We start from the raw sequence: 57,671 nt of genomic DNA on the forward strand, positions 1-57,671 counted from the left end.
GCAGAACGGGTCGATGTCGGCGGCGATCACGTGCGCCGCACCCGCCTTGGCGGCGGCGATGGCGACAAGGCCGGAGCCGGAGGCGAAGTCGAGCACGCGTTTGCCCCGCACATCCGACGGATTGTCCAGCACGTAACGGGCAAGGCCCTGACCGCCGGCCCAGGCAAAGGCCCAGAACGGCGGCGGCAGGCCGATTTCAATCAGCTCGTTCTCCGTGCGCTGCCAGAGGTCATGCGCTTCGTCGGCAAGATTGAGGACAATCTCCGGCACATGCGGCGGCGACATAAGCGCCGTGTTGTCGAGAATGAACTTTTTCGCGCTGTTCGGCGTGAGGACCGTCACGGAGCCGGCGTCAGGCCGCCCATGCGGCAGACTTCCTTCCATTCGGCCGGCGTCACCGGCTGTACGGAAAGCCGTCCAAGCCGCACCAGCGCCATCTCGGCAAGCTTCGGATTGGCCTTGACCTGCTCCAGCGTCGGCGGGTTCGGCACGTCCTTGAAGGCGCGGATGTCGACGCATTCCCAGCGCGGATCGTCGGTGGTGGTATCCTGATGGGCAAGCGCGCAGACCTCGGCAATGCCGACGACGTTCAGCCCCTCATTGGAGTGATAGAAGAAGCCTAGATCGCCGATCTGCATCGCCTTCATGTTGTTGCGCGCTGCATAGTTGCGCACGCCGTCCCACTGCGTGCCGGCCTTGCCCTTGGCCTTCAGCGCCTCGAAGGAGAAGACCGAAGGTTCGGATTTGAACAGCCAGTAGTTCATGTCTTTGCTCCAACTACTATTTTTGCGCAATTCCGGACGGAAAACCGTTACACACTTTTCCTGGGATCACCCTAGGCGCCGCCGGAACTAACTAGCCGCCGGCTTGTTGAAGGTCCAGTTCCACTGGCGGATTTCGACACTTTCGAACAGCCCGGCCTTGGCATAGGGGTCGGCAGCCGACAGCGCCTGCGCACCGGCGAGGTCGGGCGCTTCCACGACGACGAGGCTGCCATTGGGCTTGCCCTCGGCGTCCAGGAACGGGCCGGCAAAGGCCAGTTTGTTGTCGGCGTTCAGGCGTTCGAGAAAGGCGACGTGGACCGGCCGCGTATCGACCCGCACCTGCAGGCTGCCCGGCTTGTCCTTGCAAATCAACGCAAACAGCATGTTAAACTCCGGTTTGTTTGGGGATCAGAGGTCGGTTTCGGTTTTCAGGGGTCGCGTCATCAGCGCGGACACAGCCTGCCGAATGGTGATCGTGCCGTCCAGTATCGCCGACACCGCAGCGATGATCGGCGCGTCGATGTGGCGCTCGGTGGCGATGCGGGCGGCGATCGCCGCCGTCGGCACGCCTTCGGCGAGTGGCAGTCCCGACAAGGGCTTACCTTGCCCCAGCGCCAGCCCATAGGCGAAATTGCGCGACTGGGCGGAAGAGCAGGTGAGCAAAAGGTCGCCGAGGCCGGAAAGCCCCATCAGCGTCTCCGGCTTGGCGCCGAAGGACGCGCCGATGCGGCGCAGTTCGACGAAGCCGCGCGTCACCATGGCGGCCTGCGCGCTGGCGCCGAGCCCGGCGCCGGTGACGGCGCCAGCGGCAATGGCGAAGACATTCTTCAAAGCGCCGCCGATCTCGACGCCGATCAAATCGTCGCTGGAATAGCAGCGCAGATTCTGCGCCGAAAAGCGCGCGGCAAGCTCGGCCGCCAAGGCGTCGTCGGGGGCAGCAACCACGACAGCGGTCGGCAGACCCCTGGCCACATCGGCGGCAAAGCTCGGACCGGACAAGGCCGAAACCGGAGTTTCGGGCAGGATCTCACCAACGATCGCCGACAGCAGCGCGCCGGTGTCGCGCTCGATGCCCTTGGCGCAGAGAACGAGCGGGATGCCTTTCGGCATATGGGGCTTCGCCGTCGTCAGCATGGCGCGCAGCGCCTGCGCCGGCGCTACGGCCAGCGCGCAATCGGCATCAGTCAGGGCCGTGCCGATATCGCTGGTCGCCGCAATGCCTGCTTCAATGGCGATGCCGGGGAGATAACGCGGGTTCTCGCCGCGGCGGATCGCGGAAACCGTCTCTTCGTCGCGGGCGTAGAGCCGGACATCGTGACCGGCGCGCAGCATCGCCAGCGCCAGCGCCGTGCCCCAGGCGCCGCCGCCAAGCACGGCGACGCGCCAGCCGGTTCTGTCCCTGCCGCTTGTCTTGCTGGCGCTCATGCTTTCGCTCCGCGCCGGCCAGAGCCGACCATCGGGGCCGAAATGCTGTCCAGCGGCCAGCGCGAACGCGGCACGAAATCGAAGCCGTTCTCTTGCGACAGGCCTGCCCGCAACCGCTCGATGCCGGCCCAGGCGATCATCGCCGCATTGTCGGTGCACAGTTTGAGCGGCGGCGCGACAAAGACGAAGCCGGCCTCGGCGCACTGCTTCTGCAGCGTCTCCTTGATCGCTCTGTTGGCGGCGACGCCACCGGCAACGACCAGCGCCGGCTCGGCCTTGTCCGGGAATTCGTCGCGGAAGCGGGCCAGCGCGCGGGCCACGCGGTCGCCCAGCGCATCGGCTACCGCCGCCTGGAACGAGGCGCAGATGTCGGCGACATCCTGCTCACTCAGCGGCTGGATGGCGGTCGCCGCCTGGCGCACCGCGGTCTTGAGGCCGGAGAAGGAGAAATCGGGCTGCGCCGAGCCCTTCATCGGCCGCGGAAGGGCAAAGCGCGCCGCATCGCCCGACATTGCCGCCTTTTCGACGTTCGGGCCGCCGGGATAGGGCAGGCCGAGCATTTTGGCCGTCTTGTCGAAAGCTTCGCCGAGCGCGTCGTCGATGGTCGTCGCCCAGCGCTGGTAGTCGCCGACGCCGCGCACGGCGACGATCTGGGTGTGGCCGCCGGAAACCAGCAGCAGCAGATAGGGAAAGTCGAGCCCGTCGGTCAGCCTTGCGGTCAGTGCGTGGCCTTCCAGATGGTTGATGGCGATCAGCGGCTTGCCGGCGGCCGCTGCAATCGCCTTGGCCGTCATCAGGCCGACGATCAGCCCGCCGACCAGGCCGGGGCCGGCAGTAGCGGCAATGGCGTCGATGTCGGCCAGGGCTACGCCCGAATCCGCAAGAGCGGCCTCGACAATGCCGTCCAGCGCCTCGACATGGGCACGCGCGGCGATCTCCGGCACGACGCCGCCGAAGGCGGCGTGCTCCTCGATCTGGCTGAGCACGATGTTGGACGCAATCACCGGCACGGAATCGCCGTCCAGCGTCACCACGCTGGCGGCGGTCTCGTCGCAACTCGTCTCAATGCCCAGAACGCGGATCAATTCGTCGCTGTCTCCAGAGATTGTGTCGCCGGACTTTCCTAGTTAGTAGAGGCGGGCCTCGTTAGGGAGAGCGCCGGAAACGCAAAGCCAGCCGGGGGTTATCACGGACCGCGCGCCATGCAAACTTTGAAAATCGGAACACGCGGCAGCCCGCTGGCGCTCGCCCAGGCGCATGAAACGCAGGCGCGGCTGATGGCAGCGCACGGCATGCCGGCGGAAGCCTTCGAGGTCGTCATCATTTCGACCAGCGGCGACCGCATCCAGGACCGGCCGCTGTCGGAAGCCGGCGGCAAGGGCCTGTTCACCAAGGAGATCGAAGAGGCGCTGCTGGCCGGCACGATCGATATCGCCGTGCATTCCTCCAAGGACATGCCGACAGTGCTGCCGGACGGGCTGGAGCTGTCCGCCTTCCTGCCGCGCGAGGATGCGCGGGACGCCTTCATCGGCAAGGCGGTGAAGCGCATTATTGATTTGCCGCAAGGCGCCAAGGTCGGGTCGTCTTCGCTCAGGCGCCAGGCGCTGATCCGGCGCATGCGGCCGGACCTAGACGTGGTCATGTTCCGCGGCAATGTGCAGACCAGGCTGCGCAAGCTGGAGGAAGGCGTCGCCGAAGGCACGATCCTCGCTTTTGCCGGGCTGAAGCGGCTGGGGCTCGGCCAGGTCGTCACCGATCTGATGCCGCTCGATGCTTTTCCGCCGGCGCCGGGACAAGGCGCAATCGGCATCGAAACCCGCATCGGCGACAGCGAGGTCGAAAAGATGCTGGTGGCCATCCATGATGTGCCGACAGGCCAGGCGCTGGCCTGTGAGCGCGCCTTCCTGGCGGCGCTCGACGGCTCCTGCCGCACGCCGATCGCCGGCTATGCGACGATCTCGGGCGGCAGGCTGGTTTTCGCCGGGCTGATCATTTCGCCCGATGGCACGCAATCGCATGAGGTCAAGGCCGAAGGCTTGGCGCTGGATGCCGCTGACATCGGCACGGACGCGGCCAGGATGGTGCGGGTCAAAGCGGGCGAAACCTTCTTCGACGGCTGGGTCTGATATGCGTGTCCTGGTGACGCGGCCGCAACCCGGGGCGTCGCGAACCATGCGGCGGCTGCAGGAATTGGGATTTGAGCCGCTCCTTCTGCCGCTGACCGAAACGGTGACACTGCCGGTTGGCGCCGATGCTGCGAGCGACAATGCCGTGGCCGTCGCTGTGACCAGCGCCAATGCCGTGCGGCATGCGCCGAAAGAACTCATTCGTGCGCTCGCCGCCTTGCCTTGCCATGCCGTCGGACGCAGGACGGCTGAAGCGGCACGTTGGGCAGGGTTCTTGTCGGTCAGCGAAGGGGCGGGCGACGCCGAGCGGCTGGCCGAGGCGATTGCTGCCGGCCTTTCCGGCAAGGCGGTCGTCTATCTCACAGGGCGCGTGCGGTTTCCGGCCTTCGAGGCGCCGCTGCGAAAGGCCGGCGTCGAGGTCCGCACCGTCGAAACCTACGACACGATTTCGCTCGATTATTCCGATGATGAAATCCGTGCACGCCTGTCCCATCAGGCGGTCGACGCGATGCTGCTCTATTCAGCCAAGGCGGCGGCAGCGTTGCAGGCCTTGACCGACCGGGCGGGGCTGCGCGATCTCTTTGAAAACATGCAGGTTTTTGCGCTCTCCGAGCGCGTGGCAGCGGCGTTTGACAATGCCGCCGGCAAAAAAATACGCATTGCGCGGGAACCGCAGGAGGAGGCGCTGCTTGAGCTGTTGCACCGCGGCGACTGAGCCCCGTGTCATCACGCCGCCCCTTTTCACCTGATGATGATGTGCTAGACCATTTTTCAAACCATCACGCGCCGTCGGGCGCCCAGACGAAGCAGGATTGCGGAGCCCAGGCATGGTCAAGACGCCGAAGATGCGACATTCGAAAAGCCACCGCGAGCCGGTGACCATCGAACTCGAACCCGGCGCTGTCTCGCGCATTGCCGATGCGGATGCCGCCAAGACGGATGTCGCGAACTCGGACGACGTCGAGGCCCCGGCAGGGTCGGTTGCGGCTGAGGATGCGGCTGCCATGGCCAATGCGCAGCCGGAGACGCCTGACGAGCCCGTTCATGCCGATCAAGCCGATCTCGAGCCGTGGGAGCACTCCGACGCCGCGGCGCAGGCCGCTCCCGAAAGCGCCGATGCGAAGGCGTCCACCCAGGCGGAGCAGCCTTACCCCACCGCTTCGGATGCGCCACCGCGCGCCAGAACCTCCGACTACAGTTTCGAGGATGCCTCGCCCAAGCCGGGTGCACCCAAGGAAACCCCAAGGACAGCCGGGAACCAGCCCATGGCCGCGCAACCGAAGCGCACGAACGGCATTGCCGCCGGCATCATCGGCGGTGTCATCGCGCTGGCTGCCGCCGGGGGGCTGCAGTTTGCCGGCGTGCTTGGCGCTCCGGGCTCAGGGGCGGGCACGGTCTCGCTCGACGGCGTCAATGGCGAGATCGCTTCGCTGAAGCGCGAAATCGCCGACCTCAGGGAAGCCAGCGGCAATGGCGCCGCAACGGCCAAGGTCGACGGGCTGTCTTCGGCGCTGGATCAGGTCAAGGCCGATGTCGCATCGCTGAAATCGGCGGTCGAAAAGGGCGGCGCCGGCGACAATGCCGGGCTTGCAGCGCTTGGCGACAAGGTCAAGCAGATAGAGACGGCGGTCGCCGCCCTTGGCCAGGCCGGTGGTGCAGCGCCCGTCGATCTCGCGCCGCTCAATGAAAGACTGGCGGGCCTCGACGCACTGGTGAAATCGGCCGGTGAGGCAGCCAAGACGCAGGAAGGCAAGATCGCCGCGCTGGAGCAGTCGGTGACGCAGCTCGCCGGCAAGGTCGATGCGCAGGCCTCGCAGCCAAAGATCGCGATGGCCATCGCCGCTTCGGCCTTGAAGGCGGCGCTTGACCGCGGCGCGCCGTTCGCCGCCGAGTTGGAGACCTTCGCGGCGATCTCGCCCGATGCACCGCAGATTGCAGCGCTGCGCCCCTACGCTGAAAAGGGCGTCCCGACCCGCACCGAGATCGCCGGCGAGGCCGACGCCGCGGCCAATGCGATGGTCGCGGCGGCGACGCCGGTCGATGAAAATGCCGGCTTCTTCCAGAACCTTTTGTCGAGCGCCGAATCGCTGGTCAAGGTCCGGCCGATCGGCGCCGTCGAAGGCGCCGGCGCGCCGGAAACCGTGGCGCGCATCGAAGTGGCGGTCAATCAGGGCGACTACGCCAATGCGCTCAGCGAATACGCAACGCTGCCGGATGCGGTCAAGGCTGCCGGCGCCGACTTTGCCGGCAAACTGAAGGCGCGCATCGACGTCGAGACGCAGGTCGACGCGCTGATTGCAGGTGCGATGAAGGCATGAGGACGACACGATGATCCGCATTCTCATCTTTCTCGCCGCCGTCTTCGCGCTCGGCCTCGGCTTTGCCTGGCTGGCCGATCGTCCCGGCGAGATGGTCGTCACCTTCAACGGTTACCAATACCAGGTCAGCCTGATGGTGGCGGCGGTGGCGATCGTTGCCGTCGTCGCCGCGGTGATGATCGTCTGGTGGCTGATCAAGTCGCTGTGGAACAGCCCGTACACGATCTCGCGCTATTTCCGCGTCCGCCGCCGCGACCGCGGCTACCAGGCGCTGTCGACCGGCATGATCGCAGCCGGCGCCGGCGATGGCGCGCTGGCCCGCAAGAAGACCAAGGAAGCCGCCAAGCTGATCCGCTCCGACCAGGAGCCGCTGATCCAGTTGCTCGAAGCGCAAGCCTCGCTGCTCGAAGGCGACCATGGGGGCGCGCGCGAAAAATTCGAAGCCATGCTCGACGACCCCGAAATGCGGCTGCTTGGCCTGCGCGGGCTCTATCTCGAAGCTGAACGGCTCGGCGACCGCAACGCCGCGCGTCACTATGCCGGGCGCGCCGCTTCCGTCGCGCCGCAACTGGCTTGGGCCGCCGAATCGACGCTGGAGGATCTGACCGGGCGCGGCGACTGGGACGGCGCGCTGAAGCTGGTGGAGGCGCAGAAGTCGACCAGGCAGATCGAACGCGACGCCGCCAATCGCCGCCGCGCTGTGCTGTTGACCGCCAAGGCGCAGGCGCTGACAGATAGCGACCCCAATGCAGCCAAGACAGCGGCACTCGAGGCAAACAAGCTCGCGCCCGATTTCGCACCGGCCGCGGTTGCAGCCGCCAATCTTCTGTTCAAACAGAACGATGTGCGCAAAGGCTCGAAGATCCTTGAGGCAGCCTGGAAGGCGGAGCCGCATCCCGAGATCGCCGAGCTCTACACCCATGCAAGGCCGGGAGATGCCGTGGTCGATCGTCTCAACCGGGCGAAGAAGCTGCAGGAGCTGAAGCGCAACAATGCCGAATCGTCGATGACGGTGGCGCGCGCCGCGCTCGATGCGCAGGATTTTTCCACCGCCCGCCGCGAGGCGGAAGCCGCGATCCGCATGGATCGCCGGGAAGGCGCTTACCTGCTGCTGGCCGATATCGAGGAGGCAGAGACCGGCGACCAGGGCAAGATCAGGCAATTGCTGTCCAAGGCGGTCAGGGCGCCGCGCGATCCGGCCTGGGTCGCCGACGGCGTCGTCTCCGAACGCTGGGCGCCGGTATCGCCGGTCAGCGGCAAGCTCGACGCTTTCGCCTGGCGCGCACCGATGGAGCGGCTGGGCCAGCTCATCGACAGCCATGAAGACGAAGCCGATGTGCCGGTGCTTGCGGCACCCGCCAAGCCGACAAAGGAAGCCGAAGTGATCGATCATCCCGCCGTTGCCAGGAGCAGCGAGGCGCCGACCGAGTCGAAGCCCGCTGTGGGCGATGAGCAGGTCACACCGGTCACTTCCGCCGCTTTCGCCGCAATACCGCCCGATGCCGAACCCGTCGAACCTGCCGAGGAACTGGCTCGGCTGCCCGACGACCCTGGCGTCGACCCCGACGACGAAGCGGAGAAGTCACCGCGCCGCTTCCGCCTGTTTTGATCCCTGAAGCATGATCCCAAAAAGTGGATAGCGGTTTTGGAAAAGATCATGCTCCAATAAAGTGAAGTGAGCACCATGTTCGAACGCGTCCTGGCCTTTCTGAAAGACCTGCCCTCCGGGGCTGGGGCTCGCGCCAATGCGGACGATCCGCGCGTTGCGGCGTCGGCTTTGCTCTATCATGTGATGAATGCCGACGGCGTGCGCCAGGATGTCGAGTGGGAGCGGTTCAAGCAGGTGCTGGCGCAGAGCTATTCGATCAGCGGCGACGAGCTCGATGCACTGGCTGCCGCCGGCGAGCGCGCCGACAATGAGGCGATCGACCTCTATGCCTTCACCAGCGTCTTGAAGCGCCATCTCGACGCCGAGGCGCGCAAGGCTTTCATCGGCCTGATGTGGGAAATCGTCTATGCCGACGGCGAACTGCATGAACTGGAGGACAACACCGTCTGGCGCGTCGCCGAGCTAATCGGCGTCGAGCGCCAGGATCGCGTCGAGGCGCGCCGCAAGGCGGCGGCCGCCGCGCCCGGCGCCAGCGGAACGTCGAGCGACGAATAGGATTCCGCCTTTCCATGCCGCCCAGACCGAGCTCGAAACCAAAAATCCTGATCGTGCTGCATCAGGAGACTTCGAGCCCCGGCCGGGTTGGCCACATGCTGCTCGAGGAAGGTTTCGACCTCGACATCCGCCGGCCGCCTCTCGGCGACAGCCTGCCGGAGACGCTGGAGGGACACGCCGGCGCCGTGGTGTTCGGCGGGCCGATGAGCGCCAATGACGAAGATGAGTTCGTCCGCCGCGAGACCAACTGGCTCAATGTTCCGCTAAAGGAGAACCGGCCCTTCCTCGGCATCTGCCTTGGCGCGCAGATGCTGGCCAATCATCTCGGCGGCAAGGTCGAGGGGCATGGCGAGGGGCTGGTCGAGATCGGCTGGTATCCGCTGAAGCCGACCGAAGCCGGCAAAAAGCTGCTGCCCTGGCCCGACATGGTTTACCAGTTTCACCGCGAAGGCTTTTCGCTGCCCAGGGATGCGACGCTGCTGGCCACGGCGGAAACCTACCCCAACCAGGCTTTTCGCTATGGCGACAATGCCTGGGGCATCCAGTTCCATGGCGAACTGACCCAGTTGATGATGCAGCGCTGGGTGGTGCGCGGCGCACACCGTTTCGAATTGCCCGGCGCGCAGCCCGGCCGCGACCATCTCGGCGGCCGGCTGATCTGGGATATGCACCTCAAGCGCTGGCTGAGCGAGTTTTTGAGCCTGATCTTCGGCAAGCCTACTGAGGGATAGAGCAAATCCAACTACTCTGAACGGCCGAGCTTGCCCAAAGACGACTTACCTCTGGGAGGCGTGTACGATGGATCCGGGACCTTAGCCCGTTCCCGCAGATTTGGATTGCGCCCCAAACACTCCGATGGATCGAAAAACTCCGTGGCGCATTTAAGCTTCGGCTAATAACGGCCCCAGGAGAGAACCAATGAAGAAGACGCTGCTCATTTTAAGCCTACTCATTCCGCTCGCGGCATGCTCCCGCACCGAACAAGGCGCTGCCGTCGGTGGTTTGGGTGGCGCAGCTGTAGGCGCAGCAGTGGCCGGCGACCCGATAAAAGGGGCGGTTGTTGGCGGGGCGGTCGGAGCGCTGGCCGGGGCGGTCATCGGGCACGCCAGCGAAGCCGGCCAGTGCAGATATCGCGGTCGGAACGGTCGAGTTTACGTTGCTCAGTGCCCGGACGGCTACTGATCTCAAAGGCGCGTGATCTCTTTCGATCACGCGCCTGCTCGGGGTAGGATAACTGAATGGCATATAACAGCAAAAGACTGCTGGCTTTCTGGTTCGCCGTTGTCAGCGCTGTCGCGATAAACGCCGAACTTTCGACCGCGGCCTTGGCCGCACCTGTAGAAGCGAAGACGATTGCCGATCACTTCTCATCGGTAAAGTCCATGTCCGGGGACTTTGTCCAGTCGGGCCCAAGAGCGGAAAGGACCAAAGGGAAATTTTTCCTCCAGCGGCCGGGCAAGATCCGGTTCAACTATGCAGGCCAATCAGGGGTCAGCGTAATTGCAGATGGAAAATCCTTGGTGGTCTATAACAAGAAGCTCAAGACATCGCGGCTTTATGCTCTCTCGAAGACGCCGCTCAAGCTGCTCCTCGACAATCAGGTCAACTTTTCCGGCAATCGCCTCAAAAGTATCAGGGACGATGGCGCCCAGGTGATCATCAGGCTGGCCGACAAGTCGGCCTTCGGCAATTCGAATATCACTATGGTGTTTGACAGGGAATCGCTCGATCTACGCAGATGGACCCTGACTGACGAGAGGGGCCTTACCTCGACAGTCACCATATCCAACGTGAAGCAGGGCGTTCGCGCTCCTGCGGGCACCTTCACTATCAACTATGCTGCAAACCGTGAATTCAACACCAAAACGAAATAGTCGGCAGCGCCACGAACTGCCCGTGTAACACTACTCGGCGGCCGTCTCGGACGGCACCTCTGCCGGTGCCGAAGACTCGGCCTCGGCATGCGGCTTGCGCCGTGAGAACAGCGACCTGAGCGTGACGTAGAACACCGGCGTCAGGAACAGGCCGACGAAAGTGACGCCCAGCATGCCGGAGAACACCGCGGTGCCGAGCGACTGGCGCATTTCCGCGCCCGGGCCCGTCGCGATCATCAGCGGCACGACGCCGAGGATGAACGAGAAGGCGGTCATCAGGATCGGCCGCAGCCTGAGCCGGCAGGCTTCGACGGCAGCCTCGGCTGCCGACAGGCCGCGTTCCTGGGCCTGCCGCGCGAACTCGACGATCAGGATCGCGTTCTTGGCGGCAAGCCCGATCAGCACGATGAGGCCGATCTGCACGAGGATGTTGTTGTCCAGCCCTCGGAACGACACGCCGAGCAACGCTGCGAGCACGCCGAGCGGCACCACCAGCACGATGGCGAACGGCAGCACCCAGCTTTCATATTGCGCCGCCAGCGCCAGGAACACGAACAGCACCGACAGTCCGAAGATATAGACAGCGGCATTGCCGGTGTTGCGCTCCTGATAGGCGAGTTCGGTCCATTCGTAGGAGGTACCGGCCGGCAACGTCTGTGCCGTGATCGCTTCCATCTTGGCAAGCGCATCGCCGGTGGAAACACCGGGCGCGGCGTTGCCCTGCAGCGGCACGGAGACGTACATGTTGTAGCGCTGGACCAGCGCCGGGCCGGTGACGTCGCGGATCTCGATCAACGTGCCCAGCGGAACCAGCGCGCCGGTCGCCGAGCGCACCTTCAGTTTCAAGATGTCGGCGCGATCGAGGCGGAACGCCTGGTCGGCCTGCGCGCGCACCTGGTAGACGCGCCCGAAAGCGTTGAAGTCGTTGACGTAGGCGGTGCCCAGATTGATCGACAGCGTCTCGAAGATGTTGGGGATCGGCACGTTCAGGATGCGCGCCTTGTCGCGATCGATCGCCAGGAAGAATTGCGGGCTGGACGCGGAGAAGGTGGTGAACACGCCGGTCAGCCCCGCCGTCTTGTTGGCCTTGCCGGCAATTTCATAGGCAAGCGCCAGGATCTGCCGCATGTCGGCGCTGTTGCGCTCCTGGATCTGCAGCTTGAAGCCGCCGGCATTGCCGACGCCGCGGATCGGCGGCGGCGGCAGTGCGATAATGAAGGCTTCCTTGATGCTTTGCAGGCTGCCGAACAAATTGCCGATGACCTGGGTCGCGGACTGGCCGGCTTCCAGTCGCTCGTCAAACGGCTTGAACCTGGCGAAGATCACGCCCGCGTTGCTGGCATTGGTAAAGGTGGCACCGGAGAAGCCGGCGAAGGCGACCGCGTAGTCGACGCCCGGCGTTTTCTGGATGATCTGCGACGCCTGCTGGATGACGGCATCGGTCCGCGATAGCGAGGCGCCGTCCGGCAACTGGACGACGACGATCGCATAGCCCTGGTCGAGCGACGGAATGAAACCGCGCGGCACCGTCTGAACCATATAGACCGTGGCGTAGATGAGGGCCGCGAAAACGGCCAGCGTGGCGGCGATCGCTATCCGCGAGCCGACCAACACGCGCACGATGCTCGAATACCAATGGGCGACCTTGTCGAAGCCGCGATTGAAGCCGTCGGCGAGCGCCCGTCCGAACCGCGCCAGGAAAAAGCGCGGCGGCGCCGCAGCAGTGTGGTGCGGCTTGAACAGCAGCGCGGCCAAGGCCGGCGAGAGCGTCAGCGAATTGAATGCCGAGATCGCCGTCGACACCGCGATGGTGATCGCAAACTGCAGGTAGAACTGCCCGGAAATGCCGGGAATGAAGGCTGTCGGCACGAACACGGCTATCAGCACCAGCGAGATCGCGATGACCGCCGTTCCGACTTCGTCCATGGTCAGATGCGACGCCGGATTGGGCGCCAGCCCGCTGGCGATATTGCGCTCGACGTTCTCGACCACGACGATCGCATCGTCGACGACGATGCCGATGGCCAGCACGAGGCCGAACAGCGTCAGCATGTTGAGGGAGAAGCCGGCGGCGTAAAGCACCGCCAGCGTGCCGATCAGCGACACGGGGATCGCCACGATCGGCACGATCGCCATGCGCCACGATTGCAGGAAGACGATGATGACGATGATGACCAGAACCATCGCCTCGAGGATCGTCTTGTAGACCTCCTGGATCGACTCGGCGACGAACTCGGTCGGATTGTAGACGATGTCGTAGCTCAATCCCTTCGGGAAGTCCTGGGAAAGCTCCTTCATCTTGTCCTGGATCTCCGCGGCTGCGGCGAGCGCATTGGTGCCTGGCCGCTGGAAGATGGCGAGCGCCACCGCCGGTTTGCCGTTGAGATAGGAGTTGGTGACGTAATCCTTGGCGCCGAGCTCGATGCGCGCCACGTCCTGCAGCTGGATCAGGCGGCCGTCTTCGGCCGATTTGACGATCACGTATCGGAAGTCCCGTGCGTCGTTGAAGCGGCCTTGCGTGGTGACCGTGTACTGGAACGCCGTGCCGGTATTGGTCGGCGGCGCGCCGATGGAGCCGCCTGACACCTGGACGTTCTGGTCGCGCAGCGCCTGCACCACATCGCCCGAGGTCATCCCCAGGGCGGACAGTTTTTCCGGATCGAGCCAGATGCGCAGCGAATATTCGCGTTCGCCAAAGATGATGAGGTCGCCGACGCCGTCCAACCTGAGCAGTATGTCGCGCACCCGCGAGCGGGCGTAGTTCGAGACGTAGAGCTGGTCGTAGGTATTGTCGGGCGACAGCATGTGCACGACCATCATCAGGTCGGGCGAGCTCTTGATGGTGGTGATGCCGAGGCGGCGGACTTCTTCGGGCAGGCGCGGCTCGGCGACCGACACGCGGTTCTGTACCAGCACCTGCGCCTGGTCGAGATCGGTGCCTAGCTTGAAGGTGATGGTCAGCGCCATCGCCCCGTCGCCCGACGAATAGGACGACATGTAAAGCATGCCCTCGACGCCGTTGATCTCCTGCTCGATCGGCGTTGCCACCGTCGCTGCCACTGTCTCGGCGTCGGCGCCCGGGTACTGGGCGCGAACGACGATGGTCGGCGGCGCGATCTCGGGATATTGCGCGATCGGCAGCTGGGTATAGGCAATCCCGCCGAGGATCAGCAGGACGATCGAAACCACCGATGCGAAGATCGGACGGTCGACGAAGAAATGGGCGAACCTCATTGCTGCAACCCGGCGGTCTCGACCTTGGGCGGCAACGTCACCATCTCGACTTTCACCTTGGTGCCGGGCCTGGCGTGCATCAGCCCGTTGACGATGATCGTCTCGTCGCCGGTCAGGCCCGCGCGGATCACCCGGTAGCCGTCGAGAAGCGGGCCGGTGCGCACGGGCTTCGCCGACACCATCCCGGCCTCATCCACCAGGTACACGATGCGGCGATCCTGATCGGCGCCGACCGCCTCGTCGGGCACCAGGACGCCGCTATGCGGCAGCGACCCCGGCACGTTGATGCGCCCGAACATGCCTGGCTGGAGAACGCCGTCGGCGTTGGCAAACCTTGCACGCACCCGCATGGTGCCGGTCGCGTTGTCGATCCGGTTCTCGGCAAAATCGAGCTTGCCCTTGAATACCGCCTCCGCGCGGTCGGCGACGCGAACCACCACCTCGAGCCCGCCGGCGCCTTCCTGCATGCTGCCGCCGCGCTCCTTCGCGTCGCGGGCGTAGCTGAAATACAGGCGCTCATCGACGTCGAAATAGAAGTCGATCGGATCGCGCGTGACGATAGTCGTCAGCAAGGTGGAATCCGGCTGCACGAGGTTGCCGACCGACACCAGCCGGCGGTCGATGCGGCCGGACAAGGGCGCCTTGATCTCGGTGAACTCCAGGTTCAGGTTGGCCGTCGTCAGCGCAGCCGTCGCGCCTTGCATCTGCGCCTGCGCCGAAAGGTATTCCCGCCGACGGTCGTCGACCGTCGCGGCCGAGATATTGCCGGTCTTGGCGAGTTCATCGGCGCGATCCAACTGCATCTTGGAGAATTCGAGCAGGGACTTGGCGACGTCTACTTGCGACTTGGCGGCATCGTAGGCCGCCTGGTACGGACGCTGGTCGATGGTGAAGAGCAGGTCGCCCTTGTTGACCAGTGCGCCGTCCTGGAAGCTGATGTTGTCCAGATAGCCGCTGACGCGCGAACGGATGGCGACCTCGTCGACGGCTTCGAAGCGCCCGACGAACTCGTCGTCTTCGACGATTTCACGCACCACCGGCTTGGCCGCCGTCACCACCGGCAGTTGCTGGTCCTGCGCAAACGCGTTGCTGCTGAAAGCCATGCCGAGCAGGAATGCCACTGGGACGGCGGAGCGGGCCAGCCAGCCGACCGATCGGCTGGGTCGCCCGCTTGCGTCGCGATGCGATTGCCGATTCCCTGAAGTGTCCATTTGCGTCCCCGCTAGCTGGACCCGGAGGTCGGGTGGTTCTCTTCTATATTTAAGGTTTCTCGTCGAGACCAGAGCACTGCAGTATTGTGCATGGCAACATAATCATTTTCCATATGGACTGAAATGTCCACCCTGTGGCTGCCCCGCCATCTGGCTAGTTCGCCCAGAACCGGCCCATCCGCTTCCGGCCCATCTCAGCCGTCATCGGCGCAAGCTGATTTGGACCGAGCGCCGGATCCTGCGGCTTACTCGATCAGTTGCGGCTGTTGAGATGCCGCACCCTTCGCAGTTGCGGAAACAGCACCGCCCACAGTCCGGCGACGGCAATCGCACCGACGCCGCCGATCACCACCGCCGGCACGGTGCCGATCAGCGCCGCCATGGTGCCGGCGCGGAACTCGCCGACTTCGTTGGAGGCGCCGACGAAGACCTGGTTGACGGCGTTGACGCGGCCGCGCACCTCGTCGGGTGTCCACAGCTGGATCAGCGTCTCCCTGATATAGACGCTGAACATGTCGGTGGCGCCGAGGCCGGCAAGGGCCAGGATCGACAGCCAGGTGATGGTCGAGACGCCGAACAGCACGGTGAAGGCGCCGAACCCGGCGACGAAGCCGAGCATGATCTTGCCGGCACTGTCGCGCAGCGGATGCCCGGCAAGCCAGACCGCGACACAGATGGCGCCGATGCCGGGCGCCGAGCGCAGCAGGCCGAGGCCCCACGGGCCGAGTTCCAGAATATCGCGGGCATAGACCGGCAGCAGCGCCGAGGCACCGGACAGAAGCACGGCGAAGAGGTCGAGCGAGATGGCGCCCAGGACGATCTTCTCGCTCCAGATGTATCGGAAGCCGGCAAACAGCGTCTCCATCGTCGGCTTGTCGGTGGCGCTCTGCTGGGCCGGTTTCGGAATGGTGAAGATCAGCAGACCGGCCACCAGCATCAGCACGGAGGCAACGGCGTAAGCGGCTTCGGCCGAGACGCCATAGAGCAGGCCGCCGGCGACCGGGCCGACAATGGTCGCCGTTTGCCAGGCGGACGAGTTCCAGGCGATCGCATTGCCGAAATCTTCCGGCGGAACAAGGTTGGCGAACAGCGACGACGAGGCCGGCCCATAAAAAGCGCGCGCCAGGCCGAACATAGCCAGCACGATGAAGATCGGCAGCGGGCTGACGAGACCGCGCAGCGTGAAGTACAACAGGACAAGCGCACAACCTGCCTCGACTACCGTCGCCAGCGCCATGATCAGGCGGCGGCCGAAACGGTCGGCGACAACGCCGGTGACCAGCACCAGCAGCAGCGACGGCAGGAACTGGACGATGCCGACAATGCCGAGATCGAAGGGATCGCGCGTCAGATCATAGATCTGCCAGCCGACGGCGACGGACACGATCATGGTGGCGAAGGTGGTCAGGAAACGCGCCGCCCAATAGCTCAGGAAGGAGCGATGGCGGAAGGCGGCGTAACGCCGGTCAGGCGGTGTATGGGAATGGGATGTCATGGATACAGGCCCCGTTGCTTGCATTGGCCGGCGGGGCACTTCCCGGAAATGGGCGCTGTTCCGGCCAATGAAACTTATCAAAGTTCGGGGCGCGTATGCGTGAAAATCGGGCCTGGATCAAGTGGTTTTCCAGCCGCTCGCCCGATTGCACGCGGACGTTACTGCCTCAGCGCGGCGGTGATGGCGTCGAGGCCGCCCTGTAATTCCGCCTCTTTCGGCCAGCCGAAACCGACGCGGAAGAAGCGCTTGGGCATATCGAACCAGTGGCCGGGACCGACATAGGTGCCGTGGTTTTCCAAGAGATTGACGTAGAAACGGTCGAGGTCGAAGTCTGGACTGACATTGAGCCTTGGAAATCCGACGACGCCGCCTTGTGGCCGCACCCAGTCGACCAGCGGCTCGCGGTCGATCCAGTCTTGCACGATGTCGCGGCGTTTCGCCATCTCGGGCAGCAGCGCGCCCAAGAAAGCGTCGCGGCGCCCCAGCATGCCGCGCGCAATGCCTTCGTCGATGACGCTGCCGCAAATGCCGATCTGCTCCTTGGCGGCGAGGAAGCGCTCCTGCAGTTCGGCATCGCTGGTGATCAGCCAGCCAATGCGGATGCCGGGAATGCCGAAGGCTTTCGACAGCGACGAGACGCTGATCGCTTTGGGGCTGAGAGAAGCCGCCGCCGGCAGGCGCTGTCCATAGGAGAGGTCGCGATAGGTCTCGTCGACCAGCAGATGGCAGCCGCTCGCTTCGGCCAGCGCAATCAGCGCGTCGAGATCGGCCCGGCCCATCATCGTGCCGGTCGGGTTGTGCGGGCAGGTGACGCTGATCAGCTTGGTGTTCGGTTGCATGCTGGCGGCGACGCGGCCGAAATCGATGGCAAAGCCTGCGTCGAAATCGAGATCGACATAGGAGATGGCGCAGCCGATCGCCTTGGGGGTCTCGATGTTGGTGGCGTAGTTCGGCCGGACGACGACAAGATGGTCGCGCTCCGACAGAAGCGAGGTCGAAATGATGAAGAGCGCGCCCGCCGCACCGGCGGTCACCAGAACATCGTCAGCGGAGATGCCTTTGTCTTGCGCCGCGATCAGCGCCCGCAACTCCTTGTCGCCGCGATGCTCGCCGTAGAACAGCGTGAGATCCGGCAGCGACAGGCCGACGTCGGAGAGTTTCTGATCGGCGATCGAGCTTTCGGAGAGATTGAACCGAATGCGATCGTAGCCGTATTCCTCCGGCGCCTCTTTCTCGATCACCATTCTGGCGTAGTTCATCGCTGCTCCCCCAAAGCAATCTCTGTGGTGTATCCAAGCCACAAAAGCACGAAGCCTGCCAAGGCTCATTCGCCGGCAGGCTTCTGTTCCAGTCGTCCAAACGATTGGCTCAGGGCCGAGGCGCTGATCCCACTCAGGCCGGAACTTTGGCCTTCCGACCCTTGGCTTTCGCCGGCGCGGCCACTGCAGCCTTGCGGCCGAGGCCGATCGACTTGGCCAGCTCGGAGCGCGACGCCGCGTAGTTGGGGGCAACCATCGGATAGTCGGCCGGCAGGCCCCATTTGGTACGATAGGCTTCCGGCGTCAGGTTGAAATGGACGCCGAGATGGCGCTTCAGCGATTTGAATTTTTTGCCGTCCTCGAGGCAGATGATGTAATCCGGCGTCACCGACCGCTTGGGATTGACGGCCGGGATCTGCGGCGTCGCCACTGGGGCCGGCGGCTGGCTGAGCCCGCCGATCGACGCCGCAACGCTGGCGATGAGATCGCTCAGGCCGGCAACGGGCAAGCGGTTCTTCTCGACGTAAGCGGACACGATATGGGCGGTAAGCTCGAGCAGGTCGATGTCCTTGTCAGAGTCGTTGCTGTCGTCGGCCAATTTATCTCTCCGTCGCTAGGGGGTGGCGGAAACTCCCAGAGTGGTCCCAGCGGAGCCGGAAATCCGCTCTAGTCATTTGTCTTGCCGCATATGTGCGGTTGCGCCAGATGATTCCATCCGGTGCCACCGATCTAATCGCCAAATCTGCGTAACGCAATGACTTCGTATCGCGCCACACGTCATTTTGAACAACTATACTGAATTTTAATACTATCAGACGATCAGCGCCTTGTCGCGCCATAGTCGAAAACCGCCCTCGAAAGCGCGCGTATTGTCGCCGCGCCTGGATGTGGCGGGCAATTCATCCAGTCTGTCGACATTGCCGCCGCCGATGACGACATAATCCGGCTGCAGCGCCGCACGCAGCCGCTCGACGACGTCGACAACGTATTTGCGCCATTTTTTCTTGCCGTATTTCTCCAGGCCGCGCTCGCCGACATAATCTTCGAAACTGCCGCCCTTGCGGTACGGCAGATGCGCCAGTTCCATTGGCTGGCCGACATTGTTGAGGATCATCGCCGCGCCCAGGCCGGTGCCGAGGCCGAGGAACAGCATGCGCCCGCCATCGTAGCTGCCGATCGCCTGCAGCAGCGCGTCGTTGACGACCTTGACCGGCTTGCCGAAGGCGGCGGCAAAATCGTAGCCGTCCCAGCCCTTGCCGAGATTGGCGGGATCGAGCGAAGGCCTGTTGTGCCTGACCGGGCCGGGATAGCCCATCGAGATCACGTCATAGGGCAGCCCTTCGGCCAGCGTCTTCACCGTGGCGACCATCTGCTGCGGCGTCAGATCCGGTCCGGAATCGGCCCGGCGCATCTCGCCGCCTGCGCTGGTGAGGATTTTTACGTGCGAGCCGCCGACATCGATCGTCAGCACGATCGGTTCCGCCTTGGCCTTCGCGGGCCTGGCTGCCTTGGCCATGTCGTTTCCTCCGCTCACTTGGCGCGTTCCCCGTTTCAGGGAAACGGGGGAATGCTCCAACTCTTTGTTTTTACGCAATTCCGGACGGAAAAACCGCTCGCACTTTCCTGGAATTGCTCAAGTCGGATTGATCCAGCCGTTGGGCGGCCCGAAGCTGGCCATGGCGTCGGCAGGCCCCCAGGTCTTCGGCTCATACATATGCGGCGGCGTGGTGTCGCCCAGCACCGGGCCGACGATGCGCCAGGCAAGCTCGCTGGCATCCTGGCGGGTGAACAATTGGCCATTGCCGTTCATGGCATCGCCGATCAGCCGCTCATAGGGCGGCATGTCGCCCTTCGAATCGTCGAGCGCGGTGAGCTCGACCTGCTCGCCGACCATATCGTCGCCGGGCGCCTTGCGTTGCGCGCCGATCGAGATCGCCACCTGCGGGTCGATGCGGAAGCGCACGTAATTTGCGTCGCTGGGCTTGATCGGATCGAAGACGTCGAGCGGCGGCCGCTTCAGCCGCACGATCACTTCGGTCACATGCACCGGCATGTTCTTGCCGGTGCGGATGAAGAACGGCACGTCCTGCCAGCGCCAGGTGTCGACCATGAAGCGCACGGCAGCAAAGGTTTCGACCGGCGAGTTCGGCTTCACGCCGGGTTCAGCGAGGTAGCCGGTGAACTGGCCGCGCACGACGTCGTCCTTGGTCAGCGTGCGGATGGCGCGCAGCACCTGCACCTTCTCGTCGATCAGATCGTCGGCCGAGCGGCCGACCGGCGGTTCCATGGCGAGCAGCAAAAGGATGTTGAGCAGATGGTTCTCGATCACATCGCGGATAGCGCCGACATCGTCATAGAATTTGCCACGGCCTTCGACGCCGAAGTCCTCGGCCATGGTGATCTGTACGCTTTCGACGAAGTTGCGGTTCCAGATCGGCTCGAGAAAGGAATTGGCAAAGCGGAAATAGAGCAGGTTCTGGATCGCCTCCTTGCCGAGATAGTGGTCGATGCGGAAGATCGACTGCTCTTCGAACACCAGATGCAGCACGCGGTTCAGCCAGCGCGCCGATTGGAGATCGTGGCCGAACGGCTTTTCCACCATCAGCCGCGCGCCATGCGCGGTACCGGATTGCTCCAGCCCCTGGACAACGGTCTCGAACATGGTCGGCGGCACCGCCATATAGTGCAGCGGCCGCTGCGCCGAGCCGAGCGCCGTCTTCAGCTTCTCGAAGGTCGCGCCGTCGCGGTAGTCGCCGCTGACATAGCGCAGCAGACTGGCGAATTTGGCGAAGATCTTTTCGTCGATCTTGCCGAGAGCGTTGACGATGCCGTCGCGGGCCCGCGCCTGCAATTGGTTGATGTCCCAGGCATCGAAGGCGACGCCGATCACCGGCTCGGTCAGCGTCCCCTTGGCTACCATCTGGTAGAGGGCCGGAAATATCTTCTTGTGGGCAAGGTCGCCGGTTGCTCCGAAGAGCACCAGCGTGTCGGACCGTTCCGGGCTCATCTTGCGCGTCTCCCCTGCGGCCTTCACTTGCCGGCCTTCGGCTTTTCGACATGGCCGCCAAAGGCATAGCGCATGGCCGACAGCAGCTTGTCGGCGAATTCGGATTCGCCCTGCGAGGAGAAGCGGTCGAACAAAGCCGAGGACAGAACCGGCGCCGGCACGCCGGTGTCGATCGCCGCCTTCAGCGTCCAGCGGCCTTCACCGGAATCGGAGACGCGGCCGCCGAACTGGGCCAATGCCGGGTCGCTCTTCAGAGCGCCGGCGGTGAGGTCGAGCAGCCAGGAGCCGATCACACTGCCATGGCGCCAGACCTCGGCCACCTGCGGCAGGTCGATGTCGAACTGATAGTATTGCGGGTTTTCCAAAGGGCTGGTCTCGGCGTCGGCAGTGCGCTGTCTTTTGCCGGCATTGGCCGATTTCAGGATGTTCATGCCTTCGGCGTAGGCGGCCATGACGCCATATTCGATGCCGTTGTGGATCATCTTGACGAAATGGCCGGCGCCGCTCGGTCCGCAATGCAGGTAGCCAAAGGGTGCGGTCCCGCCCGCCTTGTCGGGCGTGGCGCCGGCATCGGCGCCGGGCGCCAGCGTGGCGAAGATCGGATCGAGGTGTTTGACCGCCGTATCGGGGCCGCCGATCATCAGGCAGTAGCCGCGCTCCAAGCCCCAAACGCCGCCGCTGGTGCCGACATCGACATAGTGCAGGCCCTTGGCCGCAAGCTCGGCCGCCTGGTCGACAGCGTCGTGATAATAGGAATTGCCGCCGTCGATAATGATGTCGCCGGGCTCCATCAATGCTGCCACCTGGTCGGCGATCTTGCCGGTGATCGCCGCCGGCAGCATCAGCCAGGCGCTGCGCGGCTTGGAAAGCTTGCCGACGAACTCCTCCATCGATGCGGCGCCGATGGCGCCATCGGCAACCAGGGCGGCAACGCTTGCCGGGTTGATGTCGTAGACGACGCATTGATGGCCGTCGCGCATCAGGCGGCGCACCATGTTGGCGCCCATCCTGCCCAGTCCCATCATTCCGATCTGCATGGTGTTGTCCTAGTCGCTTGAGGAAAGAAATTGCTGGCGAGTTAGTTCTCAATGCCGACGGTGAAGTCGACATTCTCCCAACGGTCGCCGTCGGGCCAGAAAAAAGTGAAGACGATCGTATTACCTCGCGGAATATCGGTCACCGGCAGATCCGCCATATGGACGCCAAAGACATTCACGGACGTGTTGATTTCATGGCTGGTCTGCCACTGGTCGCCGCTCCAGCGGATCAGTGCCGGCTGCAGCAGTTCAACCCGCAGCGTCTTGCCGGCTTCCATGGTGCGCAGCCTGTTGTTGAAGCGCCATATCCTCAGCGGCGAGCCGGTCTTGTCCCTGACATAGCGCTTGACGCCTTGCGGCGGCATGTCGAAGACGGCGCCGTCGCGGAGCGAGCGCAACAGCTTGATGTGTTCCGAATGCGCCCAGACCAGCGGCATGGCGCTGCCCGACGGCTTGCCCAGCCACAATTCGCGCTCCGGTATGTCGGCGCCGTCCCAGACCTGTTCCGGCAGCAGACCGCCCACCCCAGCCGAAGCCTCGAATGTGTCGAGCAGGCTTGCCGCCTTGTCCTTGCGGCCGGCGGCCAGCTCGTAGTGAGCGCGTTCGCCGGCCAGCAACGGCCAGGGTCGGCCCTGGCCGTTGCCGTCGAAGGGGGCGCCGTCGGCGTGTTCGCCATAACCGTCGCTGGTGTAGCGGTACCATAGAGGCCCTTGCGGCAGGTCGCAGCGCAGTTGCGCGTCGATGATCTTGACCGTGCCGACGATGCGCGGATCGTCCGCGGCCCTGAGGCCGAAGCGGACCAGCGCCAGCGCGTCCGGGCTGACAATCGCTTCGGCCGGCTTGTCGGTATCGCCCGGCGGACGGTTCTTGATCGGTACGAAGCCGTCCTTCGGCGATGCGGCGCCTGAAGCGTCGGCCGGCGCGATGCGGATGTAGTACCCGTCGACGCCAGCCTCGTGGCACTCCGGTGTGCCGCTGACATAGGTCCAGCGCTCGATCTGGTCGTTCCAGCAATCTGCGACCTCGCGCAAATAGTTAGCCGGCTCGGGTTTGCCGTTGACGTCGAACAGATCGGCGGCGCCAAGCAGTGCCGATATTTCGACGGCGAGCGTGAATGGGCTGTAGCCCGCGTCCTCTTCCCAGCGGTCCTGCCCGGTGACGGGGCCATTGCGCACGATATAGGACGCTGCTTTCTCGACCATCGGCATGAAGGCGGCGAGCTTTGCGCGCGGCAGGTGGCCGGCGCGGTGCAGCGCATCGGCAAGCAGCAGCGGGAAGGCGCATTCGTCCATCTGGATGCCCGGCCAATAGAGCGAGCCGTCGAGCCACACATTTTGTGGCCAGTGGCCGTCCGGCTGCTGGATGGAACGGAGATAGGCGAGGATCTCAAGCGCCTGCGCCGGATCGCCGGCGGCGAGGAAGCCGCCCGCAGTTTCGACGAGGTCGCGCGGCCAGACCAGATGATATCCGCCAAGGTCGTCGTCGCCCTTGCTGAACCCCCAGGGGATCGACAGGCTGGCGACGGCCGCACCGGGCCTCGCCAGCGACAGGTGTGTCGCCAGCACCGCTGTGCTGACGCGGTAGGTGTTGAGGCCGGATGCATCATGGTGGTCGAGCGCCGTCAGGCCTGCCTGCCATTTCCGCCATTTCGCGACATAGACCTTTGCCGCCGGCTCAAACCCGCGTTTCAGGCTGGCGGCGGCGTTTTCGGCCGCTTCATCCGGCGTTGCCCCAAACCCAAGCGCAAGCAAGGCTTTGCTGTTGCGTAAGGAAAAGCCGATCTCGCCGGTCAGCGCGACATTGCCGTCCTCCGCCCTTTGGCAGGCCGGATTGAGCCGGCCGGCGCGGCTGAGTTGCTGCCAGCCGTCGGAAAGCCTGCATAGCCGGCCGAGCAATCACCCCAGGGCAGCGAGGATGCAAGCGCCAGGCAGGTGCCGCGCCCGGACGCGAACAGCATCGGCCTCCCCTTGTGCTCGTCGGTCCAGGCGGTGTTGCCCATGCCGGCATTGACCAGATGCGGCGCCAGCAGGGCGTAGACGCGGTAGTCCGTGGCCACGCCCTCGAGTGCCGTGAAGCTGGTTTCCTGCAGCAAGGCCGGGCGCGCCGGATCCGCCAGGATGCGCTTTTCGATCTGGTAACGCGCCGTCGCGTTGATCAGCCGGTAGGCGGGCACGCCGTCCTCGAACGGCTCGATGGCATGTGTGGCGTCACGCTTCTCCTCGGAAAACCAGCCGCCGGGACCGGTGACCAGCAGTCCCATGTCGCGCGTGCAGGCGCTGTCGAGGCCGGGATAGTAGACTTCATTGACGATGCCATGGCTGAGCGTGAACCAGACGCGGCTCGCCGTCGAAAGCGCGGCACCTACGCCGCTCTTGGCGCTTGACGTCCAGCGCGCCGGAATTCCGGGCGCGCCCATTCTTTTGGGTGCACTGGGGGGAAGGGTCGGCGGCGTCGCTGCCATGCATGGTCTCCTGGGCCCTTCCCTAGACCAGCAGGCGAAGGCTTTTCAATCATCGCACCTGAAGTTGATCGCCAAAGCGTAACCGATCGCAGTTGACAAGCGAGCTCATCTGCATTTGTCTGACAATAGATAAAAAACAGGCAGCCAACGCCAAAACCATCAGCAACAGTCGGCGGGGCCGACAATCCATGGGAGGATTATGACATGAAGAAACTGCTCGTCCTGAGCGCTCTGGCGGCGATGCTCGCCTCGGGCACGGCGCTTGCCGACACCAGCGGCAAGAAGATCGCCTTCTCCAACAATTACGCCGGCAATTCGTGGCGCCAGGCGATGCTCGACAGCTACGGCATCGTCACCAAGAAGGCGGTGGAGGACAAGATCGTCGGCGCCGCCGACATCTTCACCACCGCCGACAAGGAAGTGCCGACGCAGGCTGCCCAGGTGCAGAACCTGATCCTGCAGGGTTATGACGCCATCGTCATCAATGCCGCATCGCCGGATGCGCTGAACGGCGCCATCAAGCAGGCCTGCGATGCCGGCATCGTCGTCGTCTCCTTCGACGGGACGGTCACCGAACCTTGCGCCTACCGCGTCGTCGTCGACTTCAAGGACATGGGCAAGCAGGAAGTCGAGCAGATGGCCAAGTTCCAGCCCAAGGGCGGCAATTTGCTGGAAATCCGCGGCCTTGCCGGCACCTCGATCGACGATGCCATCCATGCCGGCATCCTCGAAGGCGTCGCCGCCCATCCCGAGTTCAAGATCGTCGGTTCGGTGACCGGCGACTGGGACCAGACGACGGCGCAGAAGGCGGTCGCGACGATCCTGCCTTCGTTGCCCGACATCGTCGGCATCGTCGACCAGGGCGGTGACGGTTATGGCGCGGCACAAGCCTTTGCCGCCGCAGGCAAGCCGCGTCCGACCATCATCATGGGCAACCGCCAGGACGAGCTGAAATGGTGGAAGGAGCAGAAGGACAAGGATGGCTACCAGACCTGGTCGGCCTCGATCGCGCCCGGCGTGTCGTCGCTGGCCTTCTGGGTGGCGCAGCAGGTGCTCGACGGCCGCACCGACATTCCGCATGACCTTTTGGTGCCGTATCTCGCCTTTACCCAGGACAATTTCGAGACCGAGCTGCCGAAAATCAAGGAGGGCGGCGTCGCCACCCACGAATACAGCCAGCAAGACGCAATCGCGGCGATCAAAGCCAATATCAAGTGATGCATTGCATTCATTGCCAGCGGCATGACCGACCGGATATCGTTGAGCATGCCTGAGGCCAATACGGACATCATCAGACTGGGCGGCGCCGAAAAACATTTCGGCGCCGCCCATTTGGACATCATCAGGCTGAACGGCGCCGAAAAACATTTCGGCGCCGTTCGGGCGCTTAACGGCGTCGACTTCCATGTTGTATCAGGCGAATGCGTCGGGCTGGTCGGCCACAACGGAGCCGGCAAATCGACGCTGATGCATATGGTGGCCGGTACGCTGCAGCCCGATGGCGGTGAGATCGCGGTGCGTGGCAATGCCGAAACCGACTACTCGGTGGCGCGCGCGCTGAAACTCGGCATACGCTGCGTGTTCCAGGAACTGTCGCTCTGCCCTAACCTCAGTATCGCGGAGAATACGCGCATCAACCATCCGGCGCTCACCGGCTTCGGCTGGCGACGCAAGGCGGCTGCTCTCATTGCCGCCAAGCTGGACGAAATCTTTCCGGATCACGGCATCTCGGCAGACGACATTGCCGGCGATCTCTCCATCGGCCGGCGGCAGATGGTCGAGGTGGCGCGCGCCTTCACGGTGACGCGCGATCCGCTCGACTTGGTCATTCTCGACGAGCCGACCTCTTCGCTGGACGCGCATACTGCGGGCCAGCTGCTTGCCTTCGTGCGCCGTTTCGTAGCCACCGGGGGCAGCTGCATCCTGATCTCGCATGTGCTGGGCGAGGTGCTGCAGAATGCCGACCGCATCGTGGTCATGCGCGACGGCAAGGTGGTCGCCACGGACGTTGCAAAAGCGTTCGACCGCGACCGGCTGGTGGCCACCATGGGCGGCGCGGAAGCGCGCGAGAAGATCGCGGCGGAGATCGCCGCCAGGCCGGCGGCGGGCCCGCTCAGGGTGCGGGCGCGGCCCGAGCGGCAGCAGGACGGCAAGGAGCTTGTCGCTCGCGCCGGCGAGATCATCGGGCTTGCCGGGCTTGCCGGCCATGGCCAGACCGACCTGTTGCTGGCGATCTTTGCCGCCGCGACGCGTAGAAGGCTTGATATCGAGGTGACCGCCCCGGTGGCGCTGGTGGCCGGAGACCGCCAATCGGACGGCATTTTCCCGCAATGGTCTATTGCCGAAAACATCGGCATCCGCTCGCTGGCGCGGCTGCGCAAAGGGTTGCTGATCTCGCCGCAGCGCGAGGCCGAGCTTGCTGAGTTTTGGAAGCAGAAGATCGGCATCCGCACGCCTGACATGACCAACAACATCTTCTCGCTGTCCGGCGGCAACCAGCAGAAGGCGCTATTTGCCCGCGCACTGGGTTCCGATGCGCAGATCGTGCTGATGGACGATCCGATGCGCGGCGTGGACATCGGCACCAAGCTTGAGGTCTACGATCTCGTGCGCGAGGAGGCGGCCAAGGGCCGGACCTTCCTCTGGTACACCACCGAGACCGAAGAGCTCGACAATTGCGACCACATCCATGTCTTCAAGAACGGCCGCATCGTCGCCAATCTCACGCGCGACGAGCTGACCGAGGAAAAGATCATCCAGTCCTCATTCGGCGACGCGGCCTGAGATGACGGCAGTCGCTCCCGGCCCTACGTCCTCGCCGCGCAGCAGCGCGGCCCGCGCGCGCCTGCTGCGCAGCCTGTTGCCGGCGCTGTCGCTGGCGCTGGTGGTTATCGCCATCGCCTGGCTCAACCCACGCGCCATCAGCTATTTCGGCTTCAGCCTGATGTTGAACCTCGCTATTCCGATCGCGCTGGCGACGATCGCCCAGATGTTCGTCATCGCCGGCAATGAGCTCGATCTGTCGATCGGCACCTTTGTCGGCTTTGTCGGCTGCGTCACCGCGACCTGGCTGAAGGACGCGCCGCTGCTCGGCGTGATCGTCCTGCTCGGCTCCATAGGCGTTTATGCGCTGCTCGGCGCACTGATCCATCTGCGCAATCTGCCGTCGATCGTGGTGACGCTGGGCATGAGCTTCGTCTGGCAGGGGCTTGCCATTCTGGTGCTGCCCAAGCCCGGTGGCAAGGCGCCGGACTGGCTCTTGTCGCTGATGGCCTTCAAGCCGCCCTTCATTCCGTTCCCTATCATCGCCGCGCTGGCGATCGCAGCGGTGGTGCATTTTGGGCTGATGCGCACCTCCTATGGCGTCATCCTGCGGGGATCCGGCGGCAATCCGGCGGCGCTCAGGCGCGCTGGCTGGTCGCTGCTTCGAACCAAGATCGTGCTGTTTGCGCTGACCGGCCTATTCGGCGTTCTGTCCGGCATGGCGCTGATCGGCATCACCACCTCGGCCGACGCCAATATCGGCAATGGCTACACGCTGCTGGCAATCGCCGGCGTCATTCTCGGCGGCGGCGAGTTCGTCGGCGGCCGGGTGTCGCCGATCGGCGCCGTGCTCGGCGCGCTGACACTGGCGCTGGCGGCATCGCCTCTGCTCACCTTCATGCACATTCCGCCGGACTGGCAGGTCGCGGCCAACGGCGCCATCCTGATCATCGTGCTGGCAGCCCGCGTCCTGATCAGCCGCAGGGAGAGGTAGCGATGACGCTGGTTAAATCGCTTGTCGCCAAACCCTGGATCTGGTCGTTCATCGGCGCGATGTTCGTCTGGCTGGCGACCATCGCTTTCACCGGCGGCTATGGCGGCGGCGGCATGATCACGGCGGCACTTTCGCTTGCCGTGTTCACCGTCATCGTCGGCGTCGGCCAAATGTTCGTCATCACGCTCGGGCCAGGCAATGTCGACCTGTCCCTGCCGGCCAATATCGGGCTCGCCAGTGCCGTCGCCATGAAGGTCATGGGCGGCAGCGATTCCATGATCGTGGTCGGGCTGCTCGCCGCGCTCGCCTGCGGCGCTGCCATCGGTGCCGTCAACTATCTCCTGATCTGGGCGCTGAGGATCCCGCCGATCATCGCCACTCTTTCGGCCAGCTTCATCATCCAGTCGATCGACATCAGCTATGGGCGTGGCCTGCAGATCAAGCCGCCTCCCGGCTTTGCCGATTTTGCCAACTGGCAAATCCTGGGCATTCCAGTGCTGGCGATCCTTACCGTATTGTTCACCATCGTTGCGGCCATCGCCTTGCAGCGCATGATCTATGGCCGCTCGGTGCTGGCGATCGGCCAGAACATCCGCGCCGCGTGGCTTGCCGGCGTCAATGTCGGCCGCACCCGCTTCCTCACTTACACGCTGTCGGGCGCGCTCGGCGGCATGGACGGGGCGCTGCTCGCCGGCTATTTCCGCGGCGCCAATGTCGATATCGGCAACGAGTACCTGCTGGCCTCGATCGCCGTCGTCGTCATCGGCGGCACCTCGGTCGCCGGCGGCAAGGCCAATGTTCCCGGTGTCTGGGGCGCGGCGCTGTTCCTGGTGCTGCTTCTGACCATGCTCAACACGTTCGGCGTCAGTGCCGGCGTTCGGCTGTTGCTGACCGGGCTGATCATCGTCGGCGTCATCACCGTAGCCGGTGGCGAGAAGGCGGTACGCTAGCGCCGGCTCCTGCCAGCGACACCGCCAAATTTGACCATGTGGACAAAAGTCCGCACCCGTTCCATAGTTCCGCGTCTGATTTCGGAACAGCCGGCTCGACACGGATGTCAAACAGAGGGGCACTAGATGGAAAACCGGAAAAACAAATCGCAATCGACCGGCCTGTCGCGGCGCGACGTGCTGGAACTCGGCGCACTTGGCCTGGCCGCAGCCATGCTGCCGGGTGCAGCCTTCGCCAAGGACAAGAAGCTGAAGGTGGCGGCGATCTTCGCCACGCCGATCGAGGAGCCGTGGGACAACCAGATCCACGTCGCCCTGCAGAAGGCCGAGAAGGAACTCGGCATCGAATACAAATGGTCGGAAAAGGTGCAGACCGCCGATTTCAGCCGCGTCATGCGCGAATATGCGCAAGGCGGGTACCAGCTGGTGCTGGGCGACGCCTTCGCCGCCGAGCGTGAATCGCGCCGCACGGCAAAGCAGTTCCCGAAGACGGCATGGCTGTTCGGCTCGGGCGCCGGCCCGGCCGAGCCCAATTTCGGCGTCTTCGACAACTGGATCCACGAGCCGGCCTATCTCTCCGGCATGATCGCCAGCAAGATGTCGAAGTCGGGCACGATCGGCGCGGTGGCGGCCATGGGCATTCCGGAAGTGAACCGGCTGGTCAACGCCTTCTTTGCCGGCGCCAAGGAGGTCAATCCCAACATCAAGAAGAAGGTCGCCTTCATTGGCTCGTTCTTCGATCCGCCCAAGGCCAAGGAAGCGGCGGTCGCCCAGATCGATGCCGGCGTCGATGTCATCTATGCCGAGCGCTTCGGCGTCATCGAGGCGGCGGTGGATAAGAAGATCCTCGCCATCTCCAACATGTCCGACCAGTCGAGCCTCGGCCCCGACACGGTCATAACCGGGCCGGTCTGGGACATGTACCCGACGGTCGAGCAGGCGATCAAGCTGGTCAAGGCCGGTGTCTTCACCGCGCAGGACTATGGCGATTTCTCGCGCATGGCCAAGGGCGGGTCGTTCCTGGCGCCCTACCATAAATTCGACAAGACGCTGCCGGCGGATGTGAAGGATCTGGTCGAGAAGAAGAAGGCCGAGATCCTGGAAGGCAATTTCCGGGTGGATGTGGATGAGAACACGCCGGTTTCGGATTAGCTCGGCGCACCCCCTCCCCCTTGAGGGGAGGGTGGCCCGCAGGGCCGGGTGGGGTCCTCCGCGAAGTGCTCCATCCTGCTAAGTCATGGGTTGAGGCAGTTGAGGTGACCCCACCCGCCTCGCTTCGCTAGCACCCTCCCCTCGAGGGGGAGGGGTATCTCCGCAGGAGCATCCTTGTCCGCCCCTCTCATCGAAATGCGCGGCATCACCAAGAGCTTCGGCGCCGTCAAGGCGAATGAGGCTGTCGATCTAAGCGTCGCCCCAGGTGAGATCCTCGGCCTGCTGGGCGAAAACGGCGCCGGCAAGACGACGCTGATGAATGTGCTGTTCGGCGCCTATGCGCCGGATGCCGGCGAAATTCTTATCCAGGGCAAGACCGTGCGGATCACCAGTTCGGCCGATGCGCTGGCCGCCGGCATCGGCATGGTGCACCAGCATTTTCATTTGGCGCCAAGGCTGACGGTCCTGGAAAACCTTCTGATTGGCATTCCCGGCAAATCCGGCCGCATCGACCGCGCCGGCGGACTTGCCCGGTTGTCCGACATCAGCCGTCAGCATGGGCTGACGCTGGACCCCAACCTGCCTGTCTCCGCGCTGTCGGTCGGCGAGCAGCAGCGGCTCGAAATCGTCAAGGCGCTGTTTCGCGGCGCCAGGCTGTTAATCCTCGACGAGCCGACGGCGGTGTTGGCGCCGGGCGAGGTCGACGGGCTGTTTTCGGCGCTGCGCTCGATGGCGGCGCAGGGGCTCGGCATCATCTTCATCTCGCATAAATTGAACGAGGTGCGGGCGCTCACCCATCGCTGCACCGTATTGCGGCACGGCCGCGTCGCCGGCCGTGTCGACGATCCGGCGAACACGACATCGGCAGAAATGGCGCAGCTGATGTGCGGCCATGAGATCGTGCCGCCGGCAAGAGGACCTTCGACCCCAGGCGCGGCGGTGCTGACGCTCGACGGTATTTCCACCTCACGGCATTCGGGGACGCCGCTGCGCGATGTATCGCTTGCCGTTCGCGCGGGCGAAATCCTCGGCATTGCCGGGGTCTCCGGCAATGGCCAGCGGGCGCTGGCCGAGGTGATTTCCGGCACGCGCGCGCCCGACGCCGGCGCGATGACGATAGCCGGCAAACCTGTTACGCGGTTCTCGCCGCGCGAGGTGCAGGCGCTCGGCCTTGGCCGCATCCCGGAAGACCGTATGACGACCGGGCTGGTCACCAATCTGCCGCTCGCCGATTCCATGGTGTTGCCGCGCATTGGTACTGCGGCTTTCAGCAGCCGGGGCCTGCTCAAGCCAGATGCGATCCGCGCCTTCGCCGAAGAACAGATCAAGGCCTATGACATCAGGTGCCCCGGGCCGATGACCCGCGCCGGCGCGCTGTCGGGCGGCAATCTGCAGAAGGCGCTGCTGGCGCGCGAACTGGCTTTCGACCCGAAGGTGCTGATCGTCTCGCAGCCGACGCGCGGCCTCGACATCGGTGCCGCCCGCTTCATCCACGAAAAATTCCTCGACATGCGCGCCAAGGGCTGTGGGATCATCGTCATCGGCGAGGATCTCGAAGAGCTGCTGGTGCTCTGCGACCGCATCGCGGTGATGTATGAGGGCCGCATCGCCGGCACGCTGGACAGCGCCGATGCGACCATCGCGCGGCTTGGGCTGCTGATGACCGGGGCGGAGGGCAGAGCCTAGATGGACTTTCTCACTCGGTTCCTCGCAGAAACCTCAAATAATACTGCCCGCTTTTGGCTGACTTTAAGCGTCAGCGCTGCCCCTCACCTGCCTGCCGGCATCCTCTCCCCGTATAGAGACGGGGAGAGGGGCTCTCACCCATGGTTTCGCCAATCACCACAGCTGCAAGAGGGGAGTTGCATAGGGCCCAGATCCCTTCTCCCCGTGTCTATACGGGGAGAAGGTGCCGGCAGGCGGATGAAGGGCGGCGCGACCGTCTGGGCGGCGGAGGGGCATAGCTGATGTTCCGCCTCGAAGCCCGCAGTTCCACCCCCGCCTGGTTCAATCTCGCTTTGCCGCTGCTGGCCATCGGCGCAGCGCTGGTCCTGTGCAGCGGCCTCATCGCGCTGGCCGGCGCCGGCGTGCTTGAGGCCTATGGCGTGATGCTGTCGGCCTCGTTCGGCGACAGCTATGCCATCACCGAAACGCTGGTGCGCGCCGCCCCGATGATCTTCACCGGGCTGGCTGCGGCCGTCGCCTTCCGGGCCAAATTCTGGAACATCGGCGCCGAGGGCCAATTGCTGGCCGGCGCCGTGGCCAGCTGCTTCGTCGGCGCCATCCCAATGCCGGGCGCGCTGGCGATCCTGTCGATGGCGCTGGCGGGCGCTGCTGCCGGTGCCGCGGTAGCGCTGGTGCCCGCGACGCTCAGGGTCAAATTCAAGGTGGATGACGTCGTCAGTTCGCTGCTGCTCAATTCGGTCATCTACTATGCGCTGATGGCGCTGATCGAGGGGCCGTGGAAGGACTCGTTCAGCGGCTATCCGATCTCGCCGCCGATCGAGGATTCGGCGAATTTCCCGGTGCTGCTCGAAGGCACAAGGCTGCATCTGGGTGTCATCGCCGCGTTGATCGCGGCCCCGTTGATCTGGTTCCTGATCGTGCGCACCACGCTCGGCTTCCGGATCAGGGTCACCGGCGAAAGCCCGGAAGCCGCCCGCTATGGCGGCATACACGTCGAGCGGGTGCTGATCTCGACGGCGCTGCTGTCGGGCGCGCTGGCCGGGCTTGCCGGCGTCGGCGAGGTCGGCGGCGTGCATTTCCAGGTGATGAGCGACATTTCGCCGGGCTATGGCTATTCCGGCATCGTCGTTGCCATGCTGGCCAGGCTCAATCCGCTCGGCGTCGTACCGGCGGCGATCTTCCTGGCCGCCGTGATGACCGGCGCCGAAGCGATGTCGCGCGCCACCGGCGTGCCGGCGTTCCTCAGCGATGTTATCCAGGGCACGGCGCTGCTCGCCATGCTGGTGGCGCTGCTGTTCACGGCCTATCGCATCCGCCGCGTCGGTGCCGCCTTATGAGCGCGGTGTTCGAACAGATCTTTCAGGTCGGCTTCCTCGCCGCCATTATCCGCATCGCCACGCCGCTGGCATTTGCCACGCTGGGCGAGATGTTCTCCGAGCGGGCCGGCGTGCTCAATCTCGGTATCGAAGGCATCATGCTGCTCTGCGCGATGACCGGCTTCACCGCCGCCAGCCTCAGCGGCAGCCTGTGGCTCGGCGTGCTGGCCGCGGTGTTGACCGGCATGGCGATGAGCGCGCTGCATGCGCTGTTCACCGTGGCGCTCGGCCTCAGCCAGCATGTCTGCGGCATCGGCGTTACTTTGTTCTCGTCGGGCCTTGCCTATTTCCTCTACCGTCTGACCTTCGGCCAGCAATCGGTGCCGCCCAGCATCAAGGGTTTTCAGACGGTGCCGATCCCGCTGCTGTCGGATATTCCGGTTCTGGGGTCAGCGGTTTTCAACCAGTTTGCGCTGGTCTACTTGGCAATCATTGCCATCCCGCTCGCTGCTTTCGTGCTCTACCGCACGCCTTGGGGGCTGTCGGTGCGGATGGTCGGCGAGAACCCGCGCGCCGCTGATTCCGCTGGGGTCAGCGTCATCGCCACGCGCTTCCAGGCGGTCATCCTCGGCGGTGCGCTGATGGGGCTTGCGGGCGCCTTCCTCACCATGGCACAGTTCAACGCCTTCACCTTTGGTGTGGTGTCGGGCCGTGGCTGGGTGGCGATCGCGCTGGTCGTGTTCGGCCGCTGGGACCCGTGGCGCTCTGCGGGCGCGGCGCTGCTGTTCGCCTTCGTCGATGCGCTACAATTGCGCATGCAGGCGAGCGGCCTCGGGCATATTCCCTACGAGGCGTTCTTGATGCTGCCCTTTATTTTCACCATCGTCGCGATGGCCGTGATGTCACGCAACGCGGTTGCGCCGTCGGCGCTGCTGAAGCCGTTTCGACGAGAAGAGCGGTAAGGCGAGTAGGACTTGGCGCCCTTCCTCTCCCTCCGGGGGAAGAGGTGGCGCTGCGAAGCAGCGACGGAGCGGGGAACCACCTCGCCACTGTTGCCAACGGGTGCGCATGAATCTTCCTTGCGCCAAGGGTCGACCCCCACTCCGTCGAGCTGCGCTCGACACCTCTCCCCCGATCGACGGGGGAGAGGAAGGGCGCCAAGCCTGGGATACTCACATCGCCGTAAAACCATTATCGACAAACAGATGCGTGCCATTGACGAAGCTGGACTCATCGCTGGCGAGGTACAGCGCTGCCTTGGCCACTTCCTCCGGCTCACCGATGCGGCCCTGCTGTGCGGCCAATGCGGCGTCCGACACGTCGACGCCGAGCTTGCCGAGATCGGCGACCTCGCGCAGGCCGTGCGGCGTGCGGATGAAGCCGGGACAGACGGCGTTGCAGCGTATGTTGCGGTCGCGGAATTCGACTGCGATGGCGCGCGCGAACATGTGGCAGGCGCCCTTGGTGGTGTCGTAGAGCACCTCCATGGGTGTGGCCGCCACAGCCGAGATCGACGAGGTGCAGACGATCGAACCGCCACCGGCAGCGATCATGCCCGGCAACACGGCGCGCGTCATCAGGAACATCGAGCGGACATTGACCGCATGCAGCCAGTCCCATTCCTGCACTGTCGTCTCCAGGAACGGCTTTATCACGATGGTGCCGGCATGGTTGAACAACACCGTGGCCGGGCCGAGCCTGGCAGTCGCCGCCTTCACTGCGGCCTCGACCTGCGCCTCGTCCGAGACGTCGGCCACCCAGTGTTCGGCGATATGTCCCCGCGCGCGTATCGCCGCCGCAGTGGCTGCCGCCGCCTCGCCATTGCGGTCAATGATCGCGACCTTGGCGCCTTCGGCGGCGAACAATTCCGAGGCCGCTCCGCCCATTCCGGTCGCGCCGCCCGAGATGATTGCAATCTTGCCGGCTAGTCTTGTACCCATGTTCTGTTCCCCGTTCCCGATCGAAATAATCCGCATTTACGCCGGAATGGCGATGCTATCGCCTATGCAGACGTCGGCCAAGCTTGTCGCTCGCTTGTCGCCAACAGGGGTCCCCCAGCAATCCCAAACCAAATAATAAGGAATACTGAGAAAATCGTTCTACATATCGCCAAAAAATAGCAATCGACAAAGTCTACTGATTTTATAGATTAATCCTTAAGACGGAGGTCGATATGTCCTATATCCAGAACGCCGAGACGGACCGCACCAGCCAGAGGCTGGCCAATAGCCAGGCTTTCCGCCCGGCCTATGCCGGCGCTTTCGCCTATCTCGTCTTTGCCCTTGCGTTCGTGTTCACCGGGGCAGTCGTGCTCGGCTTGATTCCCTGACCGATCAGGCCGAAAGGGTGGCGACCTAGCGCTTTCAGTGAGTGACCGGAGTTGATGAACCGAACGCGGACGCGCTTTGGCGCTGATGCTTGTTTTTACGCATGTCGTCGTCTCAAAACCGGGGGCGACATACATCCAACGTGATGGAGGAGATGGCAATGCCGATCGAGTTCACGCATGTTCCCGGTAAAACGCACGCCGCCGATGCCGGTTCGGCCGTACCGTTCTTCTATGATTTCGTCGAGACGGCGACCAAGCTGTCGCTGATCGAGGATTCCGGCTTCCAGAACATCGTCGTCGACGACCCGGCCGGGCTGTTGACCAATATGGACATCGCCGCCCAGGCGCTGGACCGCACCTCGTCGCTGGAAGTGGTGCTGACGCACTGGGCCGGCGTGATCGCGCCAGCCGTTGCGGCGCGGCAACTGGCGGCGCTCGACGCCAGGAGCGGCGGCCGGCTGGCGCTGAGGATGCTGAGCGAGCCGCTGGATGACGACGATGCCGAGACGCGTCCGGTCGGCCACACCGTGGTCTGGCAGCGCATCGACGAATATCTGGTGCTGCTGAAGCGGCTGTGGTCGAACGACCGGCCCTTCGACCATGAAGGTGCATTCTACAGCATCAAGGGTGGCTATGTGCCGCGCAAGGGGCCGCATGGCGTCGACGTGATCATCCGCATGGGTGGCCAGTCCGGCACCGCGCTCAAGGTCGCCGGCCGCCATGCCGACGTGTTTGAACTCACGGCTGGTTCGCTCGACGAGATCCGCCAGCTGATGGAACGGGCGCGCAGCGCCGCCGCCGAGCATGGCCGCGCCGGCAAGCTGCGTTTTGCGCTTCCGGTCCGGGTCCGCTCGGAGGGTGGCGCCTCTACCGTCGGCCACAAGGCGGTCGAACTTTCCGGACCACCGGCGCAGATCGCCCTGTCGCTGCTGCCCTATGCGGCGCTGGGCATCAGCGAGTTCATGATCGTCGGTGTCGACCGGCCGCGCGAGATCGCCAGCGTCGGCCGCGAGACGATCGCGCTCTTGCGCAACTCGCTGGCACGCCGGGAGGCGGAGGTGCCGCAGCCCGGCGCGTTTGCCTCGCGGGGCGGGTCGGATATTCACGCAGGGTGAATTTGCGGGTGGAATGAAAGCTATTCGTAGCGTTCCGTCACACCCCCCTCTGCCCGGCAGGGCAGAGGGGTGCTGTCCCGCCAGCGTCTAATCACCACTCAGCACTGCCAGCGCCTCCAGCACCGCGCCAGATTCCGTCAGCGCACCAAACACCCCGTCCTCCACCGTCACCATATGCAGCGCCGCGTCATGCGCGTATTGGTCGCCGCTGGCGCAGGCGTCGGCGATGGTCAGGCACTGGAAATTGAGGTCGCAGGCCTCGCGCAGCGTCGTGTGCACGCAGACATCGGTCGTGCAGCCGGAAAAGATCAGATGGGTGATGCCGCGTGCGCGCAGCACAAGCTCCAGATCCGTATAGGTGAAGGCGCTGTTGCAGGTCTTGTCGACGATGATGTCGTGCGGCGCGACGTCGATCTCGGCGACGATCTGAAAGCCGGGGCCGGAGCGCAGCAGCACGTCGGTGCCTTCGAGACCCGCCCGCTTGCGGCGCCATCTCTCGTACGGCGTCATGTCGGCCATGTCGCCGCGATATCCCTGCCTGGTGTGAATGATGGTGAGGCCGGCCGTGCGTGCCGCTGATATCAGTCGGTTGACCGTAGGCAGGATGGCGCGCAGCGGCGCGGGTCATAACCCTTCCTGGCGAAATAGCCGGTCGGCGAGAGGAAATCCTCCTGCAGGTCGATGACCAGCAGCGCGGTGTTTGCCGGCACCAGCCGGCCGTCATAGGGGAAATCGAACGGTATCGCCTTGATCATCGCAGCCTGCCTCAATTGCTGCTCGGCATCGTGGCCCAGCAACCCTGGGCCGTCCATCCCTCGGTGCGACGACACCAGGTAGACCGATGCCAGGACGATGTGCCGTTGAGACATCGCGCCCACAATCGTCGGCCAAAAAGCCATCTTGTTTGTTGACTACAAAGCTCATGTTTTATAGTCAAGCAGGGGCACTCGGCCGCCTGAATTGTTTTCCAGCGGCGGTGCCGCGTTTGAGAGAAGCCAGAATCCGTGGCTGGAGTTTTCGGGGTCGAGATGGGGGTGTTCCCGCATCCCGTCACCGGCCAGCCGATCGGTTACGTGCAATGACGAAGCGAGGACGAAGCGTGTCCAGAAATGGTTTGTTGGCGGCGCTGGCCGCGGTCATGCTGTCGGCCGGCAGCGCTGCTGCGCAAGAGCAGCCAAACACGCAGCCCAGGGTGACGACTGTGCCCGCTGCAGATCCCCAGTCGGCGCCAACCGTAGTCGAACAGCCCGCACCGGCTGCGCCTGTCCCGCCGGCTCCGCCAACTGCCGGGCAGGCGGCGCCGACCGCGCCACAGCCGGCAACCCAGCCCGGTGCATCCGCGCAGGCCGAGGCTTCGGCAATATCGCTGACGCTGCCGCACGATCTGTCGCCCTGGGGCATGTTCATGGCCGCCGACATCATCGTCAAGGCGGTGATGATCGGGTTGGCCTTCGCCTCGCTCGTCACCTGGACGGTGTGGCTGGCCAAATCGCTGGAGATTCTCTTCGGCAAGCTCAGCGCCCGTCGCGCTGCGCGCGCCATCGGCAATGCCGCCACGCTGCGCCAGGCCGGGCGCGCGCTTGGCAACAGTGGCGGCCCCGGTGCGCTTTTGGTGCGGGCGGCCGAGGAAGAGACTGCCCTTTCGGCCGGTGCGCTCGGCCATGTCACCGGCGACGGGCTGAAGGAACGCGTGACGTCGCGCCTGTCGCGCATCGAAGCGGCGGCGGCGCGGCGCATGTCGCGCGGCACCGGCGTGCTGGCGACGATCGGCTCGACGGCGCCCTTCGTGGGCTTGTTCGGCACCGTCTGGGGCATCATGAACGCCTTCATCGGCATCTCGCAGGCGCAGACCACCAACCTCGCGGTCGTCGCGCCCGGCATCGCCGAGGCGCTGCTCGCCACGGCGATGGGCCTGGTCGCGGCCATTCCCGCGGTGGTCATCTACAACGTCTTTGCGCGGTCGATAGCCGGCTACCGGCAGCTCCTTGCCGATGCCTCGACCGGGGTCGAACGGCTGGTCAGCCGCGATCTCGATTTCCGCACGGTGCCGCAGGCGCCCGCGCTGGCGGCGGAGTGATGGGCCATGGCGGCTAGAATTCGCGAGGCTATCGATGGCGATCTCGAAGAAAACCACGAGATCAATGTCACCCCGTTCATCGACGTCATCCTGGTGCTGCTGATCATCTTCATGGTCGCTGCCCCCTTGGCGACAGTCGACGTCAATGTCGATCTGCCGGGTTCGACGGCGACGCCAGCACCCCGGCCGGAAACGCCGCTGTTCCTGACGCTGAAGGACGATCTGACGCTCGCGATCGGCAATGACAGCGTGCCGCGCCAGGCTTTCGCCGCGGTGCTCGACGGCAGAACCAAGGGCGACAAGCAGACCCGCATCTTCCTGCGTGCCGACAAGGCGGTCGGTTATGGCGAGCTGATGGAGGTGATGAACCTGCTGCGCGGCGCCGGTTATCTGAAGATCGCGCTGGTGGGGCTGGAGACGGTGCCGGCGGACGCATCCGCGGCGCACCCGGGCGCCGCCCCGTGACGCAACTGGCCGCCGCCGCCCCCGCGGCCGACCCGCCGCGCGCCGGCGTGCGCGAAATTGGCTTGTGGGCGGCTGCGGCCATTGTCATTGTCGGCGCGCATGTCGCGATCGTCTATGCCGTCCAGAGCTTCAGCCTGGCCAACATGGCCGATGGCGGCCCGCCGCCGGCTGTGGCTATCGAGCTGTCGCCGATGATGGTGGCGCCGGCGGTGCGGGTGGACTCAGCGGCCGACGTGGTGACGCCCGAGCCGCCGAACCAGATTGAGGAGGCGGTTGCCGAACTGAAGCCCGTCGTAGAGCCCGAGCCCGGTAAGCCGGAGCCGGTCACCGAGAAGAGGGAAGCGGCTCAACTCGATAAGACCGCTCCGATCGAGACGGCAGCGGCCGAGCAGCCCGATCAATCGCCGCCGCTGGATGAGGTGGTGCCCGACATCGTCCCGACCATAGCGCCGGATGTGGTCATCCCGCTGCCCCAGACCAAGCCGGCGGAGACCAAGCCGGTGGAGGCCAAGCCGATCGAGAAGGCGAAGAAGGCTGCCGAAAAACCCAATCCGAAACCGAAAGAGAAGAAGGAAAAGGCCGCGCCGGCGAAAGCGGTCGTGACCGCCAGTGTCGATCAAAAGGCAGCGGCGAAGGCGTCGGCGCCGAAGGCTTCGCAATCGAGAGGATCATCAGTCAGTGCAAGCAAATGGAACTCCCAGCTGATCGGATGGATCAATCGGCACAAGCGCTACCCGAGCGCGGCAAGGTCGCGGCGCGCCGTGGGTACCGCAAATGTGACCTTCGTCGTCAGCGCTTCGGGCAAGGTGACCTCCGTCCGGCTGACACGATCTTCGGGGGACGCCGATCTCGATCGCGCCGCGCTCGGCATTCTGCAGGGTGCGACGGTGCCCGCGCCACCGCCTGAGAAGGCCGGGACGGCTGTCGTGGCGCCTTTGATGTTCACGCTGCGGAACTAGAATCAGTCGGACAAGGCCGATCCCATGACCACGTACTTTCCCGCTTGACTGACCCGCCGGACCGAATACGCTAGCGCAAAATACCGGCCTTGGTCGCCGGGCGGCAAATATGCCTCGCATGCCTCGCCCTCCGGCGCTGGCTGCGGGGCATTGTCATTTCTGAGGATCGGTTTGAAACGGCGTATCGAGATCGGCATCCTGTATTCCCGCTCGGGCAGCTACCAGCTGGTCTCCGATGCGTGCCGGATGGGCGCCATGCGCGCCATCGCCGACATCAATGCCGATCGGAGCTATGGCATCGAACTGGTTCCGGTAGAGCGCGATCCGCAAAGTAATGCCGATCGCTACGCGACTTTGTGCGAGGACATTTTCAGGACCAGCAGCGCGCGCCATGTCGTCGGTTGCGTCACCTCGTGGAGCCGCAAGGAAACCATCCCGGTGCTGGAGAAGGCCGCCGGCATGCTCTGGTATGCCTGCCCCTATGAAGGGTTCGAGGCCAACGAGCATGTCGTCTACATGCACGCCTGCCCCAACCAGCATCTGGTTCCGCTGATGGCGCATGTCGTGCCGCGTTTCGGCGCCAACGGCTTCCTGCTCGGCTCGAACTACATTTGGGGCTGGGAGATGAACCGCGTGGCGCGCGACCTGATCGCGGATGCCGGCGGCAAAGTGCTGGGCGAGCGCTATCTGCGCATCGGCGAGACCGACGTGTCGCGGCTGATCGCGGAAATCCGGGCGACGAGGCCGAGCTTCATCCTCAACAATCTGATCGGCACCTCATCCTACGCCTTCCTGGCGGCTTACCGCGAGCTGGGCGATGAGGATGCGGCATTCAGGCCGGAAAACTGCCCCGTCATCTCCTGCAACCTCACCGAAGGCGAGTTGCCGGCGATCGGCGATACAGGGAAAGGGCATCTGTCGGTCGGGCCCTATTTCGCGCCCCGGCCGGCTGCCTTCGCTTCGTCCTTCGAGGCCTCCGCCTATGCCTCGGTGCAGGTGATGGCCGACGTGCTGTCGCGCGACACTGATGCCGGCCCGGCGGAATTTTCCAAAGCCTTCGCCGAGCGGCGCTTCTCCACCCGGCTCGGGCCGATCGCCATCGACGCCCACTCCCAGCACGCGACGCTGCCGGTGATCATCGGCCGGATCGCCGATGGCTTCTTCGAGGTCGTCAGCCAGGAGGATGAGGTCGCGCCGGATCCATATCTGTCGCGCTACGACCCCGCCAAGACGTTCGGCCGTCCGCGTCTGAGAGTGGTGTCATGACCCGGACGCGCATCCCCAATCTCGGCGGCGCGCGGGCTTTCATCCTGCATCGCCCGCATCCGACGGTGCAGGCCATCACCAGGCAATTGTCGGCCATCGGCCTGGCTACGATCGACTGCTGGCCGGAATTGCCGCCGGAAGCTCTCGCCGCCGATTTCGTCTTCTTCGATGCCGATCTCGGTTTCGACGAGCAATTCCCGTGGAAGCCGGGCGAGGCGCCGATGCCGCTGGTGGCGCTGATCGGTTCCGAGGCGCCGGGGCGTATCGAATGGGCGCTGTCGCACAAGGCCGATGCGCAGCTGCTGAAGCCGGTCGGCAATGCCGGCGTCTACAGCGCTCTGTTGATCGCGAGACAGAGTTTCGAGGCCCGAAAACATTTAGCCGGCGAGATAGCGTCGCTGCGCCAGCGCGTCGCCGAGCGCCAGACCATCGTGCGCGCGGTGACGGCCTTGTCGAAAGGCAGCGACGACGAGCGCGCCTATGCGCAGCTGCGTTCGCTGGCGATGAGCTGGCAGATCAGCGTCGAGGATGCCGCGCGTCGGATCGTGGCAATGACAAGCGAGGAAGCGACGGGGGAAGAAGGCGGCGATGACCAGTCCCATCGCGCCTGATCTACCGGTGCGCATGCCGGCAAAACCGCGCGCCGGTGTCTGGCGCCGGCTGGTGAAACGCCGCCTCGCGCTGCTCGGCCTGGTCATCGTCGCCATTGTCCTTGCCGGCGCTGTGCTGGCGCCCCGGCTGACCGGCTATGACCCCAACGAGCAGATGTTCGACGGCCTGACCATCGAGGGCTCGCCGCTGCCGCCCAGCGCCCAGTACTGGCTCGGCACCGACCTGCTCGGACGTGACCTCTTGACCCGCATCCTCTACGGCGCCCGCACCTCGCTCATCATCGGCATCGTCGCCAATGGCGTGGCGCTTTTGATCGGCACTTTGGTGGGCGTCACCGCAGGCTATTTCCGCGGCTGGATCGGCAGCGCGCTGATGCGCTTCACCGATCTGATGATGGCGTTCCCGGCGCTGCTGCTCGCCATCTGCCTGGCGGCAGTGTTTCAGCCGAGTCTCTGGATCGTCGCCATGGTCATCGCGCTGGTCAACTGGGTGCAGACGGCGCGTGTCATCTACACCGAGACATCGTCGCTGGCCGAACGCGAGTTCATCGATGCCGAGCGCAGCATCGGCGCCGGCGCGCCGCGCATCCTGTTTCGCCACATCCTGCCGCATCTCCTGCCCACCATCATCGTCTGGGGCACGCTCGGCATTTCCACCACGGTGCTGCTGGAGGCGACGCTTTCCTTTCTCGGCATCGGCGTGCAGCCGCCGACGGCGTCGTGGGGCAACATCATTTTCGAGAACCAGACCTATTTCCAGGCCGCGCCCTGGCTGGTGTTCTTCCCCGGCGCCGCAATCCTGGCGTTGGCGCTGGCCTTCAACCTGATCGGCGACGTATTGCGCGACATCCTCGATCCGACGCAAAGGGGCCGGGAATAATGGGGGGCCGGTCATGATCGCCTATCTCGGCCGCCGGCTGATCCAGTCGCTGCTCATCCTGCTTGGCGTCTCGCTGATCACTTTTGCGCTGCTCTACCTCTTGCCGGCCGACCCGGTGCGGCAGATTGCCGGCCGCAGTGCTACGCCGCAGACGGTGGAAAACATCCGCCAGCAACTCGGCCTCGACCAGCCTTTCGTGGTCCAGTATTGGCACTACCTGACGAAGCTCGTCAGCGGCGATCTTGGCCGCTCCTACATACAGCGCTCGGAGGTTACCGAGCTCATCGTCTCGCGGCTGCCGGCCAGCCTGCTTTTGATGGTAGGCGCCATCCTGTGCGAACTGCTGATCGGGCTCTCCATGGGCCTGATCGCCGCCGTCAAGCGCGGCACCGCCACCGACCAGACCCTGATGGTGGCCTCCTTCGTTGGCGTCTCGGCGCCGCAATTCGTCGTCGGCCTGTTGCTGCTCTACGTCTTTGCCGTGCGGCTGAGCTGGTTTCCGATCGGCGGCTACGGCACATGGCGCCATCTGGTGCTGCCGTCGCTGACCATGGGCATACTCGGCGCCGGCTGGTATGCGCGCATGATGCGCTCCTCGATGATCGACGTGCTGCGCCAGGACTATGTCCGCACCGCGCGGGCCAAGGGCCTGGCGCGCAGCGCCATCATCTTTCGCCATGCATTGCCCAACGCCATCCTGCCGGTCATCGCCATGATCGGTATCGACATCGGCATCTTCATGGGCGGCATCGTCGTCGTCGAAAGCGTGTTCGGCTGGCCCGGCATCGGTCAACTGGCGTGGCAGGCCATCCAGCGCGTCGACATTCCGATCATCATGGGCGTCACGCTGGTCTCGGCCTTCGCCATCGTGCTCGGCAATCTGCTCGCCGACATCATCGCGCCGTTCATCGATCCCCGCATCAAGCTCAGATGAAAATGAAACAGAGAAAGGGAACACAACAATGAAAAAGTTTCTCGCATCCACAGTCGCGGCATCCGCCTTGGCCCTCATGCTCGGCATGACAAGCGTCCGCGCCGAAGACACGGTCGATCCCAACGCCAAGCAAGGCGGCGCCATCACCATCACCTACAAGGACGATGTTGCGACCCTCGATCCGGCGATCGGCTATGACTGGCAGAACTGGTCGATGATCAAGAGCCTGTTCGATGGGCTGATGGATTACGAGCCGGGCACCACCAATTTGAAGCCCGATCTGGCAGAAAGCTACGAGATTTCGCCCGACGGCCAGACCTTCACCTTCAAGCTGCGCCATGGGGTGAAATTCCACAATGGCCGCGAGATGACGGCCGACGACGTGAAATATTCGCTCGACCGAGTCACCAATCCGAAGACGCAGAGCCCCGGCGCCGGCTTCTTCGGCTCGATCAAGGGCTATGACGATGTCGCCGCCGGCAAGGCCGAAGGCCTGTCCGGTGTCACCGTCATCGACCCCTACACGGTCAAGTTCGAACTGACCCGGCCCGACGCCACCTTCCTGCATGTCATGGCCATCAATTTCGCCCATGTCGTGCCGAAGGAAGAGGTCGAGAAATATGGCGCCGATTTCGGCAAGCATCCGGTCGGCACCGGCGCCTTCAAGCTCGCCGAGTGGACGCTGGGACAGCGCATCGTCTTCGAGCGCAATGCGGACTATTGGCACAAGGGCCTGCCGCATCTCGACAAGATCACCTTCGAGATCGGCCAGGAGCCGATCGTGGCGCTGCTGCGCTTGCAGAAGGGCGAGATCGATGTTCCCGGCGACGGCATTCCGCCGGCCAAGTTCCAGGAGGTGATGGCCGATCCCGAGCAGAAGGCGCGTGTCGTCGAAGGCGGTCAGCTGCACACCGGCTACGTCACCATGAACACCACCATGGCGCCGTTCGACAATGTTAAGGTGCGTCAGGCCGTCAACATGGCGCTCAACAAGGCGCGCATCATCCAGATCATCAACGGCCGCGCCGTGCCGGCCAACCAGCCGCTGCCGCCGTCGATGCCGGGCTACGACAAGGACTACAAGGGTTATCCCTATGACGTAGCCAAAGCCAAGGCGCTGCTGGCCGAGGCCGGTCATGCCGATGGTTTCGACACGCAGCTGTTCGCCATGAACACCGATCCCAACCCGCGCATTGCCCAAGCGATCCAGCAGGACCTGGCGGCGATCGGCATCAAGGCCAGCATCCAGTCGCTGGCGCAGGCCAATGTCATCGCCGCCGGCGGTGACAAGGCCGGCGCGCCGATGATCTGGTCGGGCGGCATGGCCTGGATCGCCGACTTCCCCGATCCGTCGAATTTCTACGGCCCGATCCTCGGCTGCGCCGGCGCGGTGCCCGGCGGCTGGAACTGGTCGTGGTATTGCAACAAGGATCTCGACGCCAAGGCGGCCGAGGCGGATTCGGTGGTCGACCCGGCAAAGGCCGGCGAACGCGACAAGATGTGGAGCGCCATCTACGACAAGGTGATGGAAGACGCGCCCTGGGCGCCGGTCTTCAACGAACAGCGCTTCACCATGAAATCCGCGCGCATGGGCGGCGCCGACAACCTCTATGTCGACCCGGTCCATATCCCGATCAACTACGACAATGTGTACGTAAAAGATGTGCAATAACTGCGACTACACCATCCATGGGCGCCACCACCATTTCGGCTGGGACAATTCCTTTGTCCCGGCCGAGCGGGTGGCGCCCGGCGCGACCATCGAGTTCCAGTGCCTCGATGCCGCCGGCGGCCAGCTGAACGCCGACAGCACGGTTGCCGAAATCGCCAAGCTCGACTTCGCCGGGGTCAACCCGGTGACCGGGCCGATCTTCGTCGAGGGCGCCGAGCCGGGTGACGCGCTCAAGGTGACGATCGAGATGTTCAAACCGTCCGGCTTCGGCTGGACGGCGAACATTCCGGGTTTCGGCCTGCTCGCCGACGACTTCACGGAACCGGCGCTGAACATCTGGAAATACGATGCAGCCGCGCTCGAACCGGCGCTGTTCGGGAAAAACGCGCGCGTACCACTGAAGCCGTTCGCCGGCACCATCGGCAATGCGCCGGCTGAGATGGGGCTTCACTCGGTGGTGCCGCCACGGCGGGTCGGCGGCAATCTCGACATCCGCGATCTCGCTGCCGGCACGACGCTCTATCTGCCGGTTGAGGTGGCCGGCGCGCTGTTCTCGGTCGGCGATACGCACGCCGCACAAGGCGATGGCGAGGTCTGCGGCACGGCGATCGAGAGCCCGATGGACGTCGTGCTCAAGCTCGACCTTGTCAAGGACGCCAGGCTGAAGACGCCGCGCTTCACCACCGCCGGTCCGGTGACGCGCCATCTCGACGCCAAGGGCTATGAGGTGACGACGGGTATCGGGCCGGACCTGATGACCGGCGCCAAGGAGGCGGTGGCGCAGATGGTCGATCTGCTTGCTGGGCGGTATCAGATCGATCCGGTCGAGGCCTATATGCTGGCCTCGGTGTGCGGGGACCTGCGCATCAGCGAGATCGTCGACATGCCGAACTGGGTGGTGTCGTTCTATTTTCCGCGTTGCGTGTTTGAATGACGGTACGTCGGCGCCGCACCCCCACCCCGCTGCTTCGCAGCGACCCTCCCCACAAGGGGGAGGGTAAAGCGCTGCCACCCTACCTCCCCCTTGTGGGGAGGTCGGACCGGAGGTCCGGGTGGGGGTCAGCGCCAAGGTTTGTGCGAATGGTGCGACGGAACCAATCCGTCGCAGGGCTCCACCCACCATGACCCTCGCCGACAACCCCATCCTCTCCATCGCCAACCTCTCCGTCAGCGTGCGCGGCGAGGACGGCGTGCGCGATGTCGTCTCCAACCTGTCGCTGACGCTGGCGCGCGGCGAGACGCTCTGCATTGCCGGCGAATCCGGCTCCGGCAAGTCGATGACCGCGCTGGCGATCATGCAGCTTTTGCCGCAGCCGGCGGCGCGCATATCGTCAGGCATGATCCGTCTTCGGGATGGGAATCGGGGCGACACCGACCTAGCAACCCTCGACGAACGCCAGATGCGGCGCATTCGCGGCGACCGCATCGCCATGATCTTCCAGGAGCCGATGACCTCGCTCAACCCGGTTCTGTCGATCGGCCGGCAACTCACCGAATCAATCGAGGCGCATACCAGCCTGTCGTCGGCGCAAGCCCGCCGGCGCGCCATCGAGGCGTTGAAGGCGGTGCGCATTTCGGAGGCGGAAAGCCGGTTAAAGCAGTTTCCGCACGAACTCTCCGGCGGCATGCGCCAGCGGGTGATGATCGCCATGGCGCTGGCGCTCGAGCCCGACGTGCTGATCGCCGACGAACCGACGACGGCGCTCGACGTCACCGTGCAAGGCGAAGTGCTGGAGCTGTTGCGCGACCTGCAGCGCCAGCATGGCACCAGCGTCATCCTGATCACCCACGATATGGGCGTGGTTGCCGAAATGGCCGACCGGGTCATCGTCATGCGCGACGGCCGCATGGTCGAAGAAGGCACGACATCGGATATTTTTGTCCAGCCGCAGGCCGACTATACGCGCGAACTGCTGGCTGCCGTGCCGCGCATCGGCAGTGGCGTCGGTCGACAGAAATCCAGGGATGCGATTGACGTCTTGAAACCGGCCAATGTCGCCGAGATCAACGACCTGCATGTCCGCTTCGATCTGCGTGGCGGCATCTTTGGCCAGGTCACCCGCCGCGTCCACGCCGTCGAGGGCGTCAGCTTCTCGATCGCGCCCAACGAAACGCTTGCTCTGGTCGGCGAATCCGGCTGCGGCAAGTCGACGACCGCCAAGGCGCTGGCCGGACTGGCGCCGTATAGCGGCGACATCGTCATTGGCGGGCGCAATCTCTCCGGTCTTGGCCGCGACGAGCGCAAGGCGGTGCGCCGTGACGTCCAGATGATTTTCCAGGATCCCTTCGCTTCGCTCGATCCGCGCATGCGCGTCGGCGAGCTCGTCGCCGAGCCGCTGGTGATCCATGGCATCGCCTCGAAGGACGAGCGCCGGGAACGGGTCGCGGCGCTGTTCGAGCGCGTCGGCCTGTCGGCCGACCAGATGGAGCTTTACCCGCACGAATTCTCCGGTGGCCAGCGCCAGCGCGTCTGCATCGCCCGAGCGCTGGCGCTACGACCAAAACTGATCATCGCCGACGAAAGCGTCTCGGCGCTCGACGTCTCGGTGCAGGCGCGCGTGCTCGATCTCCTGAAGGAATTGCAGCGCGAATTCGGCGTCGCCTATCTCTTCATCTCGCACGACATGGCGGTGGTCGAGAACATTTCCGACCGCGTTGCCGTCATGTATCTCGGCCAGATCGTCGAGATGGGCACGCGCGACCAGGTGTTTTCCAACCCGCTCCATCCCTATACGAGGCGGCTGATCGAAGCGGTGCCGGTGCCCGATCCGGCGCAGCGCAGAACGCGCTTCGCGCGCCTCGACCAGGAAATCCCGAGCGCCACCCGCAGGATCGGGGAGGCGCCGCTGAAGCTGGCGCTGAACGATGTCGGCGGCGGCCATCTGGTTGCTGCGGAAAGCTGAGCCCGCACTGGCTGGCAGCTGTTCTTTTACTTTGTTGAGTACAACCAAGAACTGCCGTCTCGGGTTTACCGCGTCTTAGGTGGACGGCGGCCACTATACGGTCGGCGTTCTTGCCACGGGGAAAAATAGTGCTCAAGGCGGTTCTGCAGCTGCTGCCGGGTCGGTTCATGGATGTGCGCATGCGCGTATCCGCCGACTACGAGACGCGCGTCGTGGAGCGGCCCGGGCGCTGGATGAAGGCTGCCGAACTGGAGCAGCTGAGCAGCGATCTGCGGCTGGTAGCGTCCAAGACACTGAAGTTCGGCAGCCTGACCTATGGCGTGTTTTCCGGCGACCGCAGCCGGCTGGAACATTCCATCATCACCATTGTCTACCGGCGCAGCGACCGGCAGCCGATCGCCTTCAACTCGCTGGCGCTGATGGAGATATCGCTCGCCGGCAAGCCCTATGAAGTCTTGCACCTCGGTTTGGTCATGATCGATCCCGACGAGCGCAGCCGCGGGCTGAGCTGGATCCTCTACGGCCTGACCTGCTTCCTGATGTTTTTGCGCAATCAACTGCGGCCGATCTGGATTTCCAATGTCACCCAGGTACCCGCTGTCGTCGGCATGGTCGCGGAGGCGTTCAGCAATGTGTTCCCAGGACCGCATGCCGGCGCGCGCCGCTCGCTTACCCATGTGCTTCTGGCGCGGCAGATCATGGCGCGCCATCGCCATGTCTTCGGTGTCGGCCCCGAAGCTGGTTTCGACGAAGAGCGCTTCGTCATCACCAACGCCTATACGGGCGGCTCGGACGATCTGAAGAAGACCTTCGACGAGGCGGCCAAGCACCGCGTCGAGACCTTTAACGAGTTCTGCCGCAAGGAACTCGACTACACGCGCGGCGATGATGTGCTGCAGATCGGACAGATGAGCTTTCAGTCGGCGCGCACCTATCTCGCCGACGCGGTTCCGCGCGGCTCGCTTGCCGCCCTTGCGGTAGCAGGTGCGGCGGCCACGCTGCAGCGGCTGGTTTTGCCGGTGGTACACTGGGCGGATAGCAGCCGCCAATGGAATGTGCTGAGACCATGGACACGCTGATGGCTTCATCCGTGATGATGCCTGGGTGTGAGCTGATGGGCGCTGACCGATGAACCTCGACGACACGCTCGTGGCCGACACCATCACCTCGCTGGCGGCGCTGTTCGGGCTGCTGATCGTGATATCGGTCGTCGGCGGGCGCGACACGGGCGATCCGCTGTCGCGGCGTTTTCTGTTCGGTTTGCGGGTGCTGACGGTTCTGCTCGCCTGCCGCATCCTCGACTGGACTACCGGCCTCGCACTCTTCCGCTTCGTCACCATCGCGGCGGCGGGCCTGCTGCCGCTGGCCGCACTGCTGCTGACCGAGGGGCTGTTGCGCCGGCATGCGCCGTTTGCGCTAAAGTTCTTTGCCGCCGGCGGCGCCCTGCTGTTTCTACTGCTGGCGCCGATCCCGGAACGCTTTGCCGAGCCATGGCGGATGGCGGCACTACTTGCCTTCCAGTTCGGAGGTTTTCTCGCCATCGGCTGGCTGGTGATGACGCGCGATCGCGACAGCCTGTCGGCGGCCGAAAACCGCACGGTCGAGCGCATGGCGCTGTCGCTGCTGTTGATCATTCCGTTCATGGTCACCGACTACCGGCCCGGCCTGTTCGAAGTGCCGGTTCGGCTTGGCGGCATCGCCATCCTGTTCCTGTGTTGGCTGACGATCGGCCTTGGACGCGCGAGCCTCGGCCATCGCGACACGATCGGCGCCTTTACCGTGATTACGCTGAGCTCGGTTTTCGCCGGGCTGGCGCTGGGCGGCATCGACGATCTCGGCTGGCGCGGCAGTGTGCAGGGCGTGGTGATCGTGCTGTCGGCGACGCTGCTGGCAGTCATCTACAATGACAGCGTCAGCCTCACCGCGGAGAAGCGCCGCGACTCGTTGCTGAAGCATATGGCCGAGGGTGATCTCACCGATTCGGCGCGCTTCCTGCGCGGCCTGCAGAGCCATATCCTTGTCGACGGCGCGCTGATCCTGCCGGCAGCCGACCTCGGTGATTTCGACCTCAAGGTGCTGGCCCGGGCACTGGAGCAGGAGCCCGTGCGCTCGCTCGCCGATGTCCAGCCGGATTCACCCGTGGACGAGAACATACGCGAGCAGTTGGCATGGCTGTTCGAGAAATATGAGGCGACCCATGTGCTGCTGGCGACGCTCGATCCGCTGACCGTGGTGGCGCTCAACATGCCGACGCTTGCCTCATCGCCAGGCCTCGAAATGGAGCTGCGCGCCGTCCAGCGCATGACGATGCTGATTTCGCAGCGGCAGGCGAAGGGTTGATCATACTGAACGGGCCGGCTCTTGCGTCGGCCCGTTGCCGTAGCCGGGTCAGGCGGCCTTGGTCTTCGAGGCTTCTTCGTCGCGCACCATTTTTGTCACGGCGGCGAAGTCGAGCTTGCCGGAGCCAAGGACCGGTACCTTTGAGACCACCCGCACTTCGGCCGGGACCATCAGGTCCATGGCGCCGTTGGCCTTGGCGTAGGCGAGGAATTCCGCTCGTGTGGCGCCGGATGCCTCGGTGATGAGGATCAGCTTTTCGCCCTTGCGGGCGTCGGGCACCGTAGCGACCGCCGACAGCGAGCCCTTCCACAATTCGCCGGCCAGCGCTTCGACAGCAGCCAGCGAGATCATCTCGCCGCCGATCTTGGCGAAGCGCTTGGCGCGGCCGCGAATGGTGATGAAGCCACCCTCGTCGATAGCGACGACGTCGCCCGTGTCATGCCAGCCGTCCTCGAGCGGTTCGAGCACGCCGGGCTTCTCGGCCCGGAGATAACCGGCCATGACATTGGGACCGCGCACGAACAGCCGGCCGCCTTCGTCGACGCCGGGGACCGGATCGAGGCGGTATTCCATGCCGGGCATGATCTTGCCGACGGTTCCTGAGCGATTGTACATCGGCGTGTTGATGGAGATCACCGGCGCCGTCTCGGTGACGCCGTAGCCCTCGAGGATGCGTAGGCCGAACTTCTCCATATAGGTCATGCGCGTCGCTGTCTTGACCGGCTCCGCGCCGGCAAAACAATAGCGTATCGAGCGGAAGTCGTAGGGGTGCGCGGTGCGGGCATAGCCGGAGAGGAAGGTGTCGGTGCCGAAGATGATCGTCGCGTTCGAGCCGTAGATCAGTTCCGGCACGAGGCGGTAGTGCAGCGGCGAGGGGTAGAAATAGACCGGCACGCCGGAGATCAACGGCAGCACCGTGCCCGCGGTCATGCCGAAGGAGTGGAAGATCGGCAGCACGTTGAACACCTTGTCGCCCGAATGGAAGTCGATACGCGACGCCGCCTGGGCGGCGTTGGCCAGGATGTTGCGGTGGGTCAGAACGACGCCCTTCGGCGTGCCTTCCGAACCCGAGGTGAACAAGATCACCGCCGCATCGCCGGGCTTGCGTTTCGCGCGCGGCGTCGACTTGCGCAGCAAGCCGAGCAGCTTATCCTTGAGACTGATGGTCTTTCTGAGATCGTCGAGCCACACGATGTCGACCGAGCGACCGAGTTCCTCGACTACAGCGCCGAGCTTTGCCTGTTCGACGAACGCGCGGGAGGTAAGCACGGTGCGGACTTCGGCGGCCTTGCAGGCGGACAGAATATTGGCAGCACCTGCGGTGAAGTTCATCATCGCCGGAACCTTGCCGGCGGACATGACGCCGAGCAGTGTCGCGCAAGAGCCGTTGGCGTTGGGCAGCATGATGCCCAGCGTCTGCTGGTCGGCATAAAGGTTCTGGAACTTCTCACCAAGCACGGCGGCAGCCGTGAGCAGCTTGCTGTAGCTGAGAGAACCGGTGACCGGATCCTGAACTGCGAGCTGTTTCATGCCGCGTTCGTTCGCCGTCTCGATGATCTTTTCCAGTACGGTCTTGTCTATGTCCTGGGTGCGGAAAACGAGATCCGACATCACCTGGTAGAGCGCGGAACCCGCCGCGGCGCGGCGCTTGCGGCCCTTCAGCTCCTGCGGCACCTCGAGCTTGACCGGTTCCAGAATAGTCACCTTGACCTTCGGGAACAGGCGGCGGCGCACATGCTGCGAGCTCAGCCGCGAGAAGTAGGTCTTCTCCAGCCCGTCGATGCGCACCGGCACAACCATCGAGCCGGTCTTGTCGGCAACCATGGCGGCGCCGTCATAGACCTTCATCAGGCCGCCGGTCACGGTGATGCGTCCCTCCGGGAAGATCACCAGCGGGTCGCCGCCCTGCACGATCTTGATCAGCGTGCGGGTCGACATCGGCTTGGCCGGGTTGAGCGGCAAAGCGCGGGCAAGTTTCATGAACGGCTTCATCCACCAAGCCTGGGCAATGGTGTAGTCGATGGCGAAGACCGGTTCCTCATCGGTCAGCGTCAAGGCGAGCGGACCGTCGAGGAAGCTGACATGGTTGAGCGCCAGGATCGGCGCCTTGCCGGCCGCCTTGAGGTTTTGCATGCCCTCGACTTCGAGGCGCAGGAAAGCGCGGAACAGGATGGAGACGAAGTCACGGAAGGGGTTCGTCGGCAAATATTTCAGCATCAGCCAGGCGGCAATCGCATTGGCCGCGACGAGGCCGAACAGGATGCCGCCGGTCGAGACCTTCGTCTGGATCAGGGCCATGATGATGCCGCCGCCAGTCATGAAGCCGGCATTGACGATACTGACGGCGGCGACGACCCGGGCGCGCCGCGCTTCGGGCGACCAGGCCTGCACGGCGGCGAAGGTCGGCACCACCAGGAAAGCGGCTGCAATGGCCATGCCGGCGAGGTCGATGGCGACGCGGATCGTGTTTGGGCCGGCGAAGAATGCGCCAAGGGTTTCCGCCTGGGGCGACGGCGTCATGCCGGAGATGGTCCAGGCGAGATGCAGGCCGAACAGGGCGAGCAGCGCCGTGCCGACCGGTGCCGGCAACAGCACGATGCGGCCCTGCGACATCCAGGCGGCGATGGCCGAACCGATGGCGATCGAGACGGCGAACACGGCGAGGTAGACGGTGACGGCCATTTCGTTGCCGCCGAGCGAATCCTTGATCAGGACCGGCAGGAGCGAGAGCACGATGGCGCCGATCAGCCAGAACCAAGACGTCATCAGGCCGGCGCGCCAGATGCGCGTGTCGGTGCGCAATTCGGTGACCTGGCGCCAGGTCGAGCGGAAGATGTTCTTGTCGATGACAAGGTCGGGCGCCGCCGAACCGGTGGACGGGATATAGCGGCTGACGAGCCAGCAACCGACGGCGAGCGCCATCATGATCGGTCCGAACACCGCGACGCCGATACCATCGGCGGAAACGACGCCGCCGGCTATGGTGCCGCCGAGAATCGCGGCAAACGTGGCTGACTCGATCCAGGCGTTGGCCTTGGGCAGTTCCTTGCGTTCGAGGTGATCGGGCAGGATTCCGTATTTGATCGGTCCGAACAGCGCCGAGATGATGCCGAACATCAACAGCGCCGTCATCAGCACGGGAATGGACGACAGGGCGATGCCGACGACGGAGACACCCGCCGCGGCGATCTCGGCGAATTTCAGACGCTTGGCTATGAGAGCCTTGTCGAAGCGGTCGGCGAGCTCGCCGCCGAGCGCCGACAAGAGCAGGAAGGGAGCCATGAAGACGGCGCCCGCCAAGGTGACCAGTGATGCCGCCTGGTCCGCCGCCAGCGTGAACAGAATAAGGAACACCAGCGTGTTCTTGAGGAAATTATCGTTGAAGGCGGACAGGAACTGCGTCCAGAACAAGGGCGCAAAGCGCCTGGACGTCATCAGATGAGCTGTCGGTCGGTTGATCGGGGCGATTTCCATAGCGGCGACTTCCATTGGGCATGACCGATTAAAATCCTGGCTGGATTGATCAGCGGTCTTGCGCGTTGAGCCTTGTTTAGCGGGAACCCGGTTACACTTCGTTACTGCGGCTGACATCCATCAGCAACTTCTCGGTCTTGGCGTCTTCCAGCCGGTTGATGAAGCGGCTTGCCTCTTCCGAGTCGCGCAGCGTCTTGGTGATGGTGATCGAGGTGTGCACGAGCATGATGGCGGCCATCGCATAAAACCCCTTGGCGGCGAAGCTCGCCTCCATGAAGTAGATGCCGCCGGCCATCATTGTGGTGGCAACGGCGAAACTGGCCATGGTGAAGGTCTTCCAGGCGCTTGAGTCCTTGAGGGAATAGGTGTTCGGGGTCATCGATATGGTCCTTTCGTTTCAAGGTTAGGTTGGTTGGGCGTGGGTCTGTTTCAGGCTGGATACAATCAGGCCGGCTTGGTCATGGTCTTCGTGAGCCGTTCGAGCACGGCGTCGGCGCTGCTTCTCAGCGGCGCGCCGCAGCCGGCGGCCGCAAGCTTCTCTGAGACCGCGGCAGGATCGCCCGACTGTTCCATCTCGGCCATGGCGGCCGCGGTGGCGTCGATCTGCTTTTGCCTGGTGCGCAGGCGCAGCAGCGTCTCCTCGGCGTCCCTGAGCGCCGACAGGCTGGAGCCGGGCGCGCTTTCTCGCAGGCGCTGGGTCGAGTCGACCGCGACAACGATGCGCTGGCCGCGCTGCAATTCGCGCAGGCGCATTTCGGAGACGCGGATGATCCGCTTGAGACGCTCGATCTCGGTGCCGAAGCTTTTCTGCGCCTCGGCGGAGGCGTCGCGTTCGGCTTCCAGCATGGCGATGGTTTCGGCGGCTTCGCGGGCCAGTTCATTCTGTCCCTGCTCGATCGCGGCGATCGTGCGCTTCTCCAAATCGTCGATGCGGAGGACAAGCTTCTTGAACTGCGCGACTTCCTGTTCGTTCTGGGCGATGGCAATTGCAACCGCCCGGCGGGCGGCCGCGATAGCGTCGGCGCAATCGCGGATCTGCTGGCGCAGGATTATCAGCGCGTTGCGGTCGACGACCGCCTCGGCGGCTTCGTAGCTTCGGCCGCGAACGAGAGCAAAAAACTGTTTCAACATTTCCGTTTCTCCTCTATGAACGTTGTTCACGACGCAACGTAGCACACTGTTAACGGCGTTCAAGGATAAAATGAACGCTGTTCATGACTTGCGCATAAGGAAGGTTAATGACCGCAAAACGGGACGCCAAACGCGAGTATCTCAAAGGCAGGCTGATCGAGGCCGCGCACGCGCGCATTCAAGCCTCGGGGCTCGCCGGCCTGCGCGCACGCGACATCACGGCCGATGCCGGCTGCGCGCTCGGCGCGCTCTACACCGCCTTCGCAGACCTCGACGAGCTCATCCTGCACGTCAACTCGATCACGCTGGCAAGACTTGGGGCGGCGTTGGAACAGGAGGCGACCGGCGCGGCCGAGCCAAGGGCCAAGCTGAGGGCTCTGGCCAAAGCCTATCTCTCTTTCGCGCGCGACAATCGCATGGCGTGGAAGGCGCTGTTCGAGCATCGCATGGCGCCAGGCGTGGCGGTGCCCGGATGGCATCTGGCCGAACATGCCGTGCTGATCCAGCATCTGGTCGAGCCGCTGGCCCAGCTGCTCCCGGCGCTGGACACGCCAGAGCTGCTGGCGCGGACCCGCACGCTGTTCTCCGCCGTGCATGGGATCGTCGCCATCTCGCTCGAAGACCGTTTCATTGGCCTGGCGTCCACCGATCTCGAAAGTGAGCTGCTGGGTTTCGTTGGCACGCTGGTGAGCGGACTGGAGACGGAAAGGGAATGAACTGCTGCGATCGGCTCTTGCCTCACGGCACTCTGCCCTTATGAAGATCGTGGCGCGGACTGCCGGTTGATCCAGGCCGGCTGAGACTGTTGGGGATATCCGGTGACAATCGATCAGAACCGTCGGTTTCGACCCGAAATACAGGGGCTGCGCGGCTTGGCGGTCGCGCTTGTCGTGGTCTATCACATATGGCCGGATGTGCTGCCTGGCGGATATGTCGGCGTCGACGTCTTTTTCGTCATCTCTGGCTATCTGATCACGGGCCTGCTGGCGCAGATGGCGCTGCGCGGCGGCCGGATTTCACTGATCGAATTCTACTCGCGACGGGTGCGACGGTTGTTGCCGGCAGCAACCCTGGTGCTGCTGGTGGCATTGCTGGGCACGCTGCTTTTCATCTCAAAGGCGCGCTGGGAGGAAATGGGCAACCAGATCGTGGCGAGCGCTCTTTATGTCGAGAACTGGCGGCTGGCCTCGATTGCGGTCAGCTATCTCGAGGCCGACACCTTGCCGAGCCCGGTGCAACACTACTGGTCGCTTTCCATCGAAGAGCAGTTCTACATCGCCTGGCCGTTGGTGATGATCGGCGTGATCTGGCTGGCGCGCCGCCGTGACCTTCCGCTGAGGGCCTGCTTGATCGGGGCGTTGTCGCTCATTTTCGCGGCATCACTTGTTGCCTCTGTCGTTTTGACGGCGACGGATCCGGCCCAGGCCTATTTCGTCAGCCATACCCGCCTGTGGGAATTGGCGCTGGGTGGTCTGCTGGTGCTGACCGAACACCAGTTTCGACTGGCGGCACTCACTAGACAGTGGCTGGCGATCGCCGGCATCCTGGGCATCGTTGCGTCCGCCTTGCTGTTTTCCGCTGCAACTCCATTTCCCGGCGTCAGTGCGTTGTTGCCGACCTTGGCCACAGTGCTGGTCATCCTGGCTGGCGAGGTTGAAGTCGGCCGGTTTCGTGGGCTCGATTCGTTGCCACTTCGTTTCATCGGCGATCGCTCCTACTCGGTCTATCTATGGCATTGGCCGCTGATCACCATCTCCCAGGCGCAGGGTCATTCGCTGACCCTTGCCGGCGGTTTCGGCCTGATTGCGGCGACCCTGCTTCTATCGGATCTGTCCTATCGATATGTTGAGCAGCGCTACCGGCAAGCTCGGGGCGGCGCCTGGTGGAAGCCGCTGGGATACGGCACCGCGGCGGTTCTCACATGCGTGGCCGCATCCGGCAGCCTGCTGCTCTTTCTGAAGACCGAACGCATCGACACCGCGCTGATCGGCACGCCTTCCTACCCTGGGCCCGCCGCTCTCGTCTCCGGCGCCGTGGTCCCGGACGGTGTGAACCTTCTGCCGCCGCTGGCCCGGCTGAGGCGGGACGTGCCGGTCGTGTATGCAAGGAAGTGCCACCAGGAGGAAAGCTCGGAGCCCAAACGATGCTCTCTAGGCGATCCCACGGGTGCGAAAACAATGGTTCTGGTGGGAGATTCTCATGCAGCCCAGTGGGTGCCGGCACTGGACAAGATCGCAAAGGACCGCAACTTCAAACTGGTTACCTTTACAAAATCCGCC

General features: G+C 64.4%; 49 protein-coding genes and 2 pseudogenes (2 of these 51 running past the window's edge). 32 read left to right on the forward strand and 19 right to left on the reverse strand.

Annotation, left to right across the window (positions count from 1 at the left end):
* The 5 genes from NKJ88_RS18650 to tsaD all read right to left on the reverse strand — a co-directional run.
* Positions 1-384, reverse strand: the 5' portion of a protein-coding gene (locus tag NKJ88_RS18650; protein ID WP_352445005.1) for a class I SAM-dependent methyltransferase. Its footprint begins 315 nt before the window's first position; 384 of the gene's 699 nt are visible here — the first part of the coding sequence; the start codon lies at positions 382-384; its stop codon lies off the left edge, out of view.
* Entirely contained in the window at positions 339-764 is a 426-nt protein-coding gene (locus NKJ88_RS18655) for an EVE domain-containing protein (RefSeq protein ID WP_023670487.1), read from the reverse strand. Before NKJ88_RS18655 ends, NKJ88_RS18650 begins: the two co-directional genes overlap by 46 nt.
* Positions 765-851: 87 nt before the next feature.
* Entirely contained in the window at positions 852-1,148 is a 297-nt protein-coding gene (locus NKJ88_RS18660; RefSeq protein WP_023687732.1) for a YciI-like protein, read from the reverse strand.
* Between the two features lie 24 nt (positions 1,149-1,172).
* Positions 1,173-2,189: an NAD(P)H-dependent glycerol-3-phosphate dehydrogenase gene (locus NKJ88_RS18665; RefSeq protein WP_352445007.1), complete on the reverse strand. Its 1,017-nt coding sequence runs from the start codon at positions 2,187-2,189 to the stop codon at positions 1,173-1,175.
* Positions 2,186-3,271, reverse strand: a complete 1,086-nt coding sequence (tsaD, locus tag NKJ88_RS18670; protein WP_196813611.1) for a tRNA (adenosine(37)-N6)-threonylcarbamoyltransferase complex transferase subunit TsaD — start codon at positions 3,269-3,271, stop codon at positions 2,186-2,188. Before tsaD ends, NKJ88_RS18665 begins: the two co-directional genes overlap by 4 nt.
* 120 nt (positions 3,272-3,391) lie before the next feature.
* Here tsaD and hemC point away from each other — a divergent pair, with 120 nt between their 5' ends.
* From hemC to NKJ88_RS18710, 8 genes are all read left to right on the forward strand, one after another.
* On the forward strand, positions 3,392-4,315 hold the full coding sequence (gene hemC, locus NKJ88_RS18675) for a hydroxymethylbilane synthase (RefSeq protein WP_023824345.1): 924 nt from the start codon (positions 3,392-3,394) through the stop codon (positions 4,313-4,315).
* Position 4,316: 1 nt separating this feature from the next.
* Positions 4,317-5,030 carry a uroporphyrinogen-III synthase gene (locus NKJ88_RS18680; protein ID WP_023824344.1) on the forward strand — a complete coding sequence of 238 codons (714 nt, stop codon included), beginning with the start codon at positions 4,317-4,319 and terminating at the stop codon, positions 5,028-5,030.
* Between the two features lie 112 nt (positions 5,031-5,142).
* Positions 5,143-6,633 (forward strand): COG4223 family protein, encoded by a 1,491-nt coding sequence (locus tag NKJ88_RS18685; RefSeq protein WP_023824343.1) that lies wholly within the window; start codon positions 5,143-5,145, stop codon positions 6,631-6,633.
* A gap of 10 nt (positions 6,634-6,643) precedes the next feature.
* Entirely contained in the window at positions 6,644-8,242 is a 1,599-nt protein-coding gene (locus NKJ88_RS18690; protein ID WP_023828723.1) for a heme biosynthesis protein HemY, read from the forward strand.
* A gap of 75 nt (positions 8,243-8,317) precedes the next feature.
* On the forward strand, positions 8,318-8,797 hold the full coding sequence (locus tag NKJ88_RS18695) for a tellurite resistance TerB family protein (RefSeq protein WP_023702389.1): 480 nt from the start codon (positions 8,318-8,320) through the stop codon (positions 8,795-8,797).
* 14 nt (positions 8,798-8,811) lie between these two features.
* Positions 8,812-9,528, forward strand: a complete 717-nt coding sequence (locus tag NKJ88_RS18700; protein ID WP_286487908.1) for a glutamine amidotransferase — start codon at positions 8,812-8,814, stop codon at positions 9,526-9,528.
* Positions 9,529-9,715: 187 nt separating this feature from the next.
* Positions 9,716-9,979 (forward strand): YMGG-like glycine zipper-containing protein, encoded by a 264-nt coding sequence (locus NKJ88_RS18705; protein ID WP_352445010.1) that lies wholly within the window; start codon positions 9,716-9,718, stop codon positions 9,977-9,979.
* 56 nt (positions 9,980-10,035) lie between these two features.
* Positions 10,036-10,671 (forward strand): LolA family protein, encoded by a 636-nt coding sequence (locus tag NKJ88_RS18710; protein ID WP_023828722.1) that lies wholly within the window; start codon positions 10,036-10,038, stop codon positions 10,669-10,671.
* A 30-nt stretch (positions 10,672-10,701) separates the two neighbouring features.
* Here the strand turns inward: NKJ88_RS18710 and NKJ88_RS18715 are convergent, their stop codons facing one another.
* From NKJ88_RS18715 to NKJ88_RS18755, 9 genes and pseudogenes are all read right to left on the reverse strand, one after another.
* Positions 10,702-13,905: an efflux RND transporter permease subunit gene (locus tag NKJ88_RS18715; RefSeq protein ID WP_023745388.1), complete on the reverse strand. Its 3,204-nt coding sequence runs from the start codon at positions 13,903-13,905 to the stop codon at positions 10,702-10,704.
* Complete coding sequence (locus tag NKJ88_RS18720) at positions 13,902-15,008, reverse strand: efflux RND transporter periplasmic adaptor subunit (RefSeq protein ID WP_050589163.1); 1,107 nt, start codon at positions 15,006-15,008, stop codon at positions 13,902-13,904. The genes NKJ88_RS18715 and NKJ88_RS18720 overlap by 4 nt, the downstream gene beginning before the upstream one ends.
* Before the next feature lie 361 nt (positions 15,009-15,369).
* A complete protein-coding gene (locus tag NKJ88_RS18725; RefSeq protein WP_023670472.1) occupies positions 15,370-16,611 on the reverse strand; it encodes an MFS transporter in 1,242 nt (413 codons plus the stop codon).
* A 158-nt stretch (positions 16,612-16,769) separates the two neighbouring features.
* Positions 16,770-17,870, reverse strand: a complete 1,101-nt coding sequence (locus NKJ88_RS18730) for an aminotransferase class I/II-fold pyridoxal phosphate-dependent enzyme (RefSeq protein WP_023736801.1) — start codon at positions 17,868-17,870, stop codon at positions 16,770-16,772.
* A 133-nt stretch (positions 17,871-18,003) separates the two neighbouring features.
* Positions 18,004-18,468, reverse strand: a complete 465-nt coding sequence (locus tag NKJ88_RS18735; RefSeq protein ID WP_352445013.1) for a Ros/MucR family transcriptional regulator — start codon at positions 18,466-18,468, stop codon at positions 18,004-18,006.
* A 213-nt stretch (positions 18,469-18,681) separates the two neighbouring features.
* On the reverse strand, positions 18,682-19,386 hold the full coding sequence (locus tag NKJ88_RS18740) for an ROK family protein (protein ID WP_023736802.1): 705 nt from the start codon (positions 19,384-19,386) through the stop codon (positions 18,682-18,684).
* 117 nt (positions 19,387-19,503) lie between these two features.
* Positions 19,504-20,877 (reverse strand): glucose-6-phosphate dehydrogenase, encoded by a 1,374-nt coding sequence (gene zwf, locus NKJ88_RS18745; protein ID WP_023736803.1) that lies wholly within the window; start codon positions 20,875-20,877, stop codon positions 19,504-19,506.
* Positions 20,878-20,900: 23 nt separating this feature from the next.
* Positions 20,901-21,914: a phosphogluconate dehydrogenase (NAD(+)-dependent, decarboxylating) gene (gnd, locus tag NKJ88_RS18750; RefSeq protein ID WP_023683928.1), complete on the reverse strand. Its 1,014-nt coding sequence runs from the start codon at positions 21,912-21,914 to the stop codon at positions 20,901-20,903.
* A gap of 41 nt (positions 21,915-21,955) precedes the next feature.
* Positions 21,956-24,375: pseudogene (locus NKJ88_RS18755) on the reverse strand (glucan 1,4-alpha-glucosidase).
* Between the two features lie 204 nt (positions 24,376-24,579).
* Between NKJ88_RS18755 and NKJ88_RS18760 the strand changes: the two are divergent.
* From NKJ88_RS18760 to NKJ88_RS18795, 8 genes are all read left to right on the forward strand, one after another.
* On the forward strand, positions 24,580-25,593 hold the full coding sequence (locus NKJ88_RS18760) for an ABC transporter substrate-binding protein (RefSeq protein ID WP_023736805.1): 1,014 nt from the start codon (positions 24,580-24,582) through the stop codon (positions 25,591-25,593).
* Between the two features lie 48 nt (positions 25,594-25,641).
* Positions 25,642-27,159 carry a sugar ABC transporter ATP-binding protein gene (locus tag NKJ88_RS18765; protein ID WP_023732918.1) on the forward strand — a complete coding sequence of 506 codons (1,518 nt, stop codon included), beginning with the start codon at positions 25,642-25,644 and terminating at the stop codon, positions 27,157-27,159.
* A gap of 1 nt (position 27,160) precedes the next feature.
* Positions 27,161-28,132, forward strand: coding sequence for an ABC transporter permease (locus tag NKJ88_RS18770; RefSeq protein ID WP_023824336.1), 972 nt, complete (start codon positions 27,161-27,163; stop codon positions 28,130-28,132).
* A 2-nt stretch (positions 28,133-28,134) separates the two neighbouring features.
* Positions 28,135-29,082 carry an ABC transporter permease gene (locus tag NKJ88_RS18775; RefSeq protein WP_352445015.1) on the forward strand — a complete coding sequence of 316 codons (948 nt, stop codon included), beginning with the start codon at positions 28,135-28,137 and terminating at the stop codon, positions 29,080-29,082.
* A gap of 126 nt (positions 29,083-29,208) precedes the next feature.
* Complete coding sequence (locus tag NKJ88_RS18780) at positions 29,209-30,234, forward strand: BMP family protein (protein ID WP_023824335.1); 1,026 nt, start codon at positions 29,209-29,211, stop codon at positions 30,232-30,234.
* Positions 30,235-30,408: 174 nt separating this feature from the next.
* Positions 30,409-31,920 (forward strand): ABC transporter ATP-binding protein, encoded by a 1,512-nt coding sequence (locus tag NKJ88_RS18785; RefSeq protein ID WP_023710191.1) that lies wholly within the window; start codon positions 30,409-30,411, stop codon positions 31,918-31,920.
* A gap of 281 nt (positions 31,921-32,201) precedes the next feature.
* Positions 32,202-33,257 (forward strand): ABC transporter permease, encoded by a 1,056-nt coding sequence (locus NKJ88_RS18790; RefSeq protein ID WP_352445018.1) that lies wholly within the window; start codon positions 32,202-32,204, stop codon positions 33,255-33,257.
* A complete protein-coding gene (locus NKJ88_RS18795; protein ID WP_023687753.1) occupies positions 33,254-34,198 on the forward strand; it encodes an ABC transporter permease in 945 nt (314 codons plus the stop codon). Before NKJ88_RS18790 ends, NKJ88_RS18795 begins: the two co-directional genes overlap by 4 nt.
* 210 nt (positions 34,199-34,408) lie before the next feature.
* Here NKJ88_RS18795 and NKJ88_RS18800 read toward each other — a convergent pair whose 3' ends face one another.
* Positions 34,409-35,176 carry an SDR family NAD(P)-dependent oxidoreductase gene (locus NKJ88_RS18800; RefSeq protein WP_023686096.1) on the reverse strand — a complete coding sequence of 256 codons (768 nt, stop codon included), beginning with the start codon at positions 35,174-35,176 and terminating at the stop codon, positions 34,409-34,411.
* 233 nt (positions 35,177-35,409) lie between these two features.
* Here NKJ88_RS18800 and NKJ88_RS18805 point away from each other — a divergent pair, with 233 nt between their 5' ends.
* Both NKJ88_RS18805 and NKJ88_RS18810 read left to right on the forward strand, forming a co-directional pair.
* On the forward strand, positions 35,410-35,565 hold the full coding sequence (locus NKJ88_RS18805; RefSeq protein ID WP_023670454.1) for a hypothetical protein: 156 nt from the start codon (positions 35,410-35,412) through the stop codon (positions 35,563-35,565).
* A 158-nt stretch (positions 35,566-35,723) separates the two neighbouring features.
* Positions 35,724-36,680 (forward strand): LLM class flavin-dependent oxidoreductase, encoded by a 957-nt coding sequence (locus tag NKJ88_RS18810; protein ID WP_023726079.1) that lies wholly within the window; start codon positions 35,724-35,726, stop codon positions 36,678-36,680.
* A gap of 87 nt (positions 36,681-36,767) precedes the next feature.
* Here NKJ88_RS18810 and NKJ88_RS18815 read toward each other — a convergent pair.
* Positions 36,768-37,435: pseudogene (locus NKJ88_RS18815) on the reverse strand (cysteine hydrolase family protein).
* A gap of 344 nt (positions 37,436-37,779) precedes the next feature.
* Between NKJ88_RS18815 and exbB the strand changes: the two are divergent.
* From exbB to NKJ88_RS18875, 12 genes are all read left to right on the forward strand, one after another.
* Positions 37,780-38,757: a tonB-system energizer ExbB gene (exbB, locus tag NKJ88_RS18820; RefSeq protein ID WP_352445020.1), complete on the forward strand. Its 978-nt coding sequence runs from the start codon at positions 37,780-37,782 to the stop codon at positions 38,755-38,757.
* Positions 38,758-38,763: 6 nt separating this feature from the next.
* A complete protein-coding gene (gene exbD / locus NKJ88_RS18825) occupies positions 38,764-39,222 on the forward strand; it encodes a TonB system transport protein ExbD (RefSeq protein ID WP_023726082.1) in 459 nt (152 codons plus the stop codon).
* Complete coding sequence (locus NKJ88_RS18830) at positions 39,219-40,181, forward strand: energy transducer TonB (protein ID WP_352445022.1); 963 nt, start codon at positions 39,219-39,221, stop codon at positions 40,179-40,181. The genes exbD and NKJ88_RS18830 overlap by 4 nt, the downstream gene beginning before the upstream one ends.
* Before the next feature lie 171 nt (positions 40,182-40,352).
* Positions 40,353-41,447, forward strand: a complete 1,095-nt coding sequence (locus NKJ88_RS18835; RefSeq protein ID WP_023704989.1) for a transporter substrate-binding protein — start codon at positions 40,353-40,355, stop codon at positions 41,445-41,447.
* Positions 41,444-42,058 (forward strand): ANTAR domain-containing response regulator, encoded by a 615-nt coding sequence (locus NKJ88_RS18840; RefSeq protein WP_023668589.1) that lies wholly within the window; start codon positions 41,444-41,446, stop codon positions 42,056-42,058. Before NKJ88_RS18835 ends, NKJ88_RS18840 begins: the two co-directional genes overlap by 4 nt.
* Entirely contained in the window at positions 42,036-42,938 is a 903-nt protein-coding gene (locus NKJ88_RS18845) for an ABC transporter permease (protein WP_023726084.1), read from the forward strand. Before NKJ88_RS18840 ends, NKJ88_RS18845 begins: the two co-directional genes overlap by 23 nt.
* A 13-nt stretch (positions 42,939-42,951) precedes the next feature.
* Positions 42,952-43,872: an ABC transporter permease gene (locus tag NKJ88_RS18850; protein WP_023815305.1), complete on the forward strand. Its 921-nt coding sequence runs from the start codon at positions 42,952-42,954 to the stop codon at positions 43,870-43,872.
* A 76-nt stretch (positions 43,873-43,948) separates the two neighbouring features.
* On the forward strand, positions 43,949-45,544 hold the full coding sequence (locus NKJ88_RS18855) for an ABC transporter substrate-binding protein (protein ID WP_460221874.1): 1,596 nt from the start codon (positions 43,949-43,951) through the stop codon (positions 45,542-45,544).
* Positions 45,534-46,478, forward strand: a complete 945-nt coding sequence (locus NKJ88_RS18860; RefSeq protein WP_023693232.1) for an acetamidase/formamidase family protein — start codon at positions 45,534-45,536, stop codon at positions 46,476-46,478. The genes NKJ88_RS18855 and NKJ88_RS18860 overlap by 11 nt, the downstream gene beginning before the upstream one ends.
* Positions 46,479-46,665: 187 nt before the next feature.
* Entirely contained in the window at positions 46,666-48,447 is a 1,782-nt protein-coding gene (locus NKJ88_RS18865) for an ABC transporter ATP-binding protein (protein WP_352445025.1), read from the forward strand.
* A gap of 128 nt (positions 48,448-48,575) precedes the next feature.
* Complete coding sequence (locus tag NKJ88_RS18870) at positions 48,576-49,526, forward strand: hypothetical protein (protein ID WP_027050529.1); 951 nt, start codon at positions 48,576-48,578, stop codon at positions 49,524-49,526.
* A gap of 49 nt (positions 49,527-49,575) precedes the next feature.
* Positions 49,576-50,787, forward strand: coding sequence for a hypothetical protein (locus tag NKJ88_RS18875; RefSeq protein WP_352445026.1), 1,212 nt, complete (start codon positions 49,576-49,578; stop codon positions 50,785-50,787).
* A gap of 48 nt (positions 50,788-50,835) precedes the next feature.
* Here NKJ88_RS18875 and NKJ88_RS18880 read toward each other — a convergent pair whose 3' ends face one another.
* The 3 genes from NKJ88_RS18880 to NKJ88_RS18890 all read right to left on the reverse strand — a co-directional run bounded on the left by NKJ88_RS18880 (position 50,836) and on the right by NKJ88_RS18890 (position 55,392).
* On the reverse strand, positions 50,836-54,261 hold the full coding sequence (locus NKJ88_RS18880) for an acyl-[ACP]--phospholipid O-acyltransferase (RefSeq protein WP_023818271.1): 3,426 nt from the start codon (positions 54,259-54,261) through the stop codon (positions 50,836-50,838).
* Positions 54,262-54,352: 91 nt separating this feature from the next.
* A complete protein-coding gene (locus NKJ88_RS18885) occupies positions 54,353-54,640 on the reverse strand; it encodes a YiaA/YiaB family inner membrane protein (protein WP_023824324.1) in 288 nt (95 codons plus the stop codon).
* Positions 54,641-54,705: 65 nt separating this feature from the next.
* Positions 54,706-55,392 (reverse strand): PspA/IM30 family protein, encoded by a 687-nt coding sequence (locus tag NKJ88_RS18890; RefSeq protein ID WP_023824323.1) that lies wholly within the window; start codon positions 55,390-55,392, stop codon positions 54,706-54,708.
* 107 nt (positions 55,393-55,499) lie between these two features.
* Here NKJ88_RS18890 and NKJ88_RS18895 point away from each other — a divergent pair, with 107 nt between their 5' ends.
* Positions 55,500-56,108 carry a TetR/AcrR family transcriptional regulator gene (locus NKJ88_RS18895; RefSeq protein WP_023824322.1) on the forward strand — a complete coding sequence of 203 codons (609 nt, stop codon included), beginning with the start codon at positions 55,500-55,502 and terminating at the stop codon, positions 56,106-56,108.
* A 102-nt stretch (positions 56,109-56,210) separates the two neighbouring features.
* On the forward strand, positions 56,211-57,671 hold the 5' portion of the coding sequence (locus tag NKJ88_RS18900; protein WP_352445029.1) for an acyltransferase family protein. 501 nt of this gene lie beyond the right edge of the window; the window shows 1,461 of its 1,962 coding nt (coding positions 1-1,461); the start codon lies at positions 56,211-56,213; its stop codon lies off the right edge, out of view.

The organism is Mesorhizobium sp. M0016 (assembly GCF_040324035.1).
GTDB lineage: Bacteria > Pseudomonadota > Alphaproteobacteria > Rhizobiales > Rhizobiaceae > Mesorhizobium.

Excerpts from the sequence above, each read along its gene's own strand:
- NKJ88_RS18680 (WP_023824344.1), top strand. The coding sequence starts at position 4,317 with ATGCGTGTCCTGGTGACGCGGCCGCAACCCGGGGCGTCGCGAACCATG.
- NKJ88_RS18665 (WP_352445007.1), bottom strand. The coding sequence starts at position 2,189 with ATGAGCGCCAGCAAGACAAGCGGCAGGGACAGAACCGGCTGGCGCGTC.
- NKJ88_RS18700 (WP_286487908.1), top strand. The coding sequence starts at position 8,812 with ATGCCGCCCAGACCGAGCTCGAAACCAAAAATCCTGATCGTGCTGCAT.
- NKJ88_RS18695 (WP_023702389.1), top strand. The coding sequence starts at position 8,318 with ATGTTCGAACGCGTCCTGGCCTTTCTGAAAGACCTGCCCTCCGGGGCT.
- NKJ88_RS18730 (WP_023736801.1), bottom strand. The coding sequence starts at position 17,870 with ATGAACTACGCCAGAATGGTGATCGAGAAAGAGGCGCCGGAGGAATAC.
- NKJ88_RS18690 (WP_023828723.1), top strand. The coding sequence starts at position 6,644 with ATGATCCGCATTCTCATCTTTCTCGCCGCCGTCTTCGCGCTCGGCCTC.
- zwf (WP_023736803.1), bottom strand. The coding sequence starts at position 20,877 with ATGAGCCCGGAACGGTCCGACACGCTGGTGCTCTTCGGAGCAACCGGC.
- NKJ88_RS18855 (WP_460221874.1), top strand. The coding sequence starts at position 43,949 with ATGCTCGGCATGACAAGCGTCCGCGCCGAAGACACGGTCGATCCCAAC.
- NKJ88_RS18880 (WP_023818271.1), bottom strand. The coding sequence starts at position 54,261 with ATGGAAATCGCCCCGATCAACCGACCGACAGCTCATCTGATGACGTCC.
- NKJ88_RS18810 (WP_023726079.1), top strand. The coding sequence starts at position 35,724 with ATGCCGATCGAGTTCACGCATGTTCCCGGTAAAACGCACGCCGCCGAT.
- NKJ88_RS18780 (WP_023824335.1), top strand. The coding sequence starts at position 29,209 with ATGGAAAACCGGAAAAACAAATCGCAATCGACCGGCCTGTCGCGGCGC.
- NKJ88_RS18715 (WP_023745388.1), bottom strand. The coding sequence starts at position 13,905 with ATGAGGTTCGCCCATTTCTTCGTCGACCGTCCGATCTTCGCATCGGTG.
- NKJ88_RS18805 (WP_023670454.1), top strand. The coding sequence starts at position 35,410 with ATGTCCTATATCCAGAACGCCGAGACGGACCGCACCAGCCAGAGGCTG.
- NKJ88_RS18850 (WP_023815305.1), top strand. The coding sequence starts at position 42,952 with ATGATCGCCTATCTCGGCCGCCGGCTGATCCAGTCGCTGCTCATCCTG.
- NKJ88_RS18770 (WP_023824336.1), top strand. The coding sequence starts at position 27,161 with ATGACGGCAGTCGCTCCCGGCCCTACGTCCTCGCCGCGCAGCAGCGCG.
- NKJ88_RS18800 (WP_023686096.1), bottom strand. The coding sequence starts at position 35,176 with ATGGGTACAAGACTAGCCGGCAAGATTGCAATCATCTCGGGCGGCGCG.
- NKJ88_RS18720 (WP_050589163.1), bottom strand. The coding sequence starts at position 15,008 with ATGGCTTTCAGCAGCAACGCGTTTGCGCAGGACCAGCAACTGCCGGTG.
- NKJ88_RS18845 (WP_023726084.1), top strand. The coding sequence starts at position 42,036 with ATGACCAGTCCCATCGCGCCTGATCTACCGGTGCGCATGCCGGCAAAA.
- NKJ88_RS18660 (WP_023687732.1), bottom strand. The coding sequence starts at position 1,148 with ATGCTGTTTGCGTTGATTTGCAAGGACAAGCCGGGCAGCCTGCAGGTG.
- NKJ88_RS18725 (WP_023670472.1), bottom strand. The coding sequence starts at position 16,611 with ATGACATCCCATTCCCATACACCGCCTGACCGGCGTTACGCCGCCTTC.
- hemC (WP_023824345.1), top strand. The coding sequence starts at position 3,392 with ATGCAAACTTTGAAAATCGGAACACGCGGCAGCCCGCTGGCGCTCGCC.
- NKJ88_RS18895 (WP_023824322.1), top strand. The coding sequence starts at position 55,500 with ATGACCGCAAAACGGGACGCCAAACGCGAGTATCTCAAAGGCAGGCTG.
- NKJ88_RS18775 (WP_352445015.1), top strand. The coding sequence starts at position 28,135 with ATGACGCTGGTTAAATCGCTTGTCGCCAAACCCTGGATCTGGTCGTTC.
- NKJ88_RS18890 (WP_023824323.1), bottom strand. The coding sequence starts at position 55,392 with ATGTTGAAACAGTTTTTTGCTCTCGTTCGCGGCCGAAGCTACGAAGCC.
- NKJ88_RS18740 (WP_023736802.1), bottom strand. The coding sequence starts at position 19,386 with ATGGCCAAGGCAGCCAGGCCCGCGAAGGCCAAGGCGGAACCGATCGTG.
- NKJ88_RS18710 (WP_023828722.1), top strand. The coding sequence starts at position 10,036 with ATGGCATATAACAGCAAAAGACTGCTGGCTTTCTGGTTCGCCGTTGTC.
- exbD (WP_023726082.1), top strand. The coding sequence starts at position 38,764 with ATGGCGGCTAGAATTCGCGAGGCTATCGATGGCGATCTCGAAGAAAAC.
- NKJ88_RS18865 (WP_352445025.1), top strand. The coding sequence starts at position 46,666 with ATGACCCTCGCCGACAACCCCATCCTCTCCATCGCCAACCTCTCCGTC.
- NKJ88_RS18760 (WP_023736805.1), top strand. The coding sequence starts at position 24,580 with ATGAAGAAACTGCTCGTCCTGAGCGCTCTGGCGGCGATGCTCGCCTCG.
- NKJ88_RS18875 (WP_352445026.1), top strand. The coding sequence starts at position 49,576 with ATGAACCTCGACGACACGCTCGTGGCCGACACCATCACCTCGCTGGCG.
- NKJ88_RS18705 (WP_352445010.1), top strand. The coding sequence starts at position 9,716 with ATGAAGAAGACGCTGCTCATTTTAAGCCTACTCATTCCGCTCGCGGCA.
- NKJ88_RS18685 (WP_023824343.1), top strand. The coding sequence starts at position 5,143 with ATGGTCAAGACGCCGAAGATGCGACATTCGAAAAGCCACCGCGAGCCG.
- NKJ88_RS18765 (WP_023732918.1), top strand. The coding sequence starts at position 25,642 with ATGCCTGAGGCCAATACGGACATCATCAGACTGGGCGGCGCCGAAAAA.
- NKJ88_RS18790 (WP_352445018.1), top strand. The coding sequence starts at position 32,202 with ATGTTCCGCCTCGAAGCCCGCAGTTCCACCCCCGCCTGGTTCAATCTC.
- gnd (WP_023683928.1), bottom strand. The coding sequence starts at position 21,914 with ATGCAGATCGGAATGATGGGACTGGGCAGGATGGGCGCCAACATGGTG.
- NKJ88_RS18655 (WP_023670487.1), bottom strand. The coding sequence starts at position 764 with ATGAACTACTGGCTGTTCAAATCCGAACCTTCGGTCTTCTCCTTCGAG.
- NKJ88_RS18885 (WP_023824324.1), bottom strand. The coding sequence starts at position 54,640 with ATGACCCCGAACACCTATTCCCTCAAGGACTCAAGCGCCTGGAAGACC.
- NKJ88_RS18840 (WP_023668589.1), top strand. The coding sequence starts at position 41,444 with ATGACCCGGACGCGCATCCCCAATCTCGGCGGCGCGCGGGCTTTCATC.
- NKJ88_RS18860 (WP_023693232.1), top strand. The coding sequence starts at position 45,534 with ATGTGCAATAACTGCGACTACACCATCCATGGGCGCCACCACCATTTC.
- NKJ88_RS18795 (WP_023687753.1), top strand. The coding sequence starts at position 33,254 with ATGAGCGCGGTGTTCGAACAGATCTTTCAGGTCGGCTTCCTCGCCGCC.